Genomic DNA, 57,671 nt, shown 5'->3' on the forward strand with positions numbered 1-57,671 from the left:
CGGCAGCCGCCGCTGACGCCGCCACGCCATGACAACGGCGGGCGATACCCTCTGTCAGGGAAGGTATCGCCCGCCGTTGTGTGCAGGCTCTGGACGGACTAGCCGTTGAGCTTGCGGTAGTCGAAGACTTGGTCCACGATGCCGTAGTCCTTGGCCGCCTCGGCGGTGAGGATCTTATCGCGGTCGGTATCAATACGGATCTGCTCCGCGCTCTGACCGGTGTGACGGGCCAGCGTCTCCTCCATGAGGGTGCGCATGCGCTCGATCTCCGCAGCCTGGATCTCGAGATCCGAGACCTGGCCCTGAATGCCCTGGGTGGCGGGCTGGTGAATAAGCACGCGGGCATTCGGCAGCGCGGCACGCTTACCGGGGGCGCCGGCGGCGAGCAACACGGCGGCCGCGGACGCAGCCTGGCCGAGGCAGACGGTCGATACGTCGGGGCGGACGTACTGCATGGTGTCATAAATCGCCATCAGCGAGGTGAAGGATCCGCCGGGGCTATTGATGTACATGGTGATATCGCGGTCCGGGTCCTGCGACTCCAGCACCAGCAACTGCGCCATGATGTCATTGGCCGAGGTGTCATCCACCTGGGCGCCGAGGAAGATGATGCGCTCCTCGAAAAGCTTGTTATAAGGATTCGACTCCTTGGTGCCATAAGCGGACTGCTCAAGGAAGGACGGCAGGATATAGCGGGACTGTGGCATCTGCATAGTGAAAGGCTCCTTATTCGTGGGGGTGGATTAGTTATTAATAGCGCCCTTGGCGGACTCGATCACGTGATCCACGAAACCATAGTCCTTCGCCTGCTGGGCGGTGAACCAGCGGTCACGGTCGGAGTCTTTCACAATCTGCTCCACGGGCTGGCCGGTGTGCTCGGCGATGAGCTCGGCCATTTCCTTCTTGGTATAGGCGAACTGTTCCGCCTGAATAGCGATATCCGCCGCGGTGCCTCCCACGCCTGCGGAGGGCTGGTGCATCATGATGCGGGCGTGGGGCAAAGCGAAGCGCTTGCCCTTGGTGCCGGCAGAAAGCAGGAACTGCCCCATCGATGCCGCAAGGCCCATGCCATAGGTGGCAACGTCGCACGGGGCGTACTTCATGGTGTCGAAGATAGCCATGCCGGCGGTGACGGAACCACCAGGGCTATTGATGTAGAGGGAAATGTCCCGGTTAGGGTCCTCTGCCGAGAGCAACAAAATCTGGGCGCAGAGCTTGTTGGCAATCTCATCGTCCACCTGGCTTCCGAGGAAGATGATGCGCTCGCGGAGGAGGCGCTCAAAGACGGAGTCGCTCAGGTTGAGTCCTGCGGCTGCGTTGGTCATGTGTGGGGTGGTCATTGTTTCTCCTTTGAATCCCAATATCTCGTCACTTCAGGCTACCGCTGTGGCGGGAGCCGAGTCAGCTTTGTTCGCTCACAGCTTAGGGGTGTCTCCCACAGTGCCACGACGTACCGAAGAAAACGAAAGGCAGCACCGCACCCATGCGGTGCGGCACTGCCTCAAGGCTTTGCGCTGCAGTCTCGAATTTACTCGGACTCAGCTTCGGACTCGGACTCCGGCTCCTCATCGCCGAAGTACTGGGCCGGATCCACCTCGTTGCCCTCGGTGTCCTTAACGCTCACCTTGCAGATGGCCTCGGCGAGAGCCTTGCCGCGGCGCACATCAGCGAAGAGCGCGCCGAGCTGACCGGACTGCTGCAGCTGGCCGAAGAACTGGGCCGGCTCCATGCCGTAGCGCTGGGCGGTGAACATGATGTGATCGGACATCTCCTGCTCGGTGACCTCCGGCTCGAGCTCCTCGGCCAGACGGTCGAGGAAGAGCTGGTTGCGCACTGCATCCTCGGCGGAGTTGCGGGCGTCCTCGTCGAACTTCTCACGGCTGGTGCCCTGAGCCTCGAGGAGGGTGTCCAGGATCTTCTCGTCGCCGCCGACCTGCTGCAGCAGCTGGTCGCGCTGAGCCTTGACCTGCTCCTCGACGACGCCTTCCGGCAGCGGGAACTCGGACTGGGAGAGCGCTGCGGAGAGAACCTCATCGCGAATAGCGGCGGCCTGGCCGCCCTTGGCGTCCTCTTCCACCTTCTTCTCGAGGGACTCGCGGAGCTCCTCCACGGTGTCGAACTCAGAGGCCATCATGGCGAACTCATCGTCCACCTCGGGAAGCTCGCGCTCCTTGACGGACTGCAGGGTGACGGTGATCTCGCCCTGCTCGCCGGCGTGCTCGCCCATGTGCAGCTCGGACTCGAAGGTGGCGGACTCGCCAACGGAGAGACCGGTGAGGGCCTCGTCCAGACCCTTAATCAGGTCATCGGAACCGATGTTGTAGGACATGCCCTCGGTCTTGGAGTCCTCGATGACCTCGCCGTCGACCTCGGCGTGGAGGTCGATGCTCACGAAGTCACCCTCCTGAGCGGCGCGCTCCACGGTCTTGAGGGTGCCGAAACGGGAACGAAGCTCCTCGAGCTCCTTCTCCACAGCGGCGTCCTCTACCTTCAGCGGCGGCACCTCGACGTTAATGTCCTCGAAGGACGGGAGGGTGATCTCGGGGCGGACGTCCACCTCGGCGACGAACTCGACGAGCTCGCCGTCTTCGATCTTGGTGATGTCAATCTCGGGCTGGCCGAGCACCACGAGCTCATTTTCTTCCACAGCCTGGCTGTAGCGAGACGGCAGCATGTCATTAACAACCTGCTCGATCACGGGGCCGCGGCCGAAGCGGGCATCGATGAGCTGGCGGGGGGCCTTGCCCTTACGGAAACCGGGAACCTGCACCTGCTGCGCAATGGCCTTATAGGCCTGGTCGAACTCGGACGAGAGTTCCTCGAAGGGAACCTCAACCGTAACCTTAACGCGGGTGTCGTTCAGCTTTTCGACGGAACTCTTCACGAGTCACTCTCCTGAATTTTCTTACTGCGTACGATGATGATCTGTTATGTCTGAGGGCCCGTAGTAGCCGCGCTCTCTTGCGGTGTCACGTTGGTATTTCACCGGCTGAAGCGTAGTGCCCCTACGAGCCCTCATTGTCGATATACGTGGGAATCTCGCGCCGAAGCACTCGATACCCCTCGTCGGGACGACAGGATTTGAACCTGCGACCCCCTGCTCCCAAAGCAGGTGCGCTACCAAGCTGCGCCACGTCCCGTGTGTGTTGTACAAGCCCGATGCCCTCGAGCTCCTACGTAGTTTACAAGTACCAACACTACCCGCCCCGCACTAGGGTGCCCACTACCTACGTTTACCCCGCTAGAACAGCTTTTATCCCCTCGCATCGCGCAGCCGCCGCACCATATAACTGTGCCGTTTTCCCGCGCCAGACTCCACGCGCCCACACACCCAGCGCGCGCCATCGTCACCCACGCGGACCCAGCCACGTCACGCCATCGCCTCGCTGCTGAGAATTTACTAAGACGACCCTAATATTGCTCCCGACTCGTCTCACAGTGAGGGATAGACATCCCACGACCTCCGCCGCCCATCCCAACCCTTTCGGGGGTAGATTCTCGCCCCCAGCCCCACATTGCAGACACGACATCCCAGCCACCACACCCGCAGAAATAGAGACCGCTCGCCCGTGACCACTTCTTAGCGTTGCCTAAATTGACCCCGCCGGTGTCGGACACGGCCCCTAACCAGCAATCTTTCAACCCAGTTCAGAGCGCCTTTTCGGAAGCGACAAGCGGCGCGCGAGTCGCCGCCGCTAACTCTTAAGGGGGAGCAGATTAGGCATGGGGCGCCGCCACCACAGGCCCGCACGCATTCACCCCCTTGAAAATGAACTTTCCCCACACGCTTTGAATGTGGCAGTAGTCACTTTGGTGCTAATATCTTCCTAAGATACGTCAGCGGCTGTCTAGCATTTCCTGTAAGTCCGCGTGTGATCGACAGGATTCGATGTTCTTCGAGGGCATCACTGCAGCGGCCCGACGCTGCCCGACACCGGTACCAAAGCGACAATGAAGGGATGCGCCCCTATGGCGAAGTACCTACTAAAGAAGATCGCTGGTTGGTTCGCGATGATTTTCGTCGCGGTCAACATCACCTTCTTTTTGGCCTCCGCATTCCTCGACCCTCGGTCGAACTACGCAGGTAGGCGCCCAGCTATTCCGGAGGAGAGGATCGACGCCATCCTCGCCCCGAAAAATCTCAACGATAAGGACCCCATCCTGGAACGGTGGTGGACCTGGCTGACGGATATTTTGTTCCACTGGAACTGGGGCCTCTCCCCGCTCGGAGATTCAGTCAATGACGAGATTTCCTACCGCATCTGGGTGTCCGCACGACTTCTTCTGCTCGCCACCATCCTGTCCGTTCTCATTGGTGTGAGCATCGGCGTGTTCACGGCATCTCGCCAGTACAAGCCCGGCGATCGCTTCTTCCAGTTCTTCTCGATCGTCACCATGAACATCCACGTTGTCGTGGCATCGATCTTCTTTGTGTGGGCGGCTGTGAAGATCAACCAGCAGGCGGGAAAAACCATCTTCTACGTCACAGGGGCTTCATCAATCGGAGTCGAAGGCGTTATTCCGAAGGTTATTGACGCAGCCCAGCACCTCGCCCTGCCAACGATTTCGCTGGTGATCATCTCCTATGCGGGCTATCACTTCATGCAGCGCTCCATGCTGCTCGACAATATCGACGCCGACTATGTGCGCACAGCTCGCGCAAAGGGCATGACGCGCAACCAAGCTATCCGCCGCCACGCGCTGCGTACTTCCGCCATTCCGGTGGCAACGTCCGTGGCCTTCTCCATTACCGGCGTGTTCACCGGCGCGATCATGACCGAAACGATCTTCGCGTGGAACGGCATGGGCAAGTACTTCCTGCAGACCCTCAACAGCAATGACATCCATGGCACCGTGGCCGTGGCCGCTTTCGGAGCGCTCATGACCGCGATCGGCGCAATCCTTTCCGACATCCTGGTTGTCATTCTTGATCCTCGAGTGCGGGTGAACTAACAATGCGCAAAGAATTCCGAAACAATGGCGCCGATGACTCTGAGGATGTCAACGCCAACGCCCTCCCAACTAATGACTTCACGGCAGCGAGCTCGCCGTCGACGCAGAGCGCCATCGCCTCTGTGACCGAAGAGGAGATCGATAAGGCGCAAACCCAGCTCGAGCACGATCACCTCGCTGGGGGCAAGCCGATTTCGCGCCTCATGCTCTACGCTCGCCGCTTCATGCGGAACAAAATGGCGGTTGTCGGCGCCGTGGTATTCCTTCTTCTCGTTGTCTTTGCCACGGTGGGTCCGCTGACCGCGAAGTACGCCTATGACTTTTCCGACTTCACCGCTCTCGGCGTGCAGCCCAACTCCGATCATTGGTTTGGCACCAGCGCCTCGGGCAATGACCTCTACGCCATGGTGATCCAGGGGTTGCGGCGCTCGCTCGTCATCGCCGTCGTCGTCTCTGTGGCCACCACCGCGCTATCCGCACTGATCGGAACCACCGCTGCCCTTCTTGGTGGACGCCCGGAGAAAGCCATCTTGGGTGTGATTCACTTCCTGCTCGTGGTGCCGACCTTCCTCATCCTCGCCCTCTTGGTCTCCGGATCTGGTGGCGACTGGAAGATCCTGATTGTCGTGCTGATCGCCTTCGGCTGGATGTTCCCCGCCCGTGTCATCTGGTCCATGACCATTTCCGTGCGGGAACGCGAGTACGTTAAGGCGGCCCGCTACATGGGTGTCTCCAATGCCCGCATCGTGGTGCGCCACCTCATTCCAAACATCGGCTCACTGCTGGTTATCAACCTCACGCTGGGAGTGGTCAGCGCCGTGATGAGCGAAACCGGTCTCTCCTTCTTGGGACTCGGTGTGAAGCTGCCCGACGTCTCGCTCGGCACGCTCCTCTCTTCTGGCGCATCGAGCGTTCAGGTCTCGCCATGGGAGTTCTACTTCCCCGCGGCGGTACTCACCCTCCTGACCGTGTCCATGGCGTTCATCGCCGATGGTCTGCGTGACGCCCTCGACCCCAACTCCGCCGCAGCAGGAAAGGCATAACACATGACTACGCCAGTCCTCTCAGTCAAAGACCTTCACGTCGCATTCCCCTCCGAGGCGGGAAACGTCGACGCCGTGCGCGGTGTGTCCTTCGACCTCAAGCCCGGCCAGACACTCGGCATCGTTGGCGAGTCCGGCTCCGGCAAGTCCGTGTCCTCCCTCGCAGTGATGGGGTTGCTCCCGGATTATGCGAAGATCACTGGCTCCGCCACCCTCGGCGGGCGGGAACTCCTCGGCCTCAGCGACACAGAGATGTCCCAGGTCCGAGGCAAAGAGATCGGCATGATCTTCCAGGATCCGCTCTCCGCGCTGACTCCCGTCTTTGATGTGGGAACACAAATTGTGGAGGCCATCCAATGCCACGAGAAGATCTCGAAGGCGCGAGCATGGGACCGTGCCGTCGAACTGCTCGATCTCGTGGGCATTCCGGATCCGAAGCGGCGCGCTAAGGCGTTTCCGCACGAGTTCTCCGGCGGTATGCGGCAGCGTGTGGTGATCGCTATTGCCATCGCAAACAACCCCTCGGTCCTCATTGCCGACGAGCCCACCACGGCTCTCGATGTGACCATCCAGGCGCAGGTGCTGGAGTTGATCAAGAAGGTACAGCAGGAGACCAACGCGGCCACCATCATGATCACCCACGATATGGGCGTGGTCGCGGATATGGCCGATGACGTGATGGTGATGTACGCCGGCCGCCCCGTCGAGCAGGCCCCAGTCCAGGAGCTCTTCGATAACCCGAAGATGCCCTATACCGTGGGATTGTTGGGCTCTATTCCCTCGGCGGCGAAACGCGATTCCTCGTCGTTGACCTCGATCGAGGGAAATCCCCCGATCGCTATCAACCTCCCCGATCAGTGCACCTTCGCGCCGCGCTGCCCCATCGCCACCGAGCAGTGCCTCGAGACCGAACCGAGCCTGCGCAGCATTGCGCCGGGGCATGACGCAGCGTGTGTGCGTAGTCATGAGATTGAGCGCCGGACGATCGACGGCGCAGATATCTTCCCTGCACCACAGATCGCGGAGAACACCCTGGCGCATATCCCCCGCGAAGAGCGCGAGACGGTGCTCGATGTGCAGAACCTGCAGAAAACCTTCCCGCTGATCAAGGGCGCCTTGTTAAAGCGCAGGGTGGGCGATGTGCACGCGGTCAAAGACGTGTCCTTCAATATCCGCGAAGGCGAGTGCTTCGCCATCGTGGGCGAGTCCGGTTCCGGTAAGACCACGACCCTCCTGGAAATCATGGACTTGGCCCCCAGCGAACCAAGCAAGGTGGTCATTAGCGGCAAGGATGTCACCACTCTGAAACGCAAGGAGCGTCGCCTGCTTCGCCGCGACATCCAGATTGTGTTCCAAGATCCGATGGGGTCGCTGGATCCTCGCTTGACCGTGGCGGATATCATTCGCGAGCCGCTCGGCGCTTTGGAGTGGGAGGGAGATAAGAACGAGCGGATCTATGAGCTCATGCGGCTTGTGGGGCTCAACCCCACCCACGTGGATCGCTTCCCCGGCCACTTCTCGGGCGGTCAGCGGCAGCGTATCTCCCTCGCCCGCGCTTTGGCTGCAGAGCCCAAGCTCATCGTGCTGGACGAGCCAGTGTCTGCGCTGGATGTCTCCATCCAGGCCGGCATGCTCAACCTCCTCGATGACCTCAAGGCGCGGCTGGGGGTGAGCTATCTCTTCGTGGCCCACGATCTGTCGGTGGTGCGCCATATTTCCGATCGAGCTGCAGTGATGTATCTGGGCGAGTTCGTGGAGAAGGGCGATACTGACGAGCTCTTCGATAACCCCCGCCACCCCTATACCCAGGCGCTTCTCTCGGCCATTCCGCTTCCCGACCCGGTTGCCCAGCGCAATCGCACGCGGACGCTATTGAAGGATCACCTGCCTTCTCCCACCGAGAAAATCAGCGGCTGCCCCTTCCGCACTCGCTGTCCTCTCTACGAGGAACTCGAGGAGTCGAATCGCACGATCTGCGAATCGACCACTCCTGATCTGCGCCCTGTAGACGGCGCCGATCACTACCAGTCATGTCTCATGCGGTAGTGCCCGGTTGCTTATAACTTCATATTGCCCTAGTTCACATTCCCTCAAGAGAGATGAGTGACACCATGAAATTACACACCCCAACCAAGAAGTTGGTGGCAGTGCTCTCTGCCTCAGCCTTGGCACTCGCTGCCTGCGGGGACGATGGCTCTGGATCCGTGTCCACTACGGATGGAGCTGGGGTCCCGGACGCCGACTTCAATGAGCAAGACCGCGATAACCTCAAGGACGGCGGTACCCTGACCACCGCTATCGGAGAGATCTCCGAGCAGCAAAACCCCTTCCACGCAGACGGCACGTTGTACTCCACCATTATGTGGTCCTGGTACAACCCGATGACCGTCCACTACTCCCCTGAGGGCGAGTGGTCGACCGACCCGAACTACATCCTCGACGTAAAGGAAGAGGAAGAGGACGGCAAGACCAAACTCACCTATGAGATCAACGAGGACGCCACCTTCAACGATGGCACCCCGATTGACTGGCGCGCGTGGGAGACCACGTGGAAGATCAATGAAGGCAAGGACGAGGCCTACACTCCTAGCTCTACTGATGGATACGAGCAGATCACATCGGTGGAAAAGGGCGAGACCGATAAGGAAGCGGTGGTGACCTTCGCGGGCACCTACCCCTGGTGGCAGGGCCTGTTCAACTTCATCGCTCACCCCGAACTGGCAAACCCAGATAACTACAACTCCTATCTGAAGGAAGTGCACCCCGAGTGGGGCGCTGGCCCGTTCAAGATTGAGGATGTGGACTTCCAGAATGGAAATGCCACCTTCGTGCGCAACGAGAAGTGGTGGGGTGACACCGCGAAGCTCGACAAGCGTGTTTTCCGCCAGATGGAGTCCCAGGCAGCGATCAACGCCTTCAAGAATGGCGAGATCGACGCGGTCAGCGCCAGCTCCCGCTCTGACTATGCGGCAGTGAAGGATCTCGCCGACACCGAGATCTATGTGGGACGCGCCCCCAAGAACACCCTCTTCTTGCTCAACGGCGAGTCGGACATTCTCAAGGACATCAAGGTACGTGAGGCCTTCGCTAAGGGCCTGGATCGCGAACAGCTCGCGGATATCTGGTACCAGGGCCTGCCCGCGAAGCTGGAGAACCCCGGTTCCTTCATCTTCTACCCCTTCCAAAAGGATTACGAAGATAACTTCGAGGCTGTCGCCGGCTACCACCCCGAGGAAGCTAAGCAAATCTTGGACGAGGCTGGCTGGACCGAGGGTGCCGACGGCATCCGCGAGAAGGATGGCGAGAAACTGACTCTGCGCTACGTGCTCGTGGGCGAGTCTGACCTCGTGAAGTCCTCCGCGCAGGCTACCCAGCAGATGCTGAAGAATATCGGTATCGACATCTCCATCGACGTCCGTCCGAGCTCTGAGTTCTCCAAGACCCTGCAGAGCAAGAACTACGACATCTTCCCGATGGGCTTTAGCTCGGGCGATCCTTATGGTGTGGCCTACTTCGGCCAGACCTACCGCTCTGACTCGCAGCTGAACCGCTCCAACACCGGCACCCCGGAGCTGGACGAGAAGATCGCGGAGCTGCAGAAGCTGCCGACCCGCGAAGAGCAGATCAAGCGAAGCAATGAGCTGGAGAAGGAAGCACTTGCCCGTTATGGCATCCTTCCGATCAACACCGCTCTCGGTGTCTCCGCCGTCAAGAGCGGCCTGGCCAACGTTGGCCCCATGGCCTTCGGTGACGTGCCGATCGAGAACATCGGCTGGGTCAAGGAGTAACCCACTCAGTCACTGACCTAGCTTGTACATAACAGCGCCGAGCACCAGCTGCTCGGCGCTGTTTCTTATTGCGCTGAAGACCCTCGGGCCGTGATGGATCGAAGGGAGGGAGAATGAACGTGCTCGTGGCGTCGATAAGCGTCTGCTTGCGTATGACGCCGCGTCAACCTCGATGCTGATAGTCGGGCGCACGCATCAGCGGCGCATAGTGAAGATCAAGGAAAGGACACCTGCAGATGGACGAGTTCACCATTGGTGATGTCGCCGAGATTCTGGGGGTGAGTACGCGCACGCTGCGCTATTGGGACCAGATTGGGCTGCTGAGCCCCACCCAACGCACGTGGGCCGATCATCGCCTCTACACCCTCGGCGATGTGCACCGCGGCATGGCAGTGCTGATTTTTCGTTCCACTGGCATGTCTTTGCAGGCAGTGGCGGAGATTATGGACGATCCTTCCGCAATACGCTCTTCCTTGCGCGCGCAACGACGCCATCTCGCCGCCGATGCAGCCCAGCTGCGCGCCCGAGTGCGCGCAGTGGACAACCTAGTGGACTATTTCGTCGAGGAGGACTCAATGTCTGATACACATTCCACCAACCCCACTACCCGCCTAGCGCATGACGCCGCCGCGTGGAAAGCCGAGTGGGAGCGCCATCAGGATGAAGCGGAGCAGCGCTGGTCGCACACCCCAGAATGGTCGGCCAGCCGCACTGCTGCCGAGAACATGGATGAGGCCGGCTGGGCGCACATGAAAAAGAGCATGGACGGCTTTGTCGATGATCTCGTGGCGGCAGCGGAGGCGAAGGTGAGCCCGAGCTCGCCCGCAGCGGCTGCACTGGTCGATCGCCATGCTGAGCTCATCAGCCACTACTACGAGTGCACCCTCGCCAAGCAGGTGCTGCTCGTCCGCATGTACGAAGCTGATGAGCGCTTCGCCTCCTACTATCGCGGTGCCGCACCCTTCCTGCGCGCATGCGTGGAGCAGCAGGCGACCCAGCGCGGCATCGATATCGACGCGGTGGAGTGGGAGGACACACCTCAACCCGACGCCGAGGTATAAACCTGCATAGAAAAATCTCCCGCGGTATCTGTTGGTGATACCGCGGGAGATTCTGTTCAGAGGGAACGACGGGAATCGAACCCGCGTCTTCAGCTTGGAAGGCTGAGGTATTAGCCACTATACGACGTTCCCTTGGTGCTGGGTTATGTTAGCGCATGGATTCCGCACAACGCAAAAAGGGGTGTTTCTTAGTTACCAGACAGAACCAGCGCACTCTGCGTATGCTGGAGGTATGCGCCCCAAAATCATTGATGAAGATACTGGACACGAATTGTGGACTGCGTCTGAATGTGCGGACTACTCCGGCACAGCCCGTGGCACGTTCACCAGTTATGCCACCCGAGGCCGCGCCCCCAAGCCGGTAACGAAGCTCCACGGCCTCACTCTCTGGGATTCCACCGTGGTGCGGGAGTGGGTAGCGGAAAGGTCCGGCTCCTCCAACTAGCCGAAGCGGCACCACTGACTGTCCTGCCGGCACACCCACGGGAACCTCTGAGCCGTTTCCGTCGTTTTCTCCAGTGAACCCTTGTTCAAGGATGCTCTCTGCAGAAAGATTAGGTGAAAACCCAGTGTCAGCTTGGATTTTAATTGCGGTGTCGATTGTCCTCGTTGTGTTTCTCATCAACCGCGTGCAGCAAGGCCAGAACCAGAAGCTCACGCAAACGGACATGGATGATGCCGTGGCAGATGCGCGGCGCTGGATCGAAAGACTCGGCTCCCAAGTGCTGTCGCTGACCGGCTCGGACGCCGCCTCTACCCAGGCGTTGGCGGATGCCTCGGAGCGCTATAACGCCGCCAGCTCGCAGATCTCCACGGCGAATACCCCACAGCAGGCCCGCTTGGCCCGCGAATCCGCCTTGGAGGGCCTGCACTATGTCAATGCTGCCCGCGAGATCATGGATATGCCCGCAGGGCCAGAGTTGCCGCCGCTGGAGGGCCAGCGCGCCGCTGGTAAGGTGACCGAGCCCCGCACCATCCAGCATGAGAACAGCACCATTTCTGCCTCGCCGCACGCTAGCGCGGATACTCCGCACTATTACCCCGGCGGCACTGTCGCAGGCCGCCCCGTTCCAGCCGGCTGGTACTCCACCGCGTGGTGGGGCCCTGCGCTTGCCACCGGTATGTGGACGGCCGGCTCCGTCATGATGTTCTCTGCCTTGTTCTCAGGGATGTCGGGAGTGCACTATGGCGCGGACCAGTTCGCGGATGGCACCGCAGACGGCAGCGACGATTTCGGTGACGCAGGCGATGCGGGCGATGCGGGCGATGCCGGCGACATGGGAGACGGCGCCGATATGGGCGATGACGGCGGCTTCTTCGACGGCGGCGATGGGGGCATTTTCGACGGCGGCTTCGATTTTGATTTCTAGGCCCAGCGCTGCGCCACAGCCCTACTAAGCAGAAAACCCCGAGCATCACGCTCGGGGTTGTTCTGTGTCTTTAGGCCTCTTCTTTAGGCCTCGGGGGCCACGCCGGTCTTTTCGTAGTCGGCGATGATATCGATACGCCGCTGGTGGCGATCCTCTTGGGACCATTCCTGATCGAGGAAGGCATCCACGATAGACAGGGCCTCCTCCTCGGTGTGCATACGGCCGCCGAGGCCGATGAGCTGGGCGTTATTGTGCTCGCGGGCCAAGCGGGCGGTCTCCACCGACCACGCCAGCGCGCAGCGCGCGCCCGGCACCTTATTGGCGGCGATCTGCTCGCCATTACCGGAACCACCGAGGACGATGCCGAGCGAACCCGGATCGTTCACGGTGCGCTGTGCCGCCTCGATACAGAAGGCGGGGTAATCGTCAGCCGCATCGTAGGTGTGAGCACCACAATCGATCACCTCGTGCCCCTTGGACTCGAGGTGGCTTGCAATAATGTTCTTCATGTCGAACCCAGCATGGTCCGCTCCGAGATAAACGCGCATGGCGTTCAGTGTAGACGAAAAGCGAGGTCCTCAGCCGTGAAGAAAACTCTGGCAACACTCTGTGCCGCCCTTGTGCTCGGAGGATGTGCCACCGATACGGAGGTAGAGCACCACTCCACCCCCGCAACGTCCAGCTCTTCCACTACCGAGAGCAGCACAGAGAGTGCACCGGCGACCACCGACAGCACGCCAGAGTCCACCACAGCTGGCGAGCTGCCCGCCGCGGCTGTCGCGGCTGCAGCGCTGCTGGATGAGCTAGAGGTGAAGGGCCGCGCCCCTACCACCGGCTATAGCCGCGAGGAGTTTGGCCAGCGCTGGAGCGATGATGTGACTGTGGAGTATGGCCACAATGGCTGCGATACCCGCAACGATATTCTGCGCCGCGACCTGGTGGAGATCACTCTCAAACCGAATACCCGGGACTGCGTGGTGCTGCGGGGGCAGTTGCTGGATCCCTACACCGGTGAGTGGATGGATTTCGAGCGGGGCGAGCGCTCCGCCGAGATCCAGATCGATCACGTCGTGGCGCTGTCGAATGCGTGGCAGACCGGGGCGCAGCAGCTTAGTCCGGAGGTCCGGCGCAACTTTGCCAATGATCCCCGTAACCTGCTGGCTGTGAGTGGGTGGCAAAACCAGCAAAAAGGGGCTGGGGATGCTGCGACGTGGCTGCCGAAGAACTCCTCGTTCCGTTGTTCTTATGTGCGCTCCCAGATCGAGGTCAAACACGCCTATGCGCTGTGGGTGACCCCGCCGGAGAAAGCGGCGATGGAGCGCATTTTGCAGCAGTGTCCTGCCGGCGATGCACCCCCCACATCTACTGAGCCGCCACAGCCTGCCACCCCACCGGCGCAGGACACCGCGCCGGCCCCAGCGCCAGATCCCACACAGGTTCCCGCTGCCCCGGCCGGTGCGGCCGAGTATGTGCGTAATTGTGCGGAGGCGCGGGCGCGCGGTATAGCACCGTTGCTGCGCGGCCAGCCCGGCTATCGCCCGGGCCTCGATGGCGATAATGACGGCATCGCCTGCGAATAACAGCCGCTTTAGGAGCAGGGGCGGGATGTGCCCCAGACAGGGCCACAGTCCCGTTGTCGTGGGGTTTCTTCCCGCTGCACACGGTGGGTAGTGTTGAGAGAGAACACATCATGTCCCGCTATACGCAGCACAGAGGACGCAGGGAGGATTCATGTTGGCGAGCACGCACGGCCCCAGCGGGGTGCACCATGATCTGTCCTCGATGCATAATCCCGCGCATAGCCTCCCCGCCACTCAAAGGGTGCCGAGTTTCCTCGCAGACGCGAACACCCAGTTTCCCCGCGCGGCGGAGCTATGGGCTGCCGCAGAGCCGGAAGCGGAGCACTCCCCCAGCCCCGCGCCCGCCGTTGCGGATAGTGCCGCTGCAGATAGTGCCGCCGCTGAAGACGATGAGGCTCGGCCCTGGTGGCGAACCATGGCCGGCATCATCGGTATCTTCATCGTGATTAATCTGATCGCCCTTGGCTTTGGCTCGCTGTTCTTCTAAGCGCGCCGCCTAGGCGCGCCCACCGCGCTCGTCGAGCTGCGGCCCTTCGGTGCGGGAACGCTTGAGCTCGAAGAAGTAGGGATAGCCGGCGAGCGTGCAGGAGGCGTCGAATAGCTGTCCTGCTTCTTCGCCGCGCGGCACCCGGGTGAGCACCGGGCCGAAGAAGGCGACATCGCCGAGTTCGATGACGGGGGTGCCCACCTCGTCACCCACTTTGTCCATGGCGCGCTGCTGATAGGCGCGGAGGGCATCATCATTGCTGTCGGTGTGGCCGGCGTCGAGAAGCTCAGCCGGAAGCCCCACCTCAGCGAGGGACGCTGCGATCACCTCGTCGGCGGCATGGTAGCCGCGGACGGTGATCTCCCCACCATGGTGAATGCGGGTACCCATGGCGGTGTAGAGCGCATCGAGTTTCTCTGGGTGCTGCTCTGCCACGGCGACGAAGACGCGGGCAGGCGCCCAGGTGGCCTTCATCATCTCCTTATAGTCCTCGGGCAGCTCATCGCGGCCCTCATTGAGTACTGCCAAGCTCATGGGCTGCCAGGTGACGCTGATATCGCGGACCTGCTCGACCTCCTTGATCCAGCGGGAGGTGATCCAGCAGAAGGGACAGGTGACATCGAAATAGAAAGTAATAGAGCGGGTATTGTTCATGCTCGCCCATGCTAATGCACATCGCGCCACCGCCTCTGCACAGCGCGCATGCAGCAACCACACACCCCGCCGCTCCCGCGATCTGCGTCACGCTACTACTGTGGTGCGCATGACAAGTGTGAACCTAACCAGAGATGAAGCGCGCGCCCGCGCGGCCATGCTAGAGACCGAGCACTATGACATCGCGCTCGATCTGACCACCTCCGAGGAGACCTTCCGCTCCACCACCACAGTGCACTTCACGGTGAAGGAGGCGGGTGATACCTTCATCGATCTCCGCGACGCCCACATCCATTCCGCGTCCCTTGATGGCGAGGACTTCACACCGGAGTATTCCTCCGAGCACGGGCTGCAGCTGAAGCAGCTGAGCGTCGGCGAGCACACCCTCGTGGTCGACGCCGACTGCACCTACTCCCACTCCGGCCAGGGCCTGCACCGCTATGTGGACCCGGCCGATGACAAGGTGTACCTGTACTCCCAGTTCGAGACCGCCGACGCCAAGCGGGTCTATGCCTGCTTCGACCAGCCCGATCTCAAGGCCACCTATCGCCTCAGCGCCATCACCCCGCAGGACTGGGTTGTGATCACCAATGGGGAGACCACCTGCACCGAGTCCGAAGGACAGCGCGTCCACACGGCGGACTTCCCCTATCCGATCTCCACCTATATCGCTGCGGTGTGTGCCGGCCCCTATCACGAGGTACGGGAGACCTGGACGGGCACGCTCACCCACCACCCGGAAACCCCTGCCGATCAGCCCACCGATCTGGAGATCCCGATGGGCCTGTACTGTCGCGCCTCGCTGGCGGACTCGCTGGATGCCGAGCGCATCTTCACCGAGACCCGACAGGGCTTCGATTTCTACCACCGCAACTTCGGCGTCGCCTATCCCTTTGGCAAGTACGACCAAGTGTTTGTGCCCGAGTTCAACATGGGCGCCATGGAAAATGCCGGCTGCGTGACCCACCGCGACGAGTACGTTTTCGACTCCCAGGTGACGCACTACATGTACGAGCGCCGCGCCGATACCATCCTGCACGAGATGGCCCACATGTGGTTCGGCGATCTCGTGACCATGGAATGGTGGGACGACCTGTGGCTCAACGAATCCTTCGCTACCTGGGCCGCGGCGATCTCCCAGGCTGAGGAGACCCGCTATGACACGGCGTGGACCACCTTCGCCTTTGTGGAGAAGTCCTGGGCCTATAGCCAGGACCAGCTGCCCTCGACGCACCCGATCTCCACGGATGCCTCCGATATTGAGACCGTGGAGCAGAACTTCGATGGCATTACCTATGCCAAGGGCGCCTCGGTGCTGAAGCAGCTGCAGGCCTATGTGGGGCGCGAGGAGTTCTTCGCCGGAGTGCGCCGCCACTTCGCGCGCCATGCTTTCGGCAATGCCACCTTCGATGATCTGCTCGCTTCCTTGGAGGAAGCCTCGGGACGAGATCTCTCGGATTGGTCCAGCCAGTGGTTGAAGACCACCGGCATCAACTCCTTCTCGGTGGAGTCCACGAGCAGCGATGGCGTCTACGATTCCTTTGCCATCGTGCAGTCCGGAGCCACCCCCGGCGCTGGCGAGACCCGCACCCACCGCCTTGCCGTGGGCCTCTATAGCCTCCAGGATTCCGCTGTGGTGCGCACCCAGCGCATTGAGCTGGATGTGGACGGCGAGCGCACCGAGGTGACGGATCTCATCGGCGCCCCGGAGGCAGATCTGGTGCTGGTCAATGACGATGATCTCACCTACTGCCTCTATGAAGCCGATGAGCAGAGCTTGGCTTTCATTGGCGAGCATATCGACGCCATCGAGGATTCCATGGCGCGGGCACTGTGCTGGTCGGCCGCCAGCCAGGCCACGCGCGATGGCCGTATGCCGGCCCGCGACTTCCTCGCACTCGTGCAGCGCGGTATCACCTCCGAGACCGAGTTGGCCGTGCTGGAGCGCATCTTGCTGCAGGCGCGCATCACCCTGCGTTCCTACGCCGATCCGGAGTGGGCAGAGCAGGAAGGCAAGCAGGCCTTTGCCCGCACGCTTTTCGACGCCCTCTCGCAGCCCCACGACCTCGCTGCCGGCACCGACGCCCAGCTGCCCTTCTTCAAGGCGCTGGCCCAGGTGGAATTCGGGGAGAAGGAAGCCGCATTCTTCCGCTCCATCCTCGAGGGCACGTGCACGGTGCCGGAGCTGGAGGTGGATAGCAATATCCGCTGGAGCGCCCTGACTGCCCTGATCGCCCGCGGCGATATCGCCGACCCAGAGGCCGCCATCGCCGCAGAGCGCGAGCGCGATGCCACCGGCTCGGGCCAGAAGTCGGCATGGCGGGCCGCGGCGGCCATCAATACCGCGGAGAACAAGGCCCAGGTGTACGAGCGCCTCAGCACCGCGGCCGGCGAGATCTCGAACCTCGAGCTGCGCCACACCCTCGAAGGCTTGCTCTTTGCGGGCTCGGCGCCGAACCTGGAGCAGTTCAACGAGCGTTTCGTTGAGCTCGCCCCGCAGCTGTGGGCCGATCTGCCGAATGAGACCGCCCAGCCGCTGCTCGAGGGCATCTACCCCAGCTGGGATATCAGCGCCGCGGGCATCGAGCGCTCCAAGCAGCTCTTGGATACGGATATTCCGAGCGCTTTGGCCCGCCTGGTGGCAGAAAACGTCGATGCGCAGGAGCGGGCATTGCGTAACCGCGAGGTGGATGCCCGCGCTGGAGAGCAGCGATAAAAACTGCCAATCTTAGGCGCCACTAAGCAGAGGGTGGCCAATATCTCCCAGCTCAGGGGCCGTTTCTGTTGGCGCGGCCCGGCTGTGCTGTCTTAATCTGGAAGGTGCCTGTGCTTTCCGGGCGCTGACGCTGCTCGGAGGGCACGATCGCCGAAGATGAGAGGGAGCTCAGCACTGTGAAGCATCGCATGCCGGTTGTGCGCACGGTCCGCCACGACATCAACCAGAAGCCGTTCATTGTTATCTGGGAGGTCACCCGCGCCTGCGCCTTGGTGTGCAAGCATTGCCGCGCCGATGCCCAGCATCACGCCGCCCCTGGCCAGCTCAGCACGGCCGAGGGCAAGGCACTGCTGGAGCGCCTCGCCGCCTATGAGCATCCCCGCCCCTTGGTGGTGCTCACCGGCGGGGATCCTTTTGAGCGCGATGATTTGGTCGAGCTCACCGCCTATGGCACCTCCCTCGGCCTGAGCATCTCGCTCTCGCCCTCGGTCACCCCGAAGCTCACCCGCGAGCGCATTAGCGCGCTGCGCGAGGCGGGCGGCAAGGCCATGTCCATGTCGCTCGATGGTGCTTTCCCGGAGACGCATGACGCCTTCCGTGGCTTCTCCGGCACCTTCGAAAAGACCGTCGAGATGGCCCCCATCATTAATGAGCTGGGCTATCGTTTGCAGATCAATTCCACGCTCACGAAGTCCAATATTCACGAGGCCCCGCACCTGCTCAAGCGGGTGATCGATATGGGGGCGAAGATGTGGTACGTCTTCTTCCTCGTGCCCACTGGCCGCGGCGCCGCGCTGAACTCGCTTTCGCCCCAGGAGCGCGAAGACGCCCTGCACTGGCTGCATGATGTGTCTAATCGCATCGCCATTAAGACCACAGAGGCGCCGCAGTACCGGCGCGTGGTGCTGCAGGCCCAGCAGGCCAAGGAGGAGGGACGCCCCGGTTATGAGGGTGGCCCGTTGTATCGCGAGCTCACCGAGCTCACCACCGAGCTTCTTGGCGAGCACCCCGCCGCTCCGCGTCGTCCCCGCGCCCCGATGGCAGTGAACTCCGGCTCTGGTTTCGCTTTCGTGGACCATGTGGGCGATGTGTACCCGAGCGGCTTTTTGCCCATGCACTGCGGCAATGTGAAAGAACGCGACTTCCAGGATATTTACGCCAACTCTCCGGCCTTTCAGGCGTTGCGCGATCCCGACCACTGGCACGGCAAGTGCTCGGTCTGTGATTTCCACTCTGTCTGCGGCGGGTCGCGTTCCACCGCCTATGCCCTCACCGGCGACTACCGCGCCTCCGATCCCACCTGCGCCTATATTCCGCCGGCGTGGGCGGCGGAGCATCCCCACGATTGCGGCGTGGATCGGGCAGCACTGGAGAAGCTCATCGGCGCCGAGGCGCTCCGCAGCTACTCCCCCGCCCACACCACGGAGGCCGCTGCCGAGCTCGCAGCGTCCGCAACGCCCTAAGAAGCGGAGAGATCTTTCTCACAGATCTCCTGAGACTACGCTAAAGACATCCCATGTCTCATGGGGCTATGGGTCTCCTTTATAAGGAAGCCCTAAAAAAGTCACTTTTCGGCCACTAATGGATTCAGTGTGCATTGGGAATGCGTCATGCTCTCCCGCTACAAATAGTTTCCACCAGGGTTGCCCATCCCGTGCGACCCCCGTGCCTGGAAAGGACACCATGAAGACACTCTCGCAGCGCCCACTCATCTCGTGCCTCGGCGTTGTCGTTATTGCCATTCTCAGCCTCCACTTCGGAGGTGTCGTCGCCGGCAACCCAGACATCAATACCGCACCAGCCCTGTTCGCCTATGTCATTCCGCTCATCGTGGCGCTGGGCGGGCTGTGGTGGCTGAAACTCGGCAGCCTTGTCTCCCCCTCCGGCTTCCACCCCAAGGACCTGCTGCGCCTGGGCTGGCCCCTCTTCGCTGTATCGGCCGTGTTCTTCACGGTGAACTTCCTGTTCATGGAGGAGCCCACCGCGCAGCAAAGCGAGGGCGCCATGAAGCGGCTGATGTTCCTTGTGCTCATCATGGCGGCCACGGCCTTCTTTGAGGAAGTCATCTTCCGCGGCATCGTCCTGCAGATCCTGCTCAAGAACACCTCGATCTCGCAGACCCGCGCCGTCATCCTCGCGGCCGTGATCTTCGGCCTCACCCACCTTGCCAACCTCACCCGCCACCCCGAGCTGATCGTCGGCACCGCCAGCCAGGTGTTCTACACCTTCTCGCTGGGTATCTTCCTCGGTGCGGTCATGCTGCGCACGAAAAACCTGTGGGTGCCCGCCATCGGCCACATGATCTTCAACGTCTTGGGCAGCTACACCACCATCTATGTCCTGCCGGGCACGCCCGTCGCGGACGCCTCGATCTTCGCGGCTATCCTGCAGCTGGTGTTGGTCTCTCCGCTGCTCATCATCGGTCTGCGCTGGCTGAAAAAGTCCCAAAGCTAGCACCGCGCAGCATCTCTGCTGAACCAGCGTCGGCCATCTGGTGTTCTATGAATACCTCCCCTATGGTGGTTCGACGTGAACACAGAAATATTCTCTCTCAGCTCTCATGCCCTGCCCGCCGATACCTTCGTGCGGGCAGCGGTGACATCTACGGTAGATAACACTGTCGAATCCATCGGCTCGTGGTGGGAACAGCCGCTCGTGCAGGAGTGGCTCATTTCCAAGCCGATCCACATCGTCATCATTATTCTCGTGGCGATCGCCCTGAACTATTTCCTGCGCAAGCTCATCACTAAGGTCTCGGAGAACGCCGCCGCCAGTGATAAGCGCTCGAAGATCGGTTTTGGTACCGCGCACAATGATCCCGTCGCGGAGGAAGATGATCCGAAAAAGGCCGAGCTGCTGCGCCAACAGCTTGCCGCCCAGGATAAAGCCCGAGCGCAGCGTCGTGAAGCGCGCATGATGACTCTCGCCACGGTGGGACGCTCGGCCGTGTCCATCGTGGTGTGGGTGTGGGCGGCGCTCGCGATCCTCGATGAGGTGGGCGTGAATGTGACCCCGCTGATCGCCTCCGCTGGTGTTGTGGGTGTGGCCCTCGGCTTCGGCGCCCAGGCGCTGGTCAAGGACTTCCTCTCCGGCATCTTCATGATGATCGAGGACCAGTACGGCGTGGGCGATACCATCTCCGTCGGCGATGTCGCCGGCGATGTGGAGGATGTGTCGCTGCGTGTAACCACCGTGCGCGATGTGGACGGTGTGCTCTGGTTCGTGCGCAATGGCGAGATTCTCTCGGTGGGTAACTACTCCCAGGGCTACTCCATCGCGCGAATCGAAATCCCCGTGTCGCTGTCCGCGGATGTGGATGCGGCGCAAAAGACCATCTTCGACACCGTGCAGCGCTCCGCTGCCGCCGAGGAATACCGCGCCGATATTCTGGGCGATCCGGAGCTGGCGGGCATCTCCAAGTTCAATGTGGACCACATGGTGGTGCGCGTGAATATCAAGGTGATGCCGGCGCAGAAGTGGGCGGTGGAGCGCGCCATGACGGCCGAGATCATGAAGGCCATGCACGCCGCCGATATCCACGCCCCCTACCGCTTCGGTTATGGCTTCGGCACGCCCGGCGCGCCGGCGGGCCTGGATTAACCGACCCGGCTCTCCTCCAGCCGTGGCCGAGCGCCACGGTTTAGCAGAGAGTAGTGATCCACAGCAGCAGGTCTTCATAGACCTGCTGCTTATTTGTTTCCTGCAGGATTTCGTGCCGCTTGCCCGGATACACCACGGCGCTGACGCGATCGACTCCCGCCGCGTCATAGCGATTGGCCACCTGGGTGGCGCCGCTCGCCCCGCCCACTGGGTCCTTGGCCCCCGAGACCACCAGAATGGGCAGGTCGCGTGGGGTGGCGCTAAAGGTGGCGCGGGTATTTACTCGCCTATGGGCGCTGAGGAAATCGGCGAAGAATTGATTGGTGGGCACGAAGCCACACAGCGGATCGGCGCGATAGCTATCTACCACCGCGGGATCGGAACAGAGCCAGTCCACATTGGTGCGGCGCTCGAAGCCCTTGTTATAGCCGGCAAAGACCAGGGTATTAAGCAGGTGCGCTGTGCACCGCGGTTTCCGCGCGGCCAGGGCAGAGGCCAGAAGCAGGCCCGGGGAGGCGTAGCACGGCCACCGACCGGTGCCCACCAGAATCGCCCCCGCGAGGGGCTGATAGCCGCGGGTGAGATAGTCGCGGGTGGCGAAAGACCCCATGGAGTGGCCGAGCATAATCCACGGCACATCCGGATAGGTGCGCTGGAAATGCGTGCGCACCAAGGAGATATCCTCCACCACGCGCGACCAGCCATTCTCATCCGCGAAGTGGCCGAGCGGGCCGTTGGTGACGGCCTCGGGTCCGTGGCCGCGATGATCATGGGCCACCACCGCAATATCGTTGCTATTCAGAAACTGCGCCAGCTCATCGTAGCGGCCTGCGTGTTCGGCCATGCCATGCACGATCTGCACCACCTGGCGCGGCTTGGCCACCGGCCAGTGATAGGTGCGGGTTCTGATTCCATCGTGAGTGATCACACCGTTGATCATTGGGTTCTCTCGCCACACATCCTTGTTCTTCACACGTGCTGCGCTTATCGACGCTGCCCTCGAGTGTTTAAGCCTAGCCGCTGCAGCACACCTGGTGCTGCTAGCGCGGCTTAAATCACGTAGTGCACATAGCGCTGCTCCTCCAAACGGGCGCGGAGCACCCGCCCGGGAATGGCGTGCACCAGCCGGCGGGTGAACTCATCGGAGGGGTTGTCGAATACCTCGGCCACCGGCCCATAGTCCACCTGGCGTCCGCGTTGCATCACCGACACCGTGGAGGAAATGGCGCGCACGACCGCGAGGTCGTGGGAAATAAACACATAGGTCAGCCCCAGCTCCTCTTGGAGATCGTGCAAGGTCTCCAGAATCTGGGCCTGCACCGTCACATCGAGTGCGGAGACTGCCTCATCGAGCACGATGAGCTCGGGGCGCACCACGAGGGCGCGGGCGATCGCGGCGCGTTGCAGCTGCCCGCCGGAGAGTTCCCGCGGGCGGCGGGACGCCAAGGCGGGATCGAGGTGCACCTTGCTGAAGGCCTCCTCTACGTGTTCCTGCCGCTCGCGGCGGCGGCGCACGTGCCCGAAGTTGCGCAGCGGCTCCGCCACTGACTCCCCTAGGCTCAACCGCGGGTCGAAGGAGGAATAGGGGTTTTGATAGACCAGCTGCACCCGGCGGCGCAGCGCGCGCACCTGCGCGGGCGAGGCATCGCTAAGCGAGGTATCCCCGAGCAGCACCTGGCCCGACGAGGGGGTGTGGAACATGGAGATGATGCGCCCGATCGTGGTTTTCCCCGAGCCCGACTCGCCCACCAGCCCGTGCGTGGTGCCGCGGCCGACCTCGAAGGAGACATCATCCACGGCCGTCACTCCTGGAAAGCTCTTCGAGAGCCGCTCCACGCGCAGCAAGGGGGAGGTCTCTGTCGGCTCTACTGCCACGGGCGTGGTGGGGCTATTCAGCGAGGGAGCATGGGAGATGAGCCGCTGGGTGTAGTCCTCCCGCGGGGCGCCCATCACTCGCGCGGAGGTGCCGGACTCCACCACCTGTCCCTTATTCATCACCATGATGCGATCCGCGCGATCGCCCGCCACCGCGAGATCGTGGGTAATGAGCAGCACCCCGGCCCCGAGTTCGCGGGTCATCTCGGCCAGCACATCGAGCACCACATCCTGCACCGTCACATCCAGCGCCGAGGTGGGTTCATCGGCGATGATCAGCTCCGGTTCGCCGGCGATGGCGGCAGCGATGAGCGCGCGCTGGCGCAACCCGCCCGAGAGCTCGTGCGGGTATTGGCCATAGCGCAGCTCGGGTCGATCCACCCCCACCTTGTCCAAGAGCTCCACCACCCGCTGCCGAGTGGCGCCGCGCGGATTATGAATAGCAATCGCCTCGGCGATCGTTTCGCCGATGGTGTGCACCGGGTTGAAGGAATTAGTGGGATCCTGCGGCACCAATCCGATGCGTCGGCCGCGGATGGTGCGGAGGAAACGCTCCTCACGCCCCACGAGCTCTTCCCCGCGAAGGGTGATCGAGCCATGGGTGATGCGGGCGTTATCCCCTAAAAGCCCCACGATGGCCTGCGCCGTGGTGGTTTTACCGGAGCCGGACTCGCCCACGATGGCCAGGGTTTCGCCGGCCTGCAGGGTGGCGTCGATAAGCGAAATGGCGGGGGTGTCCCCATAGGAGACGCTGAGGCCATCGATGGAAAGAAGCGGAGTAGCAGACATCTAGATCGCAACCTTTCTGTGCACGAGTCGGCTGAGCCGGGTGACGGCGAGCACCGTGAACACCACGATGAGGCCAGGAAGGACGGTGAGCCACCACGCGGTGACCACATAGTCGCGGCCGTCGGCGACGAGCAGACCCCACTCGGGCGTGGGTGGGGTGGCGCCATAGCCGAGGAAGCCCAGGGTGGAGATTTGGAGGATGGCGCTGCCGAATTGCAGCGCCGCCAGGGCGATCACTGGGGTGAGCGAGTTGGGCAGAACATGCCGGAGCAAGACGCGGGGAAAATTCGCCCCCGCCCCGAAGGCGGCCTCCACATAGTCGGCCTGCATCACGCTCAGCACCTGCGAGCGGGCGAGGCGGGCGAACATGGCCACGGTGGTCACGCCCACCGCGATCGAGGCGTTGATCGTGCCGAAGCCCACGATAATGATGATGGACAGGCTCAATAGCAGAGCCGGGATGGCCAGCAGCACATCCACCACGCGCATGAGCACAGTTTCGACCCAGCCGCCGCGGGCGCCGGCGAGCACGCCGATGGCGGTGCCGACGATCACGCCCACGAGCACGGCGATCAACGCCCCCGCCAGGGAATGACGGGCGCCGTAGACCACGCGGGCGTAGACATCACGGCCGGTGGCGTCGGTGCCAAACCAGTGCTCCGCCGAGGGCGGCTGCAGCGACTGCGGGGTTACTGCCAGCGGGTCGGCCTGCGCGAAGATCCCCGGCAGGGCGGCCCAACTGATCATGAGCAGCAGGAATATACCGGCGAGCGCCGTGCTGAGTGTGCTCGCGCCGCGGGCCACCACGCGGGCCACATCGGCGGTGGACGAGGACTGACTCGGGGCGGCGGCGCTATCGGCTGCGGGGTGCTGGGCGGTGATCGTCGTCATCGTGTCTCCTCTTCGGTGGCGGCGGCGGTGGCGGGGGCGGTGCCGGCCGCGACGGTGGCGGGCGCAGCAAGGGGCTCTGCGGCGGGTCCGGTGCGGGCAGTGCGCACCGTGCGCAGGCGTGGATCAAGCAGCGGGTAGCACAGATCCACGATGAGGTTGATCAGCACGAACAACGCCGCGGCGAGCACCACGATGGCCATGAGTACAGGGGTGTCGCGATTGGATACCGCGTTCACGGTGAGCGCCCCGATCCCGGCCCGGCCAAAGACGGCCTCGGTCACCACCGAGCCGCCGATGAGCTCGCCGAAGATCATGCCGGCGATGGTGAGGGTGGGAAGCAGCGCATTGCGCATGATGCCGCGCCACAACACCCACCGCTCGGTGGCACCGCGGGCGCGCAGCACGGTGACAAAGGGGCTGGACTCCACCTCATCGATGGAACGGATGAGCACCTGCGCCAGCGGCGCGGCCACGGGAATGGAGAGGGTAATCACCGGCAACACCAGCTCCTGCAGGGCGGAACCGCCGATCACGGGGATGATGGCGAAGCGGAAACTCAGCAACTGGATGAGCACGATGCCGACGAAGAAGGTGGGGGTAGAGGCAAAAAGCGGCGGCAGCGATCCGGCCAGCGCCCGCAGCCAGCGGAAGGGGCCGAAGGTGGCGGCGGTGGCGATGAGCACCGCCAGCACCACGCCGAGAAGAAAGCCGCTGATAGCCAGAGCCAGGGTGTGCGGCAGGGCCTCGTCCAAGAGGGTGGACACGGCACTGCCTTGGGCCACCGAGGTGCCGAAGTTGCCCGTGAGATAGCCGCCGAGGAGCACGAAGAACTGCACCACCAGGGGCTTATCCGCGCCATAGGAGCGGCGAATCTCCTCCACCTGCTCCGGCGAGAGACCGAGCTCGGGGCTGGCATAGCGGGCCTCGATGGCATCGCCGGGCAAGGCGGCGAGCAGCACGAAGGCGGTGATGAACACCAGCAGTATCACGGTGAAGGCTTGCAGGATGCGCGATAACACAGCAGAGCGAGTCATGATCTAGTTCTCCTTCGGGGCGCTCAGGCTGGTGGCATAGAACCACGGGCGGGCGGTGGGGCCGGTCTGGAAGTCCCGCACGTTATCGCCGAGGGCGAATACTTGGGGCTCCTCAAACAGCGGCAAGGCATAGGCTTTGTCCGACACATAGTTCTGGCTCTCGCGCACCACCCGCTCGCGGGCGCTCGGATCCGCGGTGGCCGAGATGGCGTTCATCAATCTTTCGAGTTCGGGATCATGGATTTCACCCGTCTCCGTATCGCCATTGAGCAAGACATTGCGTTTCTCCGAATGCCACAGGGAGGTCACCACGTCCGCATCGGCGCGGCCCACGATGTGATGGGCCAATTGGATCTTGTTGATGTCCTTGGCCGCGGCGGTTTGGGCGGCATAGTCTCCGGGGTAGAGCTGCAGGTCTACCCCGATGCGACGCAGCTGTGCCTGCATCATGGTCACGATCTCCTTCGAGCGCGGCTGCGGCACCGCCTCATTGACCGTGAGGCTCAGGCGCTCGCCGTCCTTTACCCGGATGGTGCCTGGGCCAGCGCCTGCCGGCAGCTGCCAACCGGCCTCGTCGAGCAGCTGCCGCGCCGCCTCGGGGTCATAGACATAGTGCTCGGATTGATCCTCATAGCCGCGGGCCTCGCTCGAAAGCGTGGAGGTGGCCAGCGGATAGGAGTCGGTGAACAAGGTGTCGAGGATTTCCTCCCGGTTCACACCCTTGATCAGCGCCTCGCGGACTCGCTGATCCGCGAGATAGGGGTGGGCGAAGTGAAAGTTGATGGAGTTATTCATCCCGCCGGTGCCGCCGGCATGGATGCGCACACCCAGCTCCCGAAAGCGGCGCTCATCGGGCGCTTCCACCTGGCGAATCACATCGGCCTGGCCAGCGAGCAGCGCACCGGTGCGCACCGAGTCCTCGGGCGCGGTGACGATGGTGAGGGTGGTGAGCTGCGCCGGGCCGTGGTGGGAGGCCGCGGGCGGGCCCCAGTCATAGTCCTCGCGCCGCACCAGCCGGATCTGGGTGCCCAGTTCCTCCTCCTCGATCACGAAGGGGCCGCTGGCCACCACGTTTACCGCATTGCCGGGGCCGAAGCCCTCGGCGTCGCGACGCAGCGTGGCCGTCGACAACAACCCAGCATTCAGGGTGGAGGTGGCCTGGGCGAAGCCCGGCGCGGGGGCGGAGAAGTGGAAGCGCACGGTGTGCTCATCGAGCACCTCGCCGCGCTCGTAGTTGTTGATCTGCTCGCTGGGCGGCAGGGTGCGCTCGGCGTCGCCGCGCCCGAAAAGATCAAAGTTGGCCACCACATTCGCGGCATCGAGGGCGCTGCCATCGGAGTAGGTCACGCCCTCGCGCAGCCGGAAGGTGTATTCGGTGGCGTCCTCGTTAATCTCGGGCAGCTCCGTGGCGATCCACGGGTGGAGCTCGAGGGTCTCGGGGTCTTGCCACAGCAGGCGATCGGTGATGTTTCCCACGATGCCGCCATTGGGGTAGAAGCCCGCGGTCGGCGGGTAGAGGCTGGTCCACGGGGCCGAATCGGCATAGGTCAGCTCTGCGGCGGCGGCGCGATCCTCGGGGTTGGCTTTGAGTGGCGCGGCACAGCTGGCGAGCATCAGCATGGGAATCGCGAGCGCGGTAAGAAGCGAGGCGAGTTGAGGGCGTCGTGAGGGTGTCATGGACGGAGCCTTCCTATGCGATAAACACAACAGCAGGTGCCCGCCAGGCGCGGCCCCTCAGCCCCGCCGCGGCGCGCACAGCACGATATTAGACTGGCCATTCTATTTATAAAGGACTAATCTGTCTATTATGGGTATTTCACACTCGGCTCACGCTCACCCCCGCAGCATCGCCATCATCGGAGCAGGACCCCGCGGAATCTCCCTGCTTGAGCGGCTATCCACGGCCCAGCGCCATAGCGATCAGCCCACCCCCTTGACGGTGCATCTCATCGACCCCCACCAGATCGGGGCGGGAAAGGTATGGCGCACCGACCAGCCGCGGACCATGTGCATGAACACCCTTGCCGATGCCGTCACCCTCTACCCCGACCCAGACGCCAGTGTCGGCATACCGCCGCGCACCGGCCCCACCATGTATGAGTGGATCCAGACGCAGCTGCAGGACCCAGACGCACAGAGGAGCGAGTTCTGGGAGGAGATGCGCGCCACCAAACCGGAGTCCAATCCCAGCCGCGCCCTCTACGGGGAGTATCTGCGCGCCGTCTACCAGCAGCTGCGCACCAGCCTGCCGGAGGGTATGAGCGTGCGCGAGCACCCCCAGGCCGCCACCGCCATCACCCCGCAGGGCGCACAGGATCAGATCACGCTCGCCGATGGCACTACCCTGCTGGCCGATGCCACCGTGCTCGCCCTCGGCTGGGACACCCCGGCCCCCTCCGCCGAGGAGGAGGCCCTCGCCCACGCGAGCGGCCAGTGGATCGCCCCAGGCAATCCCATTGACCAGGACCTCTCCCCCATCGCCGCCGGCGAGACCGTGCTGGTGCGGGGGCTGGGCATGAGCTTCTTCGATTCCCTCCTGCTGCTCACCGAGGGGCGTGGCGGCCGCTTCGTCTCTGATACCTACCGGCGTTCGGGGCTGCGCTATGAGCCGAGCGGCCAGGAACCGCAGGTGGTGGTGGCCAGCGGCCGCGGCTATCCCTATCTGCCGAAATCGGATTACCACTCCCTGCCGCCGGCGCCGCATAATCCGCGCACCCGCGCCGTGATCGCCGAGCTCTCGGAGCGCACCGGGCTGGGCTGTATCGATTTCGGCACCGAGGTCCTGCCCGCCCTCCTGCGCGACGCCCACGAGGCCTACTACCTCAGCAGCCGCCCTTCCCGTATAGAGGAGATTCTCCAGCTCATCGATAGCACCGAGGATCCGCGGCTCTTGCCGGAGCAGATCGCGCCGCTTCTCGACGCCACCTCCCGCCCCTTCGACCCCTTCGCCTACTCCCAGCCGCTGGCGGGGCTCCGCATGGATCCGCCCGCGCTGACCGAGCACATCGCCACAAGCCTCAGCGGCGATATCCACGAGGCCGAACGCGCCCGCGAATCCGCCTTCAAAAATGGCATGTGGGCCCTGGCCGCCTCCCGCAAGGCCGTGGGCATTCTCGGCGAACACGGCCGCTATACCCACGCCTCCCGCACCAGCAGCCTGCGCGAATTTATGGCGCTGGGCCAGATGGCTGGATCGGGACCACCGCTGTTTCGCACCCGGCAGTTGCTGGCGCTTATCGACGCCGGCCTCGTGGAATTTCTTGGCGCCACCCCACAGGTGCGCCCCACCGAGACCGGCTTTCGCATGTCCTCTCCTACCACGGGCGACGCCCGCGAGGCCCGGGTGCTCCTCGACGCCTTCGTGCGCAACCCCGATATGGGCACATCCGCCTCGTCTGTGGTGCGCTCAGTAGGCGACAGAGCACGGCTCTTTCGCTTTGATGATGGCTCCGCCTCTCGCTCGTGGGAGGTCGATCCCCACACGGGCCGCGTTATCGGCAGCGCGGGCGAGCCTGATCCGCGGCTGCATGCGGTGGGCATTCCGCTGGGGGCGTTTCTCGCCGACACCACGATCTCGCCGATGCCGCGCACCGATCCCACGATGCTGCAGGAAAGCGACCGGGTGGCGCGCTCGCTGCTGCGCATCGCCTGCGGCTCTCGGGGCGCCTAAAATGGATAGACATGACTGAACCGCGCAGCGTCTTCGAGGAGATCGGCGAGGACACCTTCGATCGTTTAGTGGCCGGGTTTTATGCCCGCGTCAAAGACGATGACATCCTCGGCCCCATGTACCCAGCCGAGGACATGGCGGGAGCCGAGTGGCGGCTGAAAATGTTTCTCATCCAATTCTGGGGCGGCCCCGGCGAGTATTCCGCCCAGCGGGGCCATCCGCGGCTGCGCATGCGGCATGCGCCTTTTCAGATTGATGCGGCCGCCGCGGAGCGCTGGCTGGAGCTGATGAAAGCCTCTATGGATGAGCTATCCCCCGAGCAGCTTTCCGACGCCCACCGTGCCGCGGTGTGGGAGCACATGGTGCGGGTGGCCTATATGCTGGTCAATCACACCTAGAGCAGGCTGGTGAGGGAATCCGCACCGGCCCGGTACCACACCGAGCCGTAGTAGGCGTCGATACGCACCCACCTGCCCGAGCGCGACACCAGCAAACGATTATGGCTGGGCTCCGAGGTATCTGTGGGAATAAAGCCGAAGGCGTTGAGCGCGAATACCGCGCGCATCGGCACCTCTACCGTGATCTCGCCGGCGCTGCAGCTGATCACCGTGGAGTTGAGCAGGGATACTGGCGGTCCCATGGTGGTAGAAAATTGCTTCGCCAAGCCGCGCCCCGCATCCACCAGCTGCCGTACCGCGGCTCCGGGGATGGATTCGATGAGCTCCCACCCGTCTTCTGGGGGCAGGGCACCCGGCCACGACAGGGCGCCGCCGGGGGCGGGACTGGGCTGGGGGTCTAACCCCGTGCCCTCGGAGGTGAGCAGATCCTGGGCCCGATACACGGCCCCATCGCTGGCGATGGTGCCCTCCGCACGCCGTCCTGCGAGCACCGAAAAGGGGGTGTGCACAAAACACTCCAGCCCGCCGGAGCGGCGGGCGATGCGAATATGGGCGTCACTGTCGAGCGCGAGGGCGCGCGTGATCAGCGCGAGGATTCCCTGCTGTCCTGAGGAAAGCTGCACCACAACCTCGCCGCTCTAGTTACTGCCGTCCGAGATCGCCTTGGTCTCCTCGGCGCGGGTGAGCACGGAGATCTCCCGCTCGCTAATCGGACGCGGGCTCGAGGTGTGCAGGTCCATCGCGATCTGCACGACTTCGATAATGCAGCAAATCTTGCCGTGGCGATCCTTCAGCTTCTGCCGCGAGGTAAAGGAGGTGTGGCCAATGCTAATGACTTGGGTATCCACCGTCACCGCCGTGGTGTCGGTGAGCACCGGGGCGAGATAGTCGGCATCAAGGCGCCGCACGAACACAGTGGGGATCTCGAGGCCGCGGGGTACGAACTCGTCGATAGCAAAACGCATCCGCGCCTCCTGAGCAATCTCCACATAGATGGAGTTGCTCATGTGCCCGAAGCGGTCAAAGTCGGTCCAGCGCACCGGAATGGCGCAGGAATGAATGGGGCCGGGCGTGGAGCTTTCCACATGGGCGGCTGTTTCGGTCATCGTGGTTACCTTCTTACATACAGTGCGTTCGCTCAGATGCGTACCTAGGCCATTGTGCCAGTGCGGGCGCGCCCGTGCACGGGATTGGCGCCCACGATTGATAGCGCCGCCCGTGGTGTGGCACCGCCGGACCGTTGCGCGCCCCACCTCGCCGCCCGTGGTGTGGGCGCACCCATATTTTCTTTTCTTTCACGTTTTCTAGCACAATGGTGAGAATGAACATCCTGTCAATCCAATCGCACGTCACCTATGGGCACGTCGGCAATTCCGCCGCCGTGTTCCCGCTCCAGCGCATGGGCCACGAGGTGTGGGCTATCAACACCGTGGAGTTTTCCAACCACACCGGCTATGGCGCCTGGCGCGGACCGCTGATGCCCGCCTCTGATGTCACCGACATCGTCACCGGCCTCGAGGAGCGCGAGGTACTGGGCTCGGTGGATGCCGTATTGTCTGGCTACCAGGGCGGCGCCGACATCGCTGATGCGATCCTCGACGCCGTGGCGCGGGTGAAAAAGCACAACCCGAATGCCATCTACGTCTGCGATCCGGTGATGGGCAATGCCAAGTCTGGATGCTTCGTCTCCGACGCCATCCCGCCGCTGCTGCGCGACAAGGTGGTGCCGCAGGCCGATGTGATCGTGCCCAACCAGTTCGAACTGGGCTACTTGGTAGACCGCGAGGTCTCCGATCTGGATTCCACCCTCGCCGCTGTGGACGCCGCCTTCGATCTTGGCCCCTCCGCGGCACTGGTGACCTCCGTGGAGCGCCCCGATCGCGAGGAGGGCACCGTGGAGATGCTGGCCGTCGATGAGAAGGGTGCATGGCTGATCACCACCCCGAAGCTGCCGATTAAGATCAACGGCTCCGGCGATGTCACCGCCGCGCTTTTCACCGGCCACTACACCGAGGGCCGCGACGCCGCCGCCGCACTCGCCGCCACCACCTCCTCCATTTTCGACCTGGTGGAGGCGACCTACACCGCGGGCAGCCGTGAGCTCAAGCTCATCGAAACCCAGGAGGCCTTCGCGCACCCGCGCATGCAGTTTGAGGTGCGCCAAGTGCGCTAAATACCCTTCGCCTTTAGACGACACCACCGCCGCTGAGCTGCTTTTCAGCTCGGCGGCGGTGGTGTTTTCGCGGCAGCACCGGCCCCGCTGTGGGGGCGGGTGCTTGGTTCTCGGTGTCTAGCGAGAGAGCTTGCGGTGGGTCACACGCGAGGGGCGTGCGGCCTCCTGGCCGAGGCGCTCCACCTTGTTCTTCTCATAGTCCTCGAAGTTGCCTTCGAACCAGAACCACTGGCCCTCGGCGATATTGCCTTCCCAAGCCAAGATGTGGGTACATGTGCGGTCCAGGAACCAGCGATCGTGGGAGATCACCACGGCACAGCCGGGGAACTTCTGCAGCGCGTTTTCCAGCGAGCTCAGGGTTTCCACATCGAGGTCGTTGGTCGGCTCGTCCAGCAGGATCAAGTTGCCGCCCTGCTTCAAGGTCAGCGCAAGGTTCAGGCGGTTGCGCTCACCACCGGAGAGCACCTTGGCCGGCTTCTGCTGGTCCGGCCCCTTGAAGCCGAATGCAGACAGGTAGGCGCGCGAGGGCATCTCGTTTTGACCGACGTGAATATAGTCGAGCCCATCGGAGACAACCTCCCAGACAGTCTTGTCGCCGTCGATGTTCTCGCGGTTCTGGTCCACATAGGACAGCTGCACGGTCTGGCCCACCTTGACCTCACCGGAGTCCGGCTCCTCGAGGCCAACAATGGTTTTAAACAGCGTGGACTTACCCACACCATTGGGGCCGATCACGCCCACGATGCCGTTGCGCGGCAGGGTGAAGGAGAGATCCTTAATCAGAGTGCGGCCATCGAAGCCCTTGGTGAGGTTCTGCACCTCCACCACCTGGTTACCCAAGCGCGGCGGGGTGGGGATCTGAATCTCTTCAAAGTCGAGCTTCTTGTACTGCTCGGCTTCCTTGGCCATCTCCTCGTAGCGCTCCAGACGGGCCTTGTTCTTGGCCTGGCGAGCCTTGGCGCCAGAGCGGACCCACGCCAGCTCGTCCTTGAGGCGCTTGCGCAGCTTCGCGTCCTTCTTACCGGCCACCTCGAGGCGCTCGGCCTTCTTCTCCAGGTAGGTGGAGTAGTTGCCCTCGTAGGGGTAGAGCTTGCCGCGGTCGACCTCGCAGATCCAGCCGGCCACGTGATCGAGGAAGTAACGATCGTGGGTCACGGCCAGCACGGCGCCGGGGTAGTCCGCCAGGTGCTTCTCCAGCCACAGCACGGACTCGGCGTCCAGGTGGTTAGTGGGCTCGTCCAGCAGCAACAGGTCCGGCTCGGAGAGCAGCAGCTTGGCCAGGGCCACGCGGCGGCGCTCACCACCAGAGAGGTGGTTGACGGGCTCATCGGATGGCGGGCAGCGCAGAGCCTCCATGGCCTGCTCGATTTTGGAGTCCACTTCCCAAGCGTCAGCAGCATCCAGCTCCTCTTGGAGCTTGCCCATCTCTTCCATGAGCTCATCGGTGTAATTGGTGGCCATCTCCTCGGCGATGGCCTCGAAGCGCTGCTTCTTCTCGAAGATGCCGCCCAGGCCTTCTTCCACGTTCTCGCGGACGGTCTTCTCCTCATTCAGCGGCGGCTCCTGCTGCAGAATGCCGACGGTGGCACCGGAATCCAGGAAGGCCTCGCCATTGGAGGGCTGGTCCAGCCCGGCCATAATCTTCAGAATCGAGGACTTACCGGCGCCGTTTGGACCAACGACACCGATCTTCGCGCCCGGATAAAAGGCCATGGTGACATTGTCCAGAATGACCTTGTCACCATGGGCCTTACGGACGTTTTTCATGGTGTAGATAAACTCGCCCAACTTATGTAACTCCCTATTAAATATGACGTGCACGTTAAGTAATCAGCAGCCGCCCCAGCCCACGCAGTGGGCAGGGCTAAAACGCTGCTAGCCGCCTTAAAGGGTACATGAGTTCCAGCGCGGGCACCTACATTGCACCACGGGCTTAGAAGGGCACGGATTCGGCCTCCTCCCCCAGCGCTTTCGCGGCGGCGGCGCGATTATCCGCGGCGGTATCCGCCGCACTATCCTCACTGCCCGCGCCGACGCGCAGCAGCGAGCGGGTGACATCGCTGCCAACAAACTGGGCCTTAAACTTCACCTGGCTGCGCTTGGAGGTCACCCCATTGTCCTCCACCTCCCAGACATCGGTATAGAAGTGGCCGACAAGAATCACGCTCATGCCGCAGCGCAAGGCGTGTGCGGCTGGGGAGGCGATCCGGCCCCAGCATTCGACATCCACCCACAGCTCGCTGACTTGCTCCCAGTCTCCCTGCTCATTTTGGCGGGATTTGGAGGAGCAGACGCGAAACTTGGTGAGTTCCTTGCCGCTGGGAAATAGCCGGTATTCGGGCTCGGTGCCGAGATTGCCCATCAGAGTGGTTTGGATCATTGGCATAGCTGCACGGTCCTTTCTGGTGTTCTGTGTTGCGTGCGATCACCAGAGTGGCCCATCTGCCCGATCGCCGGGCCGAGACAGCGCGAGGGCCTGTGGATAACTGCCTCGCCCACCCCCACGGGGCTGAGGTTATCCACAGGCCCTAGTCCACAGATCCAGTGTTAGCGGCGGCGCGGCCGCGAAATGTCCTTATTGTGGTAGTCGTCCTGCCTGTCCTCACCGCGGCTGACCTGCTGCAGCCACTGGTTATAGGCCTCGAGCTGCTCATCGTCGGTGGCATCCGCCTGCGTGTCATAGGCGCGGGACTCGCGGCGATCCGCGGTCAGCCACTTGCGCAGCACCACAATGTAGACGATCACCAGCGGGAATGCGCCGGATGCCCAGGCGATTCCGCCGCCCACGGTCTGATCCCAAAGCAGGTCCACCTCCCAGGGCAAGCCGAGGGTGCTGTAGAACTCCTCGCCCATCACCTGCTGGGTCTGCATGAGATAGACCGCGAAGTACATGTGGAAAGGAAGCGAGAACGTCAGCCACGCCGTCTTCGACATGGGCGAGCGCTGCACCGGCAGCGGGTCGGTGGCCATGATGTCCCAGTAATACATGTAGCCCGACCACAAAAACAGCACATTCATGCTCAGGTGTCCGGCGTGCTCGGAAATCGCCACCTCGTACAGGCTCGGCACCAGATACATCAGATAGAAGATCACGAGGAACTGCACGGTGTTAAACACTGGGTGCACCACCACCCGCAGCACGGGGTTATCGAGGGCGATCTCCGCGAATTCATAGAGCCCCGGCACATCGCTTGTCGACGGCTCATTGGCTTTCAACGCCAGCTGCAGCGGATAGCCCAGCACCCAGAACACGGGGATGGTCATAGACAGGATCATGTGCCCGACCATGTGCATCGAGAAGGTGGCCGGGATATTCATGCCGATACCCGAACTCATGGTGATCACCAGGGTGGCGCAGCCAAGCAGGAACCAGGCGCTGCGACGAACCGGCCAGCTCTCGCCCTTGCGGCGCAGCTTGATGAGACCGTATATATACAGTCCCGCGAGGATCAGCCCGAAGGTGGCGAAGGCGATATCGAAGCGCCACATCGTCCACACATTCCAGATGGTGGGCTCCTCGTAGAGCTTGTAGCCCAGCTGGATATCCATGGTGTTGATATCCGCTACCAGTGGCGGAGGCGGCGGGGTGCGGCCCAAGGAGACGGCAACACCGGTGACCGCGCCCATCACCAGCACCTCTACGATGGCGATGCGGCGGAAGGTGCGGTGATCATTCGGGTCGCGCTCCAGCCGCGGGATGGCAATGCGGCGGTGGGCGAAGCCGAAGAGACCGAGCACCACCACGCCCACGGCCTTGGCGGTAATCAACAGGCCATAGCCGGAGGTGAGCCAGTCCGAGAAGTCGATGCGCACAGCGGCGTTGAGCAGACCGGACAGCGTCATGCCGATGACAGCCACCAGCGCGAGCGGGGAATAGCGTCGAACAGCAATATCGAGGTGGGTACCCCGACGGCGGCCATGTGCGATAAGCGCCATGAGCCCACCGACCCACAGCACCATGAACAGCAGGTGCCAGAGATAGGAGTTCGTGCCGTAGTCGTGATTGCCGCCGCTGGCGGAGTGCCCCTCCATACCCAGCGGGACGATCATGAGCACCGAAAGCAGCAGCCACACTGGCTGCATAATCCACTTCTTGCTCAAGAGCGCCCCCAGCCCGACGACCAGGGCGACGCAGGCCACCACAATCCAAGCCAGCGAAGTGGAGACCTGGGAGATCGCGATGGACCAATTCCCCGGCTTCATCGCCTGCCACAGCGGCTCGCCGGAGACATCCGAGAGATACATCGGCACCATCGCCACCGCGATCATGCCGAAGCACAGTGCCGCCACCGCACCGGTGCGGCTGGCCAAGGATCCATCCACGCCGAGTTCCGCTACCCGCAGCCGGGTGGCCAGTTCTGATTCGCGGTGAAACTCATAGCCATAGCCGCTGGCTTGGGAGCGCTGCTCCGCCGCCGCCAGCCGGCGTTTGTCCACGTACATCTCGCTGACGTGCTGGGTACGCGGCGGGGTAAGAAAAGAGCTGAAATAAAAGGAGCCCACAGCGAGCGCGGCCAGCATCATTCCCCCGGCGCGCAAAAAGGGCAGGCCGGCGGTGGTGGCCGGGCCGGGGTCGGGAATACCCAGCGCCGCTAGGGAGGCACTCAGGAATTGCCATGAAATGAGGCCCGCAACCAGTCCTGCTGTAGTGAAAAATAGCACGTAGAGCGCCTTGCTGGGGCGCGCTGGGGAGGAAGGGGCCGAGGGTGCCGGTGCGGTTGTACCAGCGGAGATGCTCGTCGCTTCAGCCATGTTCTTAGGATAGCCGCCAGCCCGAGGATCGTTAATTGACCATGACCTCAATTCCTCCTAGCACCCGCAAGCCAGCGCTGCGGTCCCGCCTTTTGCGCGCTGCTCAGCGCGGTGACTAACATACGTAGGCATCGCTGTGCACGCGCCCGCTCGGCGCCCCGTGCAGCGATATACCTCCGTAGCTCAGTGGATTAGAGCAGTGGGTTTCTACCCCATGTGTCGCGGGTTCGAGTCCTGCCGGGGGTACTTTTTCTGGGCGATCCGCACTGCCCGCGGTGGACGCTGCCCGCTTCCCGACGTCCCATTCCCTCAAACGCGGGGTCGCACAGCGCATTCCCGCAGGCTGAGACATGTGTCACCTTGGTACCCGGAGTGTTTTAGTAAGCTCGACGGCATGCTCATTATTGATCACGACACAGTCGAAGCCCATTTGCCCAGCCCCGCCGCAGCCGTGGAGTCCATTAAAGAGGCATTGATCGCCATCGCTGATGGCTCGGCCAACACCGTGCCGAAGATTCAGGTGAGCGCCGGCGAGGGCCGCTCCTATTCCAACTCGATGCCCGCCGCCTGGCCAGATCGCAATCTTTTTGGCACCAAGTGGGTGACACTCACCCCGAACAACCCAGAGAAGGGCCTGCCCTTCGTCCAAGGCAGCGTGCTGCTCTCCGACCCAGATGATGGCTCCACCCTCGCCATTCTCGACGCCGCCCCGCTGACCGCTTTCCGTACCGCCGCCGTCACCGGCGCCAGCCTCGCTATCGACGGCGGGGAGCGCCGTGATGTGACCTTCCTCGGCACCGGGGTACAGGCCCGCTCGCATGCCCAGATTCTCGAGGGACTCGGCTATGAGGAGATGACCGTGTGGGGCCGTAGCTCCTCCTCCCTCGATGCGCTGATGGAGTGGGCCGCCGAGCACACTCCCGGCATCACCTTGAAGCCCACCTTGGATCGCGATGGTGCGATCCGCGACGCCGGGGTGATTATCACCGGCCTCGCCATGCGGGTACCGGGCCAGGAGATCACCTCCGCCCAGGTGCGCGATGATGTGACCCTGCTGCCGCTGGACTATGGCACCGTGGTGGGCAAGGAACTGGCCGCCGCCAGCACTCTTGTCGCCGATGATCCCACCCAGTACGAGGCGCTGCGCCCGGCGAAGATCGCCGAGGACTACCCCAAGGCCACCGGCGCTACCGGCGATCTGCTGAATGGCGATCGCCCCGAGGGCATTGTGGTGGCACAGAACCTGGGCTCCGGTCTCGGAGATATCGTTATTGGCAACGACGTGCTCGCCTCCTACCGCGCCGCCAACTCCAACTAATTAGGACTCATCACCTCATCATGTCTCTTCCTCTCCCCCAACCCCAGCAGCGGGCCGTAGTCACCGGCGCCAGCCAGGGCATTGGCCGCGCGATTGCCCGGGATCTCGCCGCAGCGGGCCATAACCTCATTCTTGTTGCACGCCGCGAGGCCGTGCTGCAGGATCTGGCGGCAGAACTCGTCGATAAGCATGGCGTGGAAGTGGAGGTGCGCGCTGTTGATTTGGCCCGCGCCGACGCCCGCGCCGAGCTGGTGGATGAGCTGGCCCAGCGCGAGATTTCCATCATTATCAACTCCGCCGGCATCGCCAGCTTCGGCGCCTTCCGCGATCAGGACTGGAACTATGAGCAGGATCAGTTCGAGCTCAACGCCCGGGCTGTATTCGAGCTCACCCATGCCGTGCTGGCGGGCATGCTCCAGCGGGGCGAGGGCGCGATCCTCAACGTGGGCTCGGCGGCCGGCAATGTGCCGATCCCGAATAACGCCACCTACGTCTTCACCAAGGCGGGCGTGAACGCCTTTACCGAGGCGCTGCACTATGAGCTGCGCAAGACTGGGGTGCACTGCACCCTGCTGGCTCCTGGGCCGGTGCGCGAGGCGGAGATCGCCGAGGAGGAGAAGTCCATCGTGGACAAGGTGGTGCCCGACTTCCTGTGGACCACCTATGAATCCTGTTCGAAAGAAACCCTCGAGGCTTTGGCCAATAACCGGCGCCGCGTGGTGCCGGGACCGCTATCGAAGGTCATGAATGCGGTATCCACGGTGGCCCCGACGGGCCTACTCGCGCCACTGATGGGTTCCTTCTATGCTCGAATGGGTTAACCGTTGTTGTTCCTCTCAACCCTAGAAAGCGCCCTCCGTGACCATGTCTGAGCCGCAGCTACCCGCAAAATATGATCGCCTCGTGTGGATCGACCTGGAGATGACGGGTCTCGATCCCGCGCGACATGTGATCGTGGAGATCGCCGCCGTGGTCACCGACGCCCAGCTGAATATCCTCGGCGAGGGCGTGGACATCGTGGTGCACGCCAGCGAAGAAGAGCTGGCCCAGATGGATGATTTTGTGGCGAATATGCACGCCTCCAGCGGGCTGACCGAGGAGATCACAGCCTCCACTATCAGCCTCGCCGAGGCGGAGCAGACGGTGCTGGAGCTCATCGCGGAGCACTGCGATCCCGAGCACCCCGCCCCCTTGGCCGGTAACTCCATCGCCACCGACCGCGCCTTCATCAAGGCGCATATGCCGGCCCTCGATGCGGCGCTGCACTACCGCATGGTGGATGTCTCCTCCGTCAAGGAGCTGGCCCGGCGCTGGCAGCCGCGGGTGTACTACCACCAGCCGGACAAGGGCCTCGCCCACCGCGCACTGGCGGATATCGTGGAATCGATCCGCGAACTCGACTACTATCGCCGCGCTCTCTTCGTGGCCGATCCCGGCCCCACATCGGAGAACTGTGGCGACGCCGCCGCTCAGGCCGTTGAGCGCTACCGGGAGCATCTCGGACAGTAACACCACCAACGCCCGCTACCCAGAGTGAAGGTAGCGGGCGTTATGTGTGTCTGCCGCGGTCCTAGACGAGCAGCAGGAAGAGCACTTGGGCGCCGATGATCTTGCCGATCATTCCCACCGGATACACCGTGGCATAGCCCCGCGCGGCGAGATCGGTGCCGGTCTGCGCGTTGAGATAGGCGATAATCGCAGGATTGGTGGAAATACCACCGGCCATGCCCATGGTTTCATCCCATTTCGCCCCCAGCACCCACGCGCCGAGGACGGCCATGGCGATCGCTGCAACGAGCGTGAGAACAAGACCAAAGCCCACGTAGAGCAAGGATTCAACATCAGAGAGCGCCGCGGCGAAGCCGGCGCCGGCGGTGGTGCCCACACCGGCGAGGAAGAGCGCCAAGCCGATATTGATGAAGATCTTGTTGGCCTGGAAGGGCACGATCCACTGCAACCGGCCGGTCCGGCCCCGCCAGCCCAAGAGCAGTCCCACGAGGATGGGGCCGCCACCGAAGCCGAGGGAGAGAGTCAGCCCGCCCGGCATCGGGATCGGAATCATGCCCACCAGGAGTCCGGCGAGCAGCCCCAAGAAGAAGGGGAAGAAATCAAAGTTGCCCAGGGCGTTCTCGCTATCACCGAAGAACTTTCTGGCCTCGGCCATCTTGTGGGTCGGGGTGACGACCCGCACCTTGTCCGAGTATTCCAAACGGGTCGTGGGCGTGGGGATGAAGTCGGAGTCACCGCGACGCACCCGCGCGATCAGAAAACGCTTCTCCGCGAGGCCAAGCTCGTCGATAGTACGACCCACGATCTGCGGATTAGACACCGAGAAGCGGCGATAATCGAGATTGTGGTCATCGATGGGGAAATGCACCTCGCGGCCCAGGATGTGTGTGGCTCGCCGGAGCTCCTCCTGCGTGCCGTGAATCAGCAGCACATCGCCGCTCGTCACCTCGGTATCCGCGGTGATGAGGGTTTGGTTCTCCGGATCCTCGTGGTGAATCAGGCGGGTAGCCACCACCTCAGCACCCGTGGGGCGCAGCACCTCTGCGACCGTGCTGGGTTCTATGGGGCCGAGCTCGAGGCCGGTGAGGTGGAGGTCCTCGGTGATCACACCGGCCTCTTTGGCGTCTGCGACGTGATCCACCTTGCGCAGCTTCGCTCCCACGGCGGCCACGAGGATCAGACCCAGAACACCACCCGGATAGGCCAGCGAGTAGCCGATCACGGGCAGCGCCAGCGCTTCGGGGTCAGTGATACCCGAGGCCTTCATGGTTTCCACGATGGCTGCCATACCAGGAGTGGAGGTGACTGCGCCCGTCATGCTGCCGGCGCCTTGGGCGGCGTCGAGCCCCAAGAACTTCACGCCGATATAGGCCAGCACGATCACACCGGTGAGCACGAGACCGGCGAGGGCGCTGATCTTCCAGCCACGGGAGCGGAACTCCGCGAAGAACTGCGCGCCGAAGCTCAAGCCGATGGCATACACAAACAGCGCCAGGCCGAAGGTGTACAACAGCGGCGGGAGCTGGATCTCCGGCTCGACCGCAGAGAAAGCAATGGAGACGAACAACACGGCGGCGGAGCCGAGCGATATGCCGGCCACGTTCACTTTGCCCAGAAGATAGCCGAGGGCAAGTATCGCCATCAGCGCAATCAATGGATTGGCGGCGAGATAATCGAACACGAGGGGTCCTTGGGGAGCGCGGGGGCCCACGATAGCGGGCCCAGAAGAATATGAGGAGAGAAGCGGCGTGGGCGTGCGACACTCCCCGCTTCCCCGCCCACGCGCGGAGAATGGTGAGAGCATGCGCACCCGTAGGTTCTCAGCAGGGTTACCGTATCACTGAGTCATCCTACGTCAAGTGAGAGCGCTACATCCCCGCCGCTTGGGCGCCAGCAATTACCCATACCAGCTGCAGTTTTTGCTTTTCTTATGCGGTGCGCTACTATAACTCTCGCTGCAGAAAACGGCAGCGATGGTGGCTGTAGTTCAGCTGGTAGAGCACCAGGTTGTGATCCTGGGTGTCGCGGGTTCGAGTCCCGTCAGCCACCCCGACGATGAGCCCCCGGCCTTGGAAACAGGGTCCGGGGGCTTATTTTATTGCGGAGCCCCAGTGCCAACTGGCACGCACACTCCGGCAGCCGACAACCTGCATGATGGCCATCCGCAAAAAGGGGCGCGCTCGTAGCTGCGATTATCACTCTCGACCGCCCCCTCACATACTGAGTGCACACCCGAAGCACTGGTTCGTGTCGGCTGTGGGCCCCTCAGTGGGCCGCCTCCTCACCTATACGTATGGCTGCCCGCCACTCCTCGTTACCCCACTTCAGCGAGGCGGCTAAAAGATCGCTGGCGAGCAATTCATTGTGAAAACGCCCGAACATCGTTCCCCCTTGCCGCATCAGACGAACATTCAACTGATATGCGCTATTCAGGAGCAGCTCGATGTGCGGAAAATCAACGAGCCCAGTCAGGACGCCTTCGAGCCCCTCCATTGTGAAATGCCAGCGCGTGACCTCAGAGAGAGGATAGGCGCTGTTTTCGACATACCATCGCCCCTCCGAATCTTGGAGTGAGGCCAGCTCACCATCGACTCTCACGGTGTTAATGAACAACTCGATCTCAGCTGCACCATCGACCACATGTTGGCAAACAACGAAGATCTCGAGGTTTCCCGCACTCACCACTAGCAGCCTTCGGTGTGACTGAGAGCGATTCGTCGCTGGCAAGCACGACGCTATCCAGAGGTGCCTGTGCGTGTTGTAGGGGTCAGGCAGTGCCTCGTAGATGAACCATCCGAGGAGATCTCGGAGCACCTCATATTCGACCATCCTCGCGAGTTGGAAGAATTTTTTGCTATCCCTGCCGATGACGTTTTCTCCCGGACGCACTCGCTTCTCTCTATCCCACGGCAGGACCGTGGTGGCCCCCTCTACAGAGGTGAACTCAACATCGGCATCACCGTGGGGCCGTTGCGTATCCCGAACATTCCGGACCGATGATGCCCGTTCAGTCTCAGCAATAAGGGCCCTCTCTGGGGCGTCTAAATCGCCTTCCGGCAGCGCGAAAAACTCGAAAGTCACGATGTCATTCCACCGCCTGCGGTGGGAGCGAAAGCGAGAGACCACATTCACGGATTGCCCAACGTAGACACTGCCATCGGCAAACCCAAGGCGATAAAGCCCCCTGAGACTCGACTCTCCTACGAGAATGATCGCGATTGAGTCCAGTTCCCGAACGTCATATACCCGCCCTGTCAGTTGTGTGCATTGGCCATGCTTGGATGAAGGAGACGAAAGATCCGAGGACATAGTGTAATTGTGCCTGACCACCTACTATCCCTTCTGCGAGACACTCACCCCTAGCGTTCTCGGCCACCGAATCCAAGCACACCAGTTCTGCCAAGCCCCTCCCCTACTCGAGAAAGAATCCACTCGCCCAGACACACCCGCCGACACATGCGCCCGCACGGGTACGCTGAAGGGCGACACAATCACCCGTATTAGCTGCGCAAAACTAACAAGAAACGCACGTCACAGTTTCCTCTGCTTTAATAACAATCAGATAACAACTATTTGCGTTTTAGCTGCTCAAGACAGTTTCTGGGTTGCATGCTAAGAGCGGTTTCTTGAGTCTTAGTGAGTCTCGTGCACTGCGCCCTGCTATTGCTGAGCAGGGCGCATGCCACCGCGCCTTGTATTTCTCTTCTTTAAGGACTGAACACATTCATGCTTAAACGCGTCATATCCATCACGCTTGCCTTCATTGGCTTGCTCGTGGGCGCCGGCTTCGCCACCGGCCAGGAAACGATTCAATACTTCGTCTCCCACGGCTCCATCGGCATCGCCGGCGCCGTGCTGGCCGGGCTGCTCATCTCCATCGGCGGCATGCTCTCGCTCCAGCTGGGCAGCTATTTCCTGGCCGACGAGCACAACGAGGTATTCCAAGACATCTCCAAGAAGTGGGTGGCCCGCTTCATGGACGTCTCGGTGATGATCACCCTCTTCAGCTTGGGATTCGTGATGCTCGCCGGCGCGGGTTCCACCTTCAACCAGCAGTTCGGCTGGCCCACCTGGGTGGGCTCCACCGTCATGCTGGCGCTGGTGATTGCCTCGGGATTCCTCGACATCAACAAGGTGTCGAACGTGATTGGCGCGCTCACCCCGGCCATGATCATCGCAGTGATCATCGCCTTCACCTACATGATGTTCAACCTGCCGGACGATCTGTCCAGCCTCAACGATGTGGCCGTGCAGGCCGAATCCCCCATCAGTCCGTGGTGGCTCTCGGCCATTAACTACGCGGGCTTGGTGGAAATCATGGCGATCTCCATGGTGCTCGTGATCGGCGGCAGCTACCTCGACCCGCGCGAATCCTCCCTCGGCGGGCTCGTGGGCGGTATCGCCTACACGGTGCTGCTGGTGATGATCTCGGTGACGCTCTTCCTCGGCGCCGACAAGGTGGAGGGCTCCTCGGTGCCCAACCTCACCCTCTTCGAGGAGATCCACCCGGTGATGGCCATTATCGCGGTGTTCATCGTTTACGCGATGATCTACAACTCCGCTATCGGCATGTTCTACGCCCTGGGCCGCCGCCTCTCCGCGGGCAAGCAGTCTAAGTTCCGCCTCTACTTCATCATCACCACCTTGGTGGGCTACGCCATCTCCTTCATTGGCTTCGGTTCCCTGATGGCGAAGGTCTACCCGATTCTCGGCTACCTCGGCCTGCTGCTCATCGCCGTGCTGGTGATCTTCTATCTCCGCGATCGCCGCAAGATCGCCTCGGAGTCGAAGCGCCGCAATAAGATTCGCGACCTCGCCTACCGTAAGCACCACCCGGATAAGGAATTCACCGACGATCACGCAGCGGAAATGGAGAAGCTGATGGGTGATTCCCAGATCTCCGATGACTACCTCTCCGATGCGGTGCAGGAGGAAGTGACCGATTCGCTGGTGCAGGATGATTCCGTGGACTTCAGCGAAGAGGACGCCGAGCAGCTGCGCGATACGGACACCCCCGATTCCGCGAAATCCTAAAGCCCTCGCGCCGCGCGCCTGCAGCGTGGCGTCGATAAGCTGAGACTCAGGCCCACCACGTGTGGGCCTTTTCTCTACAGTGGGTGAAAGCACTACTCCCGCATGAGAAAGGCACGCATGATTCCGCTGTCACTCATCGATTTCGCCCTCGTCTACGACGGGGAACGGCCTCGCGATAGTTTCTCGCGCTCGGTACGGCTTGCGCAGCGCGCAGAGAAACTCGGCTATGAACGCATCTGGTACGCGGAGCACCACAATATGCCGCGTATCGCGTCCTCCGCCCCGGCCGTGCTGATCGCCCACGTGGGCGCGCATACTTCCACCATCAAACTGGGGGCGGGCGGAGTGATGCTGCCGAATCACGCGCCACTGGTGATCGCCGAACAATTCGGGGCCCTAGAGGAGATGTATCCCGGCCGTATCGGGCTGGGCTTGGGCCGTGCCCCGGGTACCGATCAGCGCACTGTGCAGGCTTTACGACGCTCCCCTCGCGCCGCCGAGCGCTTCCCCGAGGATGTCGCCGAAGTGCAGGGCTATCTCTCCGGGGAGAGCCGGATCCCCGGCGTGCAGGCCATTCCCGGCGCCGCTACTGAGGTGCCGCTGTATATTCTCGGCTCCTCCCTCTTTGGCGCCCAGCTGGCCGCACAACTCGGCCTGCCCTATGCCTTCGCCTCGCACTTCGCGCCGCAGCACCTCGATGAGGCCATCGCTGTCTACCGCGAGCGCTACCAGCCGAGTGCCGTTAATCCCGACCCCTATGTGATCGCCGCGGTGAATGTGACGGCCGCTGATACCACAGCCCAAGCCCAGGAGGACTGGGAGCAGGTGCGGCGCAGTCGGGTGAAGTCGCTCGCCGCCCGCGGCCGCGAGCTCAGCGAAAAACAGCTCGACGCCTTGCTGCACTCCTATGCGGGTCAGCAGGTGAGCACCATGATGCGCTATACCGCGATCGGCACGAAGCCCGAGGTGCGCAGCTACCTCTCGGAGTTCCAGGAGCGCACCGGCGCTGATGAGCTCATGATCTCGCTGCAATCGCCGTCGCATGCGGCGATGCTGCACTCGATGGAGATCCTCTCCGCCGCATGGGAGCTGCCCGGCGCTGACCCAGCGCTCTAGGGGCATACACACGACAACGGCCCAGCCAGTGAATAGTTGGCTGGGCCGTTGGTTTCAGGCACTAGAGGAAAGGGTTTACCACGAGGAGGTTTGGTCCGCGTTGCCCTTCTTCCATGTTTCCCAAGGAATATTCCAGTCGCCGAGACCATCAAAGCCGGAGAGCTCGCCGCCGATGGTGTTTTTTACCTTCACCACATCGCCGCGCTTGACCAGCTCCTGGAACCACTTGGCGTTCTCTGGAGAGACGTTCACACAGCCGTGGGAGGTATTCGTGCTGCCCTGGGCCCACATGGACCACGGCGCGGAGTGCACATAGATTCCCGACCAGGACATCTGGGTGGCCCAGTCCACCTTCTGTCGATAACCGCGGGGGCTATCCACGGCCAGGCCGAAGGTAGAAGAATCCATGATCATCGAGGGGTTCTGATCGCCAATCATGTAGGTGCCATTCGGCGTGGGGAAATCGGCATCGCCCAAGGAGACGGGCATCGTCTTGAGCACCTCACCGTTTTTGGTCACCGTCATGGTCTTGGTCGAGTCATCGACGGTGCTGATGATTTCATCACCGATGCTGAACGAGATTTCATTATCGGCGTTGCCGTACATGCCGTTGCCCAAATCGACGCCATAGATATCGGCCTTCACCTCAACCTCGGTGCCGCTGGGCCAGAACTCGGCCGGACGCCAGCGCATCTCCGAATTATTCAGCCAATAGAATGCGCCCTCTACCTCAGGGGTAGTGCTCACGGTAATAGCGTCCTGGGCAGCCTGACGATCCGCAATCGGGGCGTTAAAACGGAAAGAGATAGTCTGGCCCACGCCCACGACCGAGCCATCCAGCGGCCCCAAGTAGACAGCCGCCCGGCCATCGGGTGCGACCGTGGTGAAACTTGCCTCGAGGGACTGGCCATTCGCGGCCTGCGCATCCACGGTGTAGGTGCGGTAATAGCCCAGTGGCTCTGTGACATGCCACTTCTTACCGTTGTCGCTGATCTCGGCTTCGACCACCTTGCCAGCTTCGTTCGTCATCGTCACCGACGTCAGGGTGGTGTGCTCGACAGTGACCTCGATGGGCTCCGTGGGATTGACATCCGTGGCCTCATCGCCGACATTCAGCTTCGGAGTTTCCTCCTCGCGGACCTTCTCTATCTTGGCCTGCTCAGCTGCCTCTTCTTCCGCGTTGCCGTTACCGATCGTGCATCCGGCAAGAACCAGCGAACACGACACGAGCAGCGCCATCAGCGCTCGCAGCAGCCGAGACTGAGCCCTAAAACCCCCGCTGACCGCGCCCGTCAGCCCACTAAAAGAGAACCGCCCTGTGCTAAACATTTCACTCCGTCGATAAACCATAGTCTCGGTGGATTGTACACGCCCCGCGCCCTCAGACCGCGTCGGAAAAAGCGCTTCCCAAAACCGTGACCAAACTGTTGCTTATCGCATGTCACACGCTCTGGTGTCGACACTGTGTGTCAAAAATCGAGCCCCTCCCCGAGCCTTGTCAGGCAGCTGCCGCGGCACCATCATTCCGACGAGGAGCGCCGCACATTATCCCCACAAACGCAGCGATACACCCCGTCCCACACCACGCATCCACACGCGGCGCGCGAAGCCCGTAAATGGCCCTTGAGCTGGCGATTTTACAAGGTGTGAAACTGTTTGTAATATAACATCTCGTTGCACAGCGCACCGGCCATCACGGCAGGGACGCAGAGCATGCGCCATTAGCTCAATTGGCAGAGCAGCTGACTCTTAATCAGCGGGTTCGGGGTTCGAGTCCCTGATGGCGCACTTTTTCTTTATATCCCCTCTAGGCGGTTATCTCGCCTAGAGGGGATTGTTGTATCTCTGCACTGGGGTTGTAGGTACGTCGACGCATGCCCCCTGTAGGGGCTAACGCCGTCGCAATCTCACCAAAACCAAGGACTTACGGTGCACGGAGATATATCATCACAGACGCGAGGCACGTACCGCCTCAGCGTGTAGCGAGCATCACCACACGCCTGTACAGCCGCAGCGCCTCCGATAACCAACCATCTCTACCTCATCACGCTACCCAAGGTCCCACCGTGAACAGCCCCCACAACACAAATAGAACTCCAAAGGTTCTTGCCACCGTATCCCTCATCATCGGCGGCCTCCTATTTCTCATCAACCTTCTCACCATCACCAGCGGAACGCGATCATTTATCAGCGGCCTCTTTACCTCCATCGCTATCATCCTCCCCGGCGCAGCGTGGTTTTACTACCAATTCCGCGATAGGAAGCTCCAACAGCAGGTAGAGCGAGACCGGCAACTTGCCGGATACCTCACCGGGGGAGACCGCCAACTCCTACAGGGGGCGTCTGTGCCAGTAACTAAAGCTCCCCGTAAATGGGTGATCATTGCTTTATCTAGCGTCGTGCTGCTTGCCGCAGGAGGGGCGGTTTTGCCTTCCTCGGACAAGAAGGGGTCTTCAGACGGCTCAACCACCAGCACGAGCAAGACAACGACGAGCACCACGAGCAAGACAACGACGAGCACCACTACACCTACTAGGACTGAGCGCTCTACTACCACTAGCACCAGCACGAGCCACAAAAAAGAGTCCCCTAAGCCTGAGCGGCGTAGCAGCACCTCAAATAGCACAACTCAGCCCCAGCGGGATGAGCCGTCGCGGGCGAATATTGTCCCCGCGCCGGAACCCGAGCCTGAACCTGCTCCAACCACGTCGCCCAACCCTGCTCCCGCACCAGCCCCCGCGCCGGCTCCTGCGCCAGCTCCCGCACCAGCTCCTGCGCCAGCTCCCGCACCAGCCCCCGCGCCGGCTCCTGCCAACGCCTACTACCCGAACTGTGACGCAGCCCGAGCCGCTGGCGTAGCCCCCATCTATGCCGGCCAGCCAGGCTATCGCCCTGGGCTCGATCGAGACAAAGACGGCATCGCATGCGATAAGTAACCCTGAGGTTTACTGACAGTGTCCACATACCAAGTGGGCACACACTTCACCCCAGTCGGGAGCACTCCCGACTGGGTTTCTCGCTATTCGGCGCGGGCTGTACCGGCGGCATACCTCGTCATCGCCATCTGCAACAGCCTCTCTACGCCGCAGCGAAGCCCTTCTTCATCCCCAGCCCAACGTAGATCATGGCTCCCAGCAGGAGCACGATGCTGATGATCTGAAGGGTGGCAAGCGCCCCTGTGGTTTCCACCCTGCCGCCGCCGATGGCGAGAATAATCCGGCCAAGCACAATAGAGGCGAGGAGAACGGTGGCGTGGGTGCGCACTGGCCCTGGGTGTTGTGCAGCGGCGAGAGCAGCGGCAATAAAGGCCACGAAGGCACTGAGGTTCAACACGATGACCGAGATGAACATAGGAACTTCTGCCGCGCTCGAGGCCACGATGTAGAGCATGACCATGATCACGACCGAGGCCAGTAGGGAGATTCCGGTGCCCCAGAAGGCAACAATGAGAGAGCGTGGTACTACGGGGCGCGCTGAGGAATTCATATGTAAAACCCTAGTCCTCGCTGTTCGCAGAGCAATGCCCCTTGGCCTCTAGCTATCCCCGAGCTCGCTGATATGCCCCTTTTCCGGCCCTTGGCGCTGCAGCAGCACATCCAGTTCCGCGCGCAGCTGCTCAGCATCCGCATCGCTGACACGCGCACTGCGGGTGACGGCAATCCAGCCGTCGAGAAGCTCCGTGGCGTAGTTGTGCCCGAATCCATCCGGCACGTCCGCTGCCCCACCGAGATCGGCGCTGACTTGCCAAAAGGTGATCACGGGATACCACGTCATTTGTGGGGCACGCCCTGGACCAAGCGGCTCGACGAGCCAGTCGGGGCGCTTCCACAGTAGATTCGGCTCCCACCACACCACCGGGTCGGTGGCATGCTGCAGATAGAGCAGTCGATGCTCGCCCCAGCGGGGATCTGCTCCCAACTGCCGCGCGTGGCGGCCGGTGGCGGCAAAGCGCACGGCGCTCGATTCCGGCATCCGTGGCTGATATTCGGGACTACCCGGTTCGCGATTGCTGGTGAGCCAACGGTGCAGCTCATTGCTGCGCGGCGGGCCAACCATGAACACCCCATCGGGTTCCACATTGAGGGCGCGCAAGGATTCCAGTGCCGCCTCCACGCCCGTGGTCCCAAGGGACTCGCCATAGAGATAGAGCTCGGGTCGGTGCGCGGCGGGCAGGTCAGACCACCATTGCGCCACCGTGTGGATCAACTCGCGCCCCGCCTCCGCGGCGGCCCCCGAGTCGCTGAGGAAGGACACCGCAGAGGGCAGCACGCCGAATTGGGCACTGGCAATGGCGGTATCGCCAGCAAAGAGCAGCTCGAAGGCCTGGGCCGCCACCGGATTGGCCCACCCTGTGCCGGTGACTGGGAGGATGAGCAATGCCTGCCGGTCGGCAGCCCCGGTGCGATCGAGTTCCGCCAGCAGCTTATCGACGCGCTCCTGCATATCCGCGCCATTGCCCACCCCAGCGTAGAGGCGGATCGGCTCGCGGGCGGGCCGCTGTGTCACTGCTTCTAGCTGCTGCTTGGTGGCGCCATCGGCGATGAAACGCGAGCCCTCATAGCCGAGGCCCTCCCATGAGATCTCGCTGCCGGGTCCAGCCGAGCGATAGGCCACCGTGGGTGGGGCGATATCTTCGCGATAGGTGGCATTGCGATCGGCCGCTTGGCGCTCGATGATGGTCAGACCCGTATTGGGGATGATGATTCCCACACTGGCCACCATGATCACCACCACGAAGATATTCGACACCACGGCCGCGATCCCGGGCGGTAGGCCGCGATGTTCCAGCACCTCTGCCGTGGACTCCGCCCACGCCGCCAGCAGCCGCCACAGCCAGATCAGCCCAAAGCACAGCGCCAGCCCGAGGGCCGCAGAGAGCGGTAAGAAGTGGGTGAGGTGCGGGGTGGGCAGCCCCTGCGCGGCGGCGAGCTGCTCCTGCCACGATAGCGACGCCCACACCACCCCGAGGGCCACGAGGGCGAGCACCAGGATGCCGATATAGTCGATCAGCCGGCGCTGGCGATCAGAGAGCTGCAGGCGCGCGGTGCGCGGGCCGAGACGGCGCAGCAGCATCCACCCCAGCTGGCTTAAGCCCACGCCCACGCAATAGCCGATATTCGCGGTCACCCCAGAGACAATGCCTTGGTAATACCAGGTGCGGGGCAGCAATGAGGGCGTATAGGCTGCGGCGAAAAATAGGGCTACCCCGATCAGGCCCACCACGTTGTAGTGGCGGGAGGTGACGGTCAGCCGCTCAGGACGGTCACTGCTACTCATTGGGGTCTCATATATTCAGCGTTGCCAGGCTTAAAAAAGCCCGCGCCACACCGACTCCCCTCGGGGATCATCGGCGCGGCGGGGCGTCGAAAAGCGAAAAGCGATAAAGATTAACGGGAAGCGAGCAGCTTCTGAATCTCCTTGAGATCCTTGTTGCGCTTGCGGGAACGCAGCACGCCAACGACGACTGCACCCACAACAACCGCGCCCACGCCAGCCAGAATCTTCTGCACCTTCGGGTCCTGCAGCTTGTTGGTGGCTTCCTTCTTCGCGTCGTTCACGATGTTCTTGGGCTGGCTGCGCTCGGCAAGCTCATCGAGGGTGTTCGCCAGGTTCTTGCGAGTGCGCTCGATGTCGCGCTGAATGTCCTCAATATTGCGTGCCACTGTTGTCGATACTCCCCTAGCTAGTTTTATCCATGTACTGTGCGCCCAGCAGGGCGCGGCGTTTACCTGCATGAGCCTACCTAAAACCACGCTGTGGTTTCTAGTCGGCATGCCCACCGCACTGCAGAAATGCCGAACGCTCGCCTACCCTAGAGCCATGACTCAACCCGCTTCCATTCGCCTCAGCGAGGGCGATACCGCCCCCGCTATCTCTTTGCTCAACGACGCCAACGAGACAGTCAGCCTTGCGGACTTCCGTGGACAGCGCGTTCTGGTGTACTTCTACCCGCGCGCCAACACCCCCGGCTGCACCACCGAAGCCTGCGATTTTCGTGACAACCTGGCTCGGCTCAATGATCTCGGCGTGGCTGTGGTGGGCATCTCCCCTGATAGCCCGGACAAGCTCGCGGCCTTCCGCGCCGATCACGGACTCACCTTCACGCTGCTCTCCGATCCCGATAAAGAGGTGATGACCCAGTGGGGCGCCTTCGGTGAAAAGAAGAACTACGGCAAGGTAGTCCAGGGCGTGATTCGCTCCACCTTCTTGGTAGACGAGCACGGACGCATCGCCAGCGCCCAGTACAATGTGCGCGCCAAAGGCCACGTCGATCGGATTCTGCGCGACGTGCTCTAGCCGCCCAGATAGCTGGGCGGTACGAGGATAAACAGTGTTCACAGGGGCGTTTTCTTTCGATAGACTCGGTAGCTACCATGGCTAGAACCTCCGATCACACCGGCTCCGCCGAGACGCGCTCCGCCGCGTCCGAGCCTTCTTTGATGCAGCACACTGACTCCGCAGCGCAGCAGCGCAGCGATGCCTCCGATACCCGCGATGGCGATCCCGAAATTCTGGTTCCGCGCCGCCGCCCAGCCCAGCAACGCAGTCGGGAGAAATTTGCCCGCATGCTGGAGGCCGCGCGCAGCGTCCTCGTGGATCACGGGTTTGAATCCTTCACCTTCGACGAGGTGGCCAAGCGGGCCGAGGTGCCGATTGGCACCCTGTATCAGTTCTTTGCCAATAAATATGTGATGATCTGCGAGCTGGATCGCCAAGACACCGCGGTGATTGTGGCCGAGCTGAAGAAATGGCCCAGCCGCGATCCATCAATTCAGTGGCCGGATTTTCTAGATAATTTCATCGACCACCTGGCCCAGCTGTGGAAGGCAGATCCCTCCCGGCGGGCGGTGTGGCATGCCATCCAGTCCACCCCAGCGACCCGCGCCACGGGGGCGGCCACCGAATCGGAGCTTTTGGACTTACTGGCGGAGGTACTCATCCCCCTCGCCCCGACGCTGCCACTTCCCGAGCGCCGCAAACATGCCGGGATTTTGGTGCACACCGCCACCTCGCTGCTTAATTTCGCGGTGCGCGATGCCACCGCCTCGCCGGAGACCTATCTCACCACGGTGGAGGAGATCAAGCGCATGCTCATTGCCTATCTCTTCTCCGTCGCCCAAGGCTAGGCGTTGTACTCACCCAGGGGTGTTCTCTCCCAGCATGGCGTGGGCGAGGCGGGCCGCCTCGTCTAGCGCGTCCTGCTCCTCTGACTGCAAGGATTCTGCTCCGCGCCCGGCGGTCTCTGCTGCGGACGCCGCGGCACGGCGGCCAGGGGTGGGGGCATCCACCACGTGCTCATTATGGGAAAAATCTTGGCAGGGGTGCTCGGGGATGACCTCCGCCGCAGGAACGAGCTGATGTTCGGCGAGGTAGTCATCGAAATCTTTCGAGATACTCACAAATCCCAGCCTAGCCGCCCCACTGCCCGCGCCTGTGTGGGCGGGGCCGTGTGGGGCGGCTATGGGGCGGCTGTGGGGCGGGGCTAGCTGAGTACGCAGACCGCTACTGCGTAGTCGCCGTCATGGCTGATACTCAGCTGCACGGAAGCATCGAGGTGCTCCGCGCTGATCCCGAGACTTTCTGCGGCTAGGGCTCGCAGCCGGCCGCGCAGCCGGAGCTGGACTCGGCCGAAGGGATCGGCCTGCACCACGATGTCGCGGAAATCCACCTCGTGTTCAGCCAGCACGGGAGGCTGCCCAAATAGCGCCTGCGACCAGGCCTTAATCCAGGCCTCTTTGGCCGCCCACCGCCCCGCGAGATGCCGGGCCCGGGGCAGGCCAGTCAAGCCGCGCTGCTGGGCGTGGCGCAGCTCGCTGCCGTGGAATACCCGCGCGAAGCGGGTACCTGGCTGGGCGAGCTGCTCGGCAAAACCCGGCACGTGCACCAGATCAATCCCGCACCCCCGCACCGGCAGGTGCGGGAACTCTGGCGGCTGCTGGGCTGGGTCCACTGCCTTAGCCCTCGGTGGACAGGCGGTAGCGGCCATCGCGGAGCCGGGCGTCGGCGTCGAGCAGCATGGCGACCTCCCGCTCATGGGCGGCATCGCCATCGTCGCCCAGGTTGCGGCCGGAGGTGCGCTCATACAGCGGCGCGGCACCGTAGATGCCGGCGAGGATACGCTCGGCACCCGCCTGTTCCCGAGCCGCGGCCTGTGCGGCCCACTCTGCTGCCGCGTCCTCGCCGCGCTGGGCCCGCACCGCCTCATAGAAGGCCGCCGGGTGGACCAGAGCCACCAGTGCCGAGACGTGACCGAAACCGAGCGAGGAGACAAACCCAGCCTTGAGCACGTCCTGCTCCGGCATCTTGAGCGGCTGGCGCAGCCACACCAGGTGCGGATGCTCGGCCAGCACGGGATCCACGCAATCCAGCGAGAAGTTCGCGGGAATCACACCAGAGCGCAATACCTGGGCGAGGCCGGTGAGCTGGAAGGCTGCGGCACCACCCTTGGCGTGGCCGGTGAGACTCTTCTGCGAGATCACATACAGCGGGCTGCCCGCATCGCGGCCAAGGGCCTGCTGGATACGCTCGTGCAGCTCAGACTCGTTGGGGTCATTGGCGTTGGTGGAGGTGTCGTGCTTCGACACCACGCGGATGTCATCTGCGTGCACGCCCAACTCGGCCAGCTGGGTAGCCAACGCCGAATGCGTGCCACCTTGGGCCGCGGCCAGGGCACCGAGTCCCGGCGCGGGGATGGAGGTGTGCAGGCCATCGGCGAAGGACTGGGCGTAGCCCACCACCGCTTGCACCGGCATGCCCAGCTCCAGGGCCACCGAGCCGCGCATGAGCAGCAGCGTGCCGCCGCCAGCGGATTCGACGAACCCGGCGCGGCGTCGATCATTCGCGCGGGAGAAGTAGCGATCCTCGATGCCCTTATCCCGCATCACCTGGGAATCGGCGGTAGCGGACATGTCGCCGAAGCCGGTGATGCCCTCCACGGAGAGATCATCGATACCGCCGGTGACCACCACATCGGCCTTGCCGAGGCGGATCTTATCCATGCCTTCTTCCACCGACACGGCCGCCGTGGCGCAGGCCGCCACCGGGTGCACCATCTGGCCGTAGCCGCCCACATAGGCCTGCATGACGTGCGCCGCCACCACATTGGGTAGGGCTTCTTGCAGGATGTCGTTGGCACGGGCCTCGTTGAGCAAGCCGTCCACGTAGAGCGAGCGCATGGAGGACATGCCGCCCATGCCGGTGCCCTGGGTGGAGCTGACCTTCGCCGGGTGCACATGCGCCAGGATCTCGGCGGGAGTGAAGCCCGCAGAGAGGAAGGCGTCCACGGTGCACACGAGGTTCCACACGGCCACGCGGTCGAGGTTGTTGACCATCTCCGCGGGAATGCCCCAGCGAGTGGGATCAAAGCCCTCGGGGATCTGCCCGCCCACGAAGCGCGACATCACCGCGCGGGTGGGCACCCGCACCTCGGAGCCAGCGGGTCGGGTGACCAGCCATTCCTCGGTTTCTGGGTGGAAGCGCACCACCGTGTTGGAGTCTTCAGCAGCATAGCCCTCGGCCTCCTCGCGGGTCGCCACGGCGAAGGTGAGGTCCTCTTCGAGGTAGATCTTGCTCAGCTGCGGGGCGAGGTTCGACACCATGGAGAAATCATCGTGGTACTGGCGCACGCCGACGCGGCCAAGCACCTCATCGTGATAGGCGTCAAAGATCTCGTCCTCGGCGATCTCCTCACCTTCGGCGGTGAGCCAGGCGCCGTCCTCATAGGAGATCAGCCCCATGGACCAAGCCAACTCGACCACGCCGGCGGCGCTGAGATCGCCGCTCAGCTCGGCCTCGAAGCGGGTGCGCGAGGAGCCATAGGGCCCCAGCTCCGCGGCGGAGACCATGACCACCATGTTTTCCAGGGAGGCGCTCACCGAGCCGTGGAAGGCTGCGGCGGCCGTGGCCGGTGCTGCGGGCAGTGCCGGCACACTCGGCAGCGCGTGGAAGCGCGGGGTGGTGTCCACCTCCTGCAGCTGCTCGGCGGCGGGGTTGTCGGCCGCGGAGCGTGCCAGCTCCGCGAGGTTGAGCTGCGCCTCGGCGAGCCCGCCAGTGAAATCGGCGAGCAGCGGCGTTTCGGCGGCAGCCTGGCGCGACTCCTGCGAGGCCAAGGAGATGAGTTCGCGGGCAATCTCGTCGGTGGAGTAGGTGCGCACGCCCTTGTCTTCGACCAGCTCGACGAGCGGATCATTCGCGCCCATCAACCCGGTGCCGCGCACCCAGCCGATCAGGGCGTGGGCCAGGGTGGTGCGGGCGGAGAAGTTCTCCTCCACGCTCCAGCGATTCACTAGGGCGTCGAGGGCGGCCTTGGACTCTCCATAGGCGCCATCGCCGCCGAAGATTCCGCGGTTGGGCGAGCCCGGCAGCACCACGTGGGTGCGCTGGCCCACGTGGGTATCGCGGCCCAGGGCGGAGAGCCCGGCGATGAGACGTTCCACCGACCACAGGAGCAAGCGCATCTGGTTTTCTGCCTGCGGGCCGGCCTCGTCGATGCTGCCCTGCACCGGCGGGGCGGCGAAGGGGAAGATCAGGCTCGGCACGAGCGCCGGCTTCGTCACCACGGAGGATGCGCCCACAGTGACCCGCTGTTCGGAGCCAATCCACTCCACGACCGCATCGAGGTCCGCATAGGAGGCTAGGTTGGCGGGGATCACCCACAGGGTGGCGCCGAAGCGGGCGTGCTCCGCGTAGAGCCGCTTGTAGAACTCCAAGCGCTCATGGCTCAGCCTCGAGGTGGTGGTGATTACGGTGGCGCCTTCGGCCAGCAGCTCTCCCACCACGGCGGCAGCAATGGACTGCGGCGAGGAACCGGTGACCACAGCCACGTCCTCAGCGAAGCTGCCGTGGCCCTGCTCGAGGGCCTGCTGGGCGAGGGAGTCGAGCCCGAAGTGACGGGCGTGGGCGGCGACAGTCTCGCCCGCACCACTAACGTCAATGCTCTCGGGATCAACCAGACCCAACCCGGCGCGGGTGATGTCCTCGCGCGCCGAGGCCCAGCGGTCGTCGAGAAGCACCGCGCGCCGCGGATCGAAATTGCGGGAGACCATGCGCGGCCAGTTCTGGCCGAGCTCCGCCGAGACCAACTCGAAGAGCTTTTCATCGGCGCTGTGATCATCCAGACCCACGGTTTGCGGGGCGTGATCGTGGCCAAGCTGCTTGAGAATCATGCGCGCGGTTTCGGCGAGCACACCGGCCTTACCGGTGACCTGCTCCGCGAAGGCGCCGAGGGCAGCGGAATCCACCGCGGTCTGCTCCCCTCCTGCCGCCGCGGGCTTAGCGACGCTCACTCCCAGGCGCTCTCCCGCAGCGAGCACAGCATTATCGATGAGCTGATCCAGCTCGCTGGCCGAGCTGGGCTGGGCGGGACTGAGCTCTGCCAGCGCGCCACCTCGCACGGAGTCGCCATCGCGGGTGCCGAGCACCATCTGGGCCTCGGCGTGGAGACGCCAGCCCTCGCCGAGCTGCCATACCTGGCTCACGCGCTCAGCGACAGCCGCGGGCTTCGCGCCCGCAGGGCCGGTGACTTTGCGCAGCCCATCGCTGATGGCATCGCCGAGGACCGGACCAAAGGCCTGGTAGCCCTTGGCCATGCGGCTCACGGTGTCCTGCAGATCAGGGATCTCGGCATCGGCGGCGCCATCGATGGCCCCGAGGCCGAACTCCACGCCGAGATCCAGCAAGAGCTGGTTACGTCGGGAGGAGACGCCATCCGTCAAGGTTTCGATGGTGTCGGTGGCGGTGATTTGGCCCGGCTGCACCTTCGTCCACAAGCTCAGCAGCACAGTGGTGGCATCGGCCGGGGTGAACTCCACCTCCGGGGTATCGCCAGCGGCCGCAGCGGGAGCCGGGGCCGGGGCGGGCT

Annotated in this window: 48 protein-coding genes and 5 tRNA genes (1 of these 53 only partly in view); 27 read left to right on the forward strand and 26 right to left on the reverse strand. The window is 63.0% G+C overall.

Features of this window, described 5'->3' with window-relative positions; translation table 11 throughout:
- Positions 1 to 98 precede the first annotated feature (98 nt).
- The 4 genes from KRX12_RS02260 to KRX12_RS02275 form a co-directional block, all read right to left on the reverse strand.
- Entirely contained in the window at positions 99 to 713 is a 615-nt protein-coding gene (locus KRX12_RS02260) for an ATP-dependent Clp protease proteolytic subunit (protein ID WP_018018933.1), read from the reverse strand.
- Positions 714 to 743: 30 nt separating this feature from the next.
- Positions 744 to 1,340 carry an ATP-dependent Clp protease proteolytic subunit gene (locus KRX12_RS02265; RefSeq protein WP_151529103.1) on the reverse strand — a complete coding sequence of 199 codons (597 nt, stop codon included), beginning with the start codon at positions 1,338 to 1,340 and terminating at the stop codon, positions 744 to 746.
- 188 nt (positions 1,341 to 1,528) lie between these two features.
- Positions 1,529 to 2,884, reverse strand: coding sequence for a trigger factor (gene tig, locus KRX12_RS02270; RefSeq protein ID WP_151529102.1), 1,356 nt, complete (start codon positions 2,882 to 2,884; stop codon positions 1,529 to 1,531).
- 182 nt (positions 2,885 to 3,066) lie between these two features.
- Positions 3,067 to 3,140: transfer RNA gene (locus KRX12_RS02275), tRNA-Pro, on the reverse strand.
- 829 nt (positions 3,141 to 3,969) lie between these two features.
- On the opposite strand from KRX12_RS02275, the gene KRX12_RS02280 reads away from it, so the two are divergent.
- The 5 genes from KRX12_RS02280 to KRX12_RS02300 all read left to right on the forward strand — a co-directional run bounded on the left by KRX12_RS02280 (position 3,970) and on the right by KRX12_RS02300 (position 10,845).
- Positions 3,970 to 4,953 carry an ABC transporter permease gene (locus KRX12_RS02280; RefSeq protein WP_218365557.1) on the forward strand — a complete coding sequence of 328 codons (984 nt, stop codon included), beginning with the start codon at positions 3,970 to 3,972 and terminating at the stop codon, positions 4,951 to 4,953.
- 2 nt (positions 4,954 to 4,955) lie between these two features.
- Positions 4,956 to 5,996 (forward strand): ABC transporter permease, encoded by a 1,041-nt coding sequence (locus KRX12_RS02285; RefSeq protein WP_218365558.1) that lies wholly within the window; start codon positions 4,956 to 4,958, stop codon positions 5,994 to 5,996.
- Between the two features lie 3 nt (positions 5,997 to 5,999).
- The gene (locus KRX12_RS02290; protein ID WP_218365559.1) at positions 6,000 to 8,042 is read left to right on the forward strand and encodes a dipeptide ABC transporter ATP-binding protein; all 2,043 of its coding nucleotides are present in this window, start codon (positions 6,000 to 6,002) and stop codon (positions 8,040 to 8,042) included.
- Between the two features lie 65 nt (positions 8,043 to 8,107).
- The gene (locus KRX12_RS02295) at positions 8,108 to 9,784 is read left to right on the forward strand and encodes an ABC transporter family substrate-binding protein (RefSeq protein WP_218365680.1); all 1,677 of its coding nucleotides are present in this window, start codon (positions 8,108 to 8,110) and stop codon (positions 9,782 to 9,784) included.
- A 236-nt stretch (positions 9,785 to 10,020) separates the two neighbouring features.
- A complete protein-coding gene (locus KRX12_RS02300) occupies positions 10,021 to 10,845 on the forward strand; it encodes a MerR family transcriptional regulator (protein WP_218365560.1) in 825 nt (274 codons plus the stop codon).
- 60 nt (positions 10,846 to 10,905) lie between these two features.
- On the opposite strand, the gene KRX12_RS02305 is transcribed toward KRX12_RS02300, so the two are convergent.
- A tRNA-Gly gene (locus KRX12_RS02305) sits at positions 10,906 to 10,977 on the reverse strand.
- 100 nt (positions 10,978 to 11,077) lie between these two features.
- On the opposite strand from KRX12_RS02305, the gene KRX12_RS02310 reads away from it, so the two are divergent.
- On the forward strand, positions 11,078 to 11,290 hold the full coding sequence (locus KRX12_RS02310) for an AlpA family transcriptional regulator (RefSeq protein WP_151529096.1): 213 nt from the start codon (positions 11,078 to 11,080) through the stop codon (positions 11,288 to 11,290).
- A 91-nt stretch (positions 11,291 to 11,381) separates the two neighbouring features.
- On the forward strand, positions 11,382 to 12,215 hold the full coding sequence (locus KRX12_RS02315; RefSeq protein WP_218365561.1) for a DUF1542 domain-containing protein: 834 nt from the start codon (positions 11,382 to 11,384) through the stop codon (positions 12,213 to 12,215).
- 83 nt (positions 12,216 to 12,298) lie between these two features.
- On the opposite strand, the gene KRX12_RS02320 is transcribed toward KRX12_RS02315, so the two are convergent.
- A complete protein-coding gene (locus KRX12_RS02320) occupies positions 12,299 to 12,763 on the reverse strand; it encodes a ribose-5-phosphate isomerase (RefSeq protein ID WP_151529094.1) in 465 nt (154 codons plus the stop codon).
- Positions 12,764 to 12,799: 36 nt separating this feature from the next.
- Here KRX12_RS02320 and KRX12_RS02325 point away from each other — a divergent pair, with 36 nt between their 5' ends.
- A complete protein-coding gene (locus KRX12_RS02325) occupies positions 12,800 to 13,795 on the forward strand; it encodes a DUF1524 domain-containing protein (protein WP_370625515.1) in 996 nt (331 codons plus the stop codon).
- Positions 13,796 to 13,946: 151 nt separating this feature from the next.
- The gene (locus KRX12_RS02330; RefSeq protein ID WP_218365564.1) at positions 13,947 to 14,282 is read left to right on the forward strand and encodes a hypothetical protein; all 336 of its coding nucleotides are present in this window, start codon (positions 13,947 to 13,949) and stop codon (positions 14,280 to 14,282) included.
- A gap of 9 nt (positions 14,283 to 14,291) precedes the next feature.
- On the opposite strand, the gene KRX12_RS02335 is transcribed toward KRX12_RS02330, so the two are convergent.
- Complete coding sequence (locus tag KRX12_RS02335; RefSeq protein WP_218364181.1) at positions 14,292 to 14,936, reverse strand: DsbA family protein; 645 nt, start codon at positions 14,934 to 14,936, stop codon at positions 14,292 to 14,294.
- Positions 14,937 to 15,045: 109 nt separating this feature from the next.
- On the opposite strand from KRX12_RS02335, the gene pepN reads away from it, so the two are divergent.
- The 4 genes from pepN (at position 15,046) to KRX12_RS02355 (ending at position 21,252) form a co-directional block, all read left to right on the forward strand.
- A complete protein-coding gene (pepN, locus tag KRX12_RS02340) occupies positions 15,046 to 17,652 on the forward strand; it encodes an aminopeptidase N (RefSeq protein ID WP_218365565.1) in 2,607 nt (868 codons plus the stop codon).
- A 188-nt stretch (positions 17,653 to 17,840) separates the two neighbouring features.
- Positions 17,841 to 19,115, forward strand: coding sequence for a TIGR04053 family radical SAM/SPASM domain-containing protein (locus KRX12_RS02345; protein ID WP_218364375.1), 1,275 nt, complete (start codon positions 17,841 to 17,843; stop codon positions 19,113 to 19,115).
- Positions 19,116 to 19,335: 220 nt separating this feature from the next.
- Positions 19,336 to 20,106, forward strand: a complete 771-nt coding sequence (locus tag KRX12_RS02350) for a CPBP family intramembrane glutamic endopeptidase (protein WP_218365566.1) — start codon at positions 19,336 to 19,338, stop codon at positions 20,104 to 20,106.
- A 75-nt stretch (positions 20,107 to 20,181) separates the two neighbouring features.
- Positions 20,182 to 21,252: a mechanosensitive ion channel family protein gene (locus KRX12_RS02355; protein ID WP_370625173.1), complete on the forward strand. Its 1,071-nt coding sequence runs from the start codon at positions 20,182 to 20,184 to the stop codon at positions 21,250 to 21,252.
- Between the two features lie 40 nt (positions 21,253 to 21,292).
- Here the strand turns inward: KRX12_RS02355 and KRX12_RS02360 are convergent, their stop codons facing one another.
- From KRX12_RS02360 to KRX12_RS02380, 5 genes are all read right to left on the reverse strand, one after another.
- Positions 21,293 to 22,225, reverse strand: coding sequence for an alpha/beta hydrolase (locus KRX12_RS02360; RefSeq protein WP_218365567.1), 933 nt, complete (start codon positions 22,223 to 22,225; stop codon positions 21,293 to 21,295).
- Positions 22,226 to 22,302: 77 nt separating this feature from the next.
- Positions 22,303 to 23,916, reverse strand: a complete 1,614-nt coding sequence (locus KRX12_RS02365) for an ABC transporter ATP-binding protein (protein WP_218365568.1) — start codon at positions 23,914 to 23,916, stop codon at positions 22,303 to 22,305.
- Positions 23,917 to 24,807: an ABC transporter permease gene (locus KRX12_RS02370; protein WP_218365569.1), complete on the reverse strand. Its 891-nt coding sequence runs from the start codon at positions 24,805 to 24,807 to the stop codon at positions 23,917 to 23,919.
- Positions 24,804 to 25,841, reverse strand: coding sequence for an ABC transporter permease (locus KRX12_RS02375; RefSeq protein ID WP_255550019.1), 1,038 nt, complete (start codon positions 25,839 to 25,841; stop codon positions 24,804 to 24,806). Before KRX12_RS02375 ends, KRX12_RS02370 begins: the two co-directional genes overlap by 4 nt.
- Before the next feature lie 3 nt (positions 25,842 to 25,844).
- The gene (locus KRX12_RS02380) at positions 25,845 to 27,518 is read right to left on the reverse strand and encodes a TIGR04028 family ABC transporter substrate-binding protein (RefSeq protein ID WP_218365570.1); all 1,674 of its coding nucleotides are present in this window, start codon (positions 27,516 to 27,518) and stop codon (positions 25,845 to 25,847) included.
- A 130-nt stretch (positions 27,519 to 27,648) separates the two neighbouring features.
- Between KRX12_RS02380 and KRX12_RS02385 the strand changes: the two genes are divergently transcribed.
- Complete coding sequence (locus KRX12_RS02385; RefSeq protein ID WP_218365571.1) at positions 27,649 to 29,511, forward strand: FAD/NAD(P)-binding domain-containing protein; 1,863 nt, start codon at positions 27,649 to 27,651, stop codon at positions 29,509 to 29,511.
- A gap of 11 nt (positions 29,512 to 29,522) precedes the next feature.
- Positions 29,523 to 29,909 carry a globin gene (locus KRX12_RS02390; RefSeq protein ID WP_218364199.1) on the forward strand — a complete coding sequence of 129 codons (387 nt, stop codon included), beginning with the start codon at positions 29,523 to 29,525 and terminating at the stop codon, positions 29,907 to 29,909.
- On the opposite strand, the gene KRX12_RS02395 is transcribed toward KRX12_RS02390, so the two are convergent.
- Positions 29,906 to 30,532, reverse strand: a complete 627-nt coding sequence (locus tag KRX12_RS02395; RefSeq protein ID WP_370625517.1) for a hypothetical protein — start codon at positions 30,530 to 30,532, stop codon at positions 29,906 to 29,908. The two genes, KRX12_RS02390 and KRX12_RS02395, sit on opposite strands and share 4 nt — an antisense overlap.
- Before the next feature lie 15 nt (positions 30,533 to 30,547).
- The gene (locus KRX12_RS02400; protein WP_151529744.1) at positions 30,548 to 31,015 is read right to left on the reverse strand and encodes a thioesterase family protein; all 468 of its coding nucleotides are present in this window, start codon (positions 31,013 to 31,015) and stop codon (positions 30,548 to 30,550) included.
- A gap of 215 nt (positions 31,016 to 31,230) precedes the next feature.
- Between KRX12_RS02400 and pdxY the strand changes: the two genes are divergently transcribed.
- Positions 31,231 to 32,082, forward strand: coding sequence for a pyridoxal kinase PdxY (pdxY, locus tag KRX12_RS02405; RefSeq protein ID WP_218365573.1), 852 nt, complete (start codon positions 31,231 to 31,233; stop codon positions 32,080 to 32,082).
- Between the two features lie 117 nt (positions 32,083 to 32,199).
- Here pdxY and ettA read toward each other — a convergent pair whose 3' ends face one another.
- From ettA to KRX12_RS02420, 3 genes are all read right to left on the reverse strand, one after another.
- Positions 32,200 to 33,870, reverse strand: a complete 1,671-nt coding sequence (ettA, locus tag KRX12_RS02410; RefSeq protein WP_218364202.1) for an energy-dependent translational throttle protein EttA — start codon at positions 33,868 to 33,870, stop codon at positions 32,200 to 32,202.
- A gap of 145 nt (positions 33,871 to 34,015) precedes the next feature.
- A complete protein-coding gene (locus KRX12_RS02415; protein WP_151640901.1) occupies positions 34,016 to 34,468 on the reverse strand; it encodes a single-stranded DNA-binding protein in 453 nt (150 codons plus the stop codon).
- Between the two features lie 161 nt (positions 34,469 to 34,629).
- Positions 34,630 to 36,834 carry a cytochrome c oxidase assembly protein gene (locus KRX12_RS02420; RefSeq protein ID WP_255549104.1) on the reverse strand — a complete coding sequence of 735 codons (2,205 nt, stop codon included), beginning with the start codon at positions 36,832 to 36,834 and terminating at the stop codon, positions 34,630 to 34,632.
- A 172-nt stretch (positions 36,835 to 37,006) separates the two neighbouring features.
- Between KRX12_RS02420 and KRX12_RS02425 the strand changes: the two genes are divergently transcribed.
- From KRX12_RS02425 to orn, 4 genes are all read left to right on the forward strand, one after another.
- Positions 37,007 to 37,080: transfer RNA gene (locus KRX12_RS02425), tRNA-Arg, on the forward strand.
- A gap of 148 nt (positions 37,081 to 37,228) precedes the next feature.
- Positions 37,229 to 38,152 carry an ornithine cyclodeaminase gene (locus KRX12_RS02430; RefSeq protein WP_218364381.1) on the forward strand — a complete coding sequence of 308 codons (924 nt, stop codon included), beginning with the start codon at positions 37,229 to 37,231 and terminating at the stop codon, positions 38,150 to 38,152.
- 20 nt (positions 38,153 to 38,172) lie between these two features.
- Positions 38,173 to 38,973, forward strand: a complete 801-nt coding sequence (gene cmrA, locus KRX12_RS02435; protein ID WP_218364203.1) for a mycolate reductase — start codon at positions 38,173 to 38,175, stop codon at positions 38,971 to 38,973.
- Positions 38,974 to 39,016: 43 nt separating this feature from the next.
- Positions 39,017 to 39,661, forward strand: a complete 645-nt coding sequence (orn, locus tag KRX12_RS02440; RefSeq protein ID WP_218365682.1) for an oligoribonuclease — start codon at positions 39,017 to 39,019, stop codon at positions 39,659 to 39,661.
- Between the two features lie 61 nt (positions 39,662 to 39,722).
- Here orn and KRX12_RS02445 read toward each other — a convergent pair whose 3' ends face one another.
- Positions 39,723 to 41,342, reverse strand: a complete 1,620-nt coding sequence (locus KRX12_RS02445; protein ID WP_218364204.1) for an aspartate:alanine exchanger family transporter — start codon at positions 41,340 to 41,342, stop codon at positions 39,723 to 39,725.
- Between the two features lie 295 nt (positions 41,343 to 41,637).
- Here KRX12_RS02445 and KRX12_RS02450 point away from each other — a divergent pair.
- Positions 41,638 to 41,710 (forward strand) — tRNA-His (locus tag KRX12_RS02450).
- A 216-nt stretch (positions 41,711 to 41,926) separates the two neighbouring features.
- Here the strand turns inward: KRX12_RS02450 and KRX12_RS02455 are convergent.
- Positions 41,927 to 42,742 carry a GIY-YIG nuclease family protein gene (locus KRX12_RS02455; protein WP_370625518.1) on the reverse strand — a complete coding sequence of 272 codons (816 nt, stop codon included), beginning with the start codon at positions 42,740 to 42,742 and terminating at the stop codon, positions 41,927 to 41,929.
- A 645-nt stretch (positions 42,743 to 43,387) separates the two neighbouring features.
- Between KRX12_RS02455 and KRX12_RS02460 the strand changes: the two genes are divergently transcribed.
- Positions 43,388 to 44,695, forward strand: coding sequence for a hypothetical protein (locus tag KRX12_RS02460; protein ID WP_218364205.1), 1,308 nt, complete (start codon positions 43,388 to 43,390; stop codon positions 44,693 to 44,695).
- 117 nt (positions 44,696 to 44,812) lie between these two features.
- Positions 44,813 to 45,811: an LLM class flavin-dependent oxidoreductase gene (locus tag KRX12_RS02465; protein ID WP_218365575.1), complete on the forward strand. Its 999-nt coding sequence runs from the start codon at positions 44,813 to 44,815 to the stop codon at positions 45,809 to 45,811.
- A 75-nt stretch (positions 45,812 to 45,886) separates the two neighbouring features.
- Here KRX12_RS02465 and KRX12_RS02470 read toward each other — a convergent pair whose 3' ends face one another.
- The gene (locus KRX12_RS02470) at positions 45,887 to 47,140 is read right to left on the reverse strand and encodes an Ig-like domain-containing protein (RefSeq protein ID WP_218365576.1); all 1,254 of its coding nucleotides are present in this window, start codon (positions 47,138 to 47,140) and stop codon (positions 45,887 to 45,889) included.
- Positions 47,141 to 47,526: 386 nt separating this feature from the next.
- Here KRX12_RS02470 and KRX12_RS02475 point away from each other — a divergent pair.
- Both KRX12_RS02475 and KRX12_RS02480 read left to right on the forward strand, forming a co-directional pair.
- Positions 47,527 to 47,599, forward strand: a tRNA-Lys gene (locus tag KRX12_RS02475).
- 86 nt (positions 47,600 to 47,685) lie between these two features.
- On the forward strand, positions 47,686 to 48,747 hold the full coding sequence (locus tag KRX12_RS02480; RefSeq protein WP_218365577.1) for an excalibur calcium-binding domain-containing protein: 1,062 nt from the start codon (positions 47,686 to 47,688) through the stop codon (positions 48,745 to 48,747).
- 142 nt (positions 48,748 to 48,889) lie between these two features.
- Here KRX12_RS02480 and KRX12_RS02485 read toward each other — a convergent pair whose 3' ends face one another.
- From KRX12_RS02485 to KRX12_RS02495, 3 genes are all read right to left on the reverse strand, one after another.
- Complete coding sequence (locus tag KRX12_RS02485) at positions 48,890 to 49,297, reverse strand: hypothetical protein (protein ID WP_218365578.1); 408 nt, start codon at positions 49,295 to 49,297, stop codon at positions 48,890 to 48,892.
- Positions 49,298 to 49,345: 48 nt separating this feature from the next.
- Positions 49,346 to 51,088 (reverse strand): alpha/beta-hydrolase family protein, encoded by a 1,743-nt coding sequence (locus KRX12_RS02490; protein ID WP_218365579.1) that lies wholly within the window; start codon positions 51,086 to 51,088, stop codon positions 49,346 to 49,348.
- Positions 51,089 to 51,198: 110 nt separating this feature from the next.
- Entirely contained in the window at positions 51,199 to 51,474 is a 276-nt protein-coding gene (locus tag KRX12_RS02495) for a DUF3618 domain-containing protein (protein WP_151529758.1), read from the reverse strand.
- A 157-nt stretch (positions 51,475 to 51,631) separates the two neighbouring features.
- On the opposite strand from KRX12_RS02495, the gene bcp reads away from it, so the two are divergent.
- Positions 51,632 to 52,108, forward strand: a complete 477-nt coding sequence (gene bcp, locus KRX12_RS02500; protein ID WP_218365580.1) for a thioredoxin-dependent thiol peroxidase — start codon at positions 51,632 to 51,634, stop codon at positions 52,106 to 52,108.
- A 143-nt stretch (positions 52,109 to 52,251) separates the two neighbouring features.
- The gene (locus KRX12_RS02505) at positions 52,252 to 52,938 is read left to right on the forward strand and encodes a TetR family transcriptional regulator (RefSeq protein ID WP_370625523.1); all 687 of its coding nucleotides are present in this window, start codon (positions 52,252 to 52,254) and stop codon (positions 52,936 to 52,938) included.
- A gap of 9 nt (positions 52,939 to 52,947) precedes the next feature.
- Here the strand turns inward: KRX12_RS02505 and KRX12_RS02510 are convergent, their stop codons facing one another.
- The 3 genes from KRX12_RS02510 to KRX12_RS02520 all read right to left on the reverse strand — a co-directional run.
- A complete protein-coding gene (locus KRX12_RS02510; RefSeq protein ID WP_218365581.1) occupies positions 52,948 to 53,211 on the reverse strand; it encodes a hypothetical protein in 264 nt (87 codons plus the stop codon).
- An 83-nt stretch (positions 53,212 to 53,294) separates the two neighbouring features.
- Positions 53,295 to 53,720 carry a holo-ACP synthase gene (locus tag KRX12_RS02515; protein WP_192796373.1) on the reverse strand — a complete coding sequence of 142 codons (426 nt, stop codon included), beginning with the start codon at positions 53,718 to 53,720 and terminating at the stop codon, positions 53,295 to 53,297.
- Between the two features lie 46 nt (positions 53,721 to 53,766).
- Positions 53,767 to 57,671: the final stretch of a type I polyketide synthase gene (locus KRX12_RS02520; RefSeq protein ID WP_255550054.1), read on the reverse strand. 5,134 nt of this gene lie beyond the right edge of the window; only the last 3,905 of its 9,039 coding nucleotides appear in the window; its start codon lies off the right edge, out of view; its stop codon occupies positions 53,767 to 53,769.

The sequence above is a fragment of the Corynebacterium sp. TAE3-ERU2 genome, from assembly GCF_019209955.1.
GTDB classification, from domain to species: Bacteria; Actinomycetota; Actinomycetes; order Mycobacteriales; family Mycobacteriaceae; genus Corynebacterium; species Corynebacterium megadyptis.

Bases quoted from the DNA above. Each gene is read 5' to 3' on its own strand.
- KRX12_RS02260 (WP_018018933.1), bottom strand. From the start codon at position 713: ATGCAGATGCCACAGTCCCGCTATATCCTGCCGTCCTTCCTTGAGCAG.
- KRX12_RS02265 (WP_151529103.1), bottom strand. From the start codon at position 1,340: ATGACCACCCCACACATGACCAACGCAGCCGCAGGACTCAACCTGAGC.
- KRX12_RS02280 (WP_218365557.1), top strand. From the start codon at position 3,970: ATGGCGAAGTACCTACTAAAGAAGATCGCTGGTTGGTTCGCGATGATT.
- KRX12_RS02285 (WP_218365558.1), top strand. From the start codon at position 4,956: ATGCGCAAAGAATTCCGAAACAATGGCGCCGATGACTCTGAGGATGTC.
- KRX12_RS02290 (WP_218365559.1), top strand. From the start codon at position 6,000: ATGACTACGCCAGTCCTCTCAGTCAAAGACCTTCACGTCGCATTCCCC.
- KRX12_RS02295 (WP_218365680.1), top strand. From the start codon at position 8,108: ATGAAATTACACACCCCAACCAAGAAGTTGGTGGCAGTGCTCTCTGCC.
- KRX12_RS02300 (WP_218365560.1), top strand. From the start codon at position 10,021: ATGGACGAGTTCACCATTGGTGATGTCGCCGAGATTCTGGGGGTGAGT.
- KRX12_RS02310 (WP_151529096.1), top strand. From the start codon at position 11,078: ATGCGCCCCAAAATCATTGATGAAGATACTGGACACGAATTGTGGACT.
- KRX12_RS02315 (WP_218365561.1), top strand. From the start codon at position 11,382: ATGCTCTCTGCAGAAAGATTAGGTGAAAACCCAGTGTCAGCTTGGATT.
- KRX12_RS02320 (WP_151529094.1), bottom strand. From the start codon at position 12,763: ATGCGCGTTTATCTCGGAGCGGACCATGCTGGGTTCGACATGAAGAAC.
- KRX12_RS02330 (WP_218365564.1), top strand. From the start codon at position 13,947: ATGTTGGCGAGCACGCACGGCCCCAGCGGGGTGCACCATGATCTGTCC.
- KRX12_RS02335 (WP_218364181.1), bottom strand. From the start codon at position 14,936: ATGAACAATACCCGCTCTATTACTTTCTATTTCGATGTCACCTGTCCC.
- pepN (WP_218365565.1), top strand. From the start codon at position 15,046: ATGACAAGTGTGAACCTAACCAGAGATGAAGCGCGCGCCCGCGCGGCC.
- KRX12_RS02345 (WP_218364375.1), top strand. From the start codon at position 17,841: ATGCCGGTTGTGCGCACGGTCCGCCACGACATCAACCAGAAGCCGTTC.
- KRX12_RS02350 (WP_218365566.1), top strand. From the start codon at position 19,336: ATGAAGACACTCTCGCAGCGCCCACTCATCTCGTGCCTCGGCGTTGTC.
- KRX12_RS02365 (WP_218365568.1), bottom strand. From the start codon at position 23,916: ATGTCTGCTACTCCGCTTCTTTCCATCGATGGCCTCAGCGTCTCCTAT.
- KRX12_RS02370 (WP_218365569.1), bottom strand. From the start codon at position 24,807: ATGACGACGATCACCGCCCAGCACCCCGCAGCCGATAGCGCCGCCGCC.
- KRX12_RS02375 (WP_255550019.1), bottom strand. From the start codon at position 25,841: ATGACTCGCTCTGCTGTGTTATCGCGCATCCTGCAAGCCTTCACCGTG.
- KRX12_RS02380 (WP_218365570.1), bottom strand. From the start codon at position 27,518: ATGACACCCTCACGACGCCCTCAACTCGCCTCGCTTCTTACCGCGCTC.
- KRX12_RS02385 (WP_218365571.1), top strand. From the start codon at position 27,649: ATGGGTATTTCACACTCGGCTCACGCTCACCCCCGCAGCATCGCCATC.
- KRX12_RS02390 (WP_218364199.1), top strand. From the start codon at position 29,523: ATGACTGAACCGCGCAGCGTCTTCGAGGAGATCGGCGAGGACACCTTC.
- KRX12_RS02400 (WP_151529744.1), bottom strand. From the start codon at position 31,015: ATGACCGAAACAGCCGCCCATGTGGAAAGCTCCACGCCCGGCCCCATT.
- pdxY (WP_218365573.1), top strand. From the start codon at position 31,231: ATGAACATCCTGTCAATCCAATCGCACGTCACCTATGGGCACGTCGGC.
- KRX12_RS02415 (WP_151640901.1), bottom strand. From the start codon at position 34,468: ATGCCAATGATCCAAACCACTCTGATGGGCAATCTCGGCACCGAGCCC.
- KRX12_RS02420 (WP_255549104.1), bottom strand. From the start codon at position 36,834: ATGGCTGAAGCGACGAGCATCTCCGCTGGTACAACCGCACCGGCACCC.
- KRX12_RS02430 (WP_218364381.1), top strand. From the start codon at position 37,229: ATGCTCATTATTGATCACGACACAGTCGAAGCCCATTTGCCCAGCCCC.
- cmrA (WP_218364203.1), top strand. From the start codon at position 38,173: ATGTCTCTTCCTCTCCCCCAACCCCAGCAGCGGGCCGTAGTCACCGGC.
- orn (WP_218365682.1), top strand. From the start codon at position 39,017: ATGTCTGAGCCGCAGCTACCCGCAAAATATGATCGCCTCGTGTGGATC.
- KRX12_RS02460 (WP_218364205.1), top strand. From the start codon at position 43,388: ATGCTTAAACGCGTCATATCCATCACGCTTGCCTTCATTGGCTTGCTC.
- KRX12_RS02465 (WP_218365575.1), top strand. From the start codon at position 44,813: ATGATTCCGCTGTCACTCATCGATTTCGCCCTCGTCTACGACGGGGAA.
- KRX12_RS02470 (WP_218365576.1), bottom strand. From the start codon at position 47,140: ATGTTTAGCACAGGGCGGTTCTCTTTTAGTGGGCTGACGGGCGCGGTC.
- KRX12_RS02480 (WP_218365577.1), top strand. From the start codon at position 47,686: ATGCCCCCTGTAGGGGCTAACGCCGTCGCAATCTCACCAAAACCAAGG.
- KRX12_RS02485 (WP_218365578.1), bottom strand. From the start codon at position 49,297: ATGAATTCCTCAGCGCGCCCCGTAGTACCACGCTCTCTCATTGTTGCC.
- KRX12_RS02490 (WP_218365579.1), bottom strand. From the start codon at position 51,088: ATGAGTAGCAGTGACCGTCCTGAGCGGCTGACCGTCACCTCCCGCCAC.
- bcp (WP_218365580.1), top strand. From the start codon at position 51,632: ATGACTCAACCCGCTTCCATTCGCCTCAGCGAGGGCGATACCGCCCCC.
- KRX12_RS02505 (WP_370625523.1), top strand. From the start codon at position 52,252: ATGCAGCACACTGACTCCGCAGCGCAGCAGCGCAGCGATGCCTCCGAT.